The sequence below is a fragment of the Flavobacterium sp. GT3P67 genome (genome assembly GCF_004349155.1).
Taxonomy (GTDB): domain Bacteria; phylum Bacteroidota; class Bacteroidia; order Flavobacteriales; family Flavobacteriaceae; genus Flavobacterium; species Flavobacterium ranwuense.
This window is the reverse complement of record NZ_SMLF01000001.1, coordinates 1-57,671: the sequence shown is the minus strand read 5'-3', so window position 1 is coordinate 57,671 and position 57,671 is coordinate 1. Positions and strand designations below refer to the sequence as shown.

The 57,671-nt window shown below is 34.4% G+C and carries 53 protein-coding genes (1 of these 53 running past the window's edge); 38 read left to right on the top strand and 15 right to left on the bottom strand.

The window, feature by feature from the left end; translation table 11 throughout:
• The 17 genes from E0H99_RS00265 to E0H99_RS00185 form a co-directional block, all read left to right on the top strand.
• Nucleotides 1-1,611 carry the 3' portion of a trehalase family glycosidase gene (locus tag E0H99_RS00265; protein WP_131990265.1) on the top strand. The gene continues 255 nt to the left of window position 1, outside the view, so 1,611 of the gene's 1,866 nt are visible here — the last part of the coding sequence; its start codon lies beyond the left edge, outside the window; its stop codon occupies nucleotides 1,609-1,611.
• Between the two features lie 73 nt (nucleotides 1,612-1,684).
• Nucleotides 1,685-2,110, top strand: a complete 426-nt coding sequence (locus tag E0H99_RS00260; RefSeq protein ID WP_131990264.1) for a CBS domain-containing protein — start codon at nucleotides 1,685-1,687, stop codon at nucleotides 2,108-2,110.
• 159 nt (nucleotides 2,111-2,269) lie between these two features.
• Entirely contained in the window at nucleotides 2,270-4,558 is a 2,289-nt protein-coding gene (locus E0H99_RS00255) for an NADP-dependent malic enzyme (RefSeq protein WP_131990263.1), read from the top strand.
• Between the two features lie 96 nt (nucleotides 4,559-4,654).
• Entirely contained in the window at nucleotides 4,655-5,236 is a 582-nt protein-coding gene (gene ruvA / locus E0H99_RS00250; protein ID WP_131990262.1) for a Holliday junction branch migration protein RuvA, read from the top strand.
• 24 nt (nucleotides 5,237-5,260) lie between these two features.
• Complete coding sequence (gene sprA, locus E0H99_RS00245; protein ID WP_131990261.1) at nucleotides 5,261-12,415, top strand: cell surface protein SprA; 7,155 nt, start codon at nucleotides 5,261-5,263, stop codon at nucleotides 12,413-12,415.
• A 93-nt stretch (nucleotides 12,416-12,508) separates the two neighbouring features.
• Entirely contained in the window at nucleotides 12,509-12,889 is a 381-nt protein-coding gene (gene gcvH / locus E0H99_RS00240) for a glycine cleavage system protein GcvH (protein WP_131990260.1), read from the top strand.
• A 13-nt stretch (nucleotides 12,890-12,902) separates the two neighbouring features.
• Nucleotides 12,903-13,259 (top strand): VanZ family protein, encoded by a 357-nt coding sequence (locus E0H99_RS00235; protein ID WP_240723417.1) that lies wholly within the window; start codon nucleotides 12,903-12,905, stop codon nucleotides 13,257-13,259.
• Nucleotides 13,260-13,480: 221 nt separating this feature from the next.
• Nucleotides 13,481-14,224, top strand: a complete 744-nt coding sequence (gene deoC, locus E0H99_RS00230; RefSeq protein ID WP_131990258.1) for a deoxyribose-phosphate aldolase — start codon at nucleotides 13,481-13,483, stop codon at nucleotides 14,222-14,224.
• Nucleotides 14,225-14,243: 19 nt separating this feature from the next.
• Nucleotides 14,244-16,367: a gliding motility protein RemB gene (locus E0H99_RS00225; protein WP_131990257.1), complete on the top strand. Its 2,124-nt coding sequence runs from the start codon at nucleotides 14,244-14,246 to the stop codon at nucleotides 16,365-16,367.
• An 82-nt stretch (nucleotides 16,368-16,449) separates the two neighbouring features.
• Nucleotides 16,450-17,352: a heme o synthase gene (gene cyoE / locus E0H99_RS00220; protein ID WP_131990256.1), complete on the top strand. Its 903-nt coding sequence runs from the start codon at nucleotides 16,450-16,452 to the stop codon at nucleotides 17,350-17,352.
• 2 nt (nucleotides 17,353-17,354) lie between these two features.
• The gene (locus E0H99_RS00215; RefSeq protein ID WP_131990255.1) at nucleotides 17,355-17,942 is read left to right on the top strand and encodes a heme-copper oxidase subunit III; all 588 of its coding nucleotides are present in this window, start codon (nucleotides 17,355-17,357) and stop codon (nucleotides 17,940-17,942) included.
• A gap of 42 nt (nucleotides 17,943-17,984) precedes the next feature.
• Nucleotides 17,985-18,962 carry a cytochrome c oxidase subunit 3 gene (locus E0H99_RS00210; protein ID WP_131990254.1) on the top strand — a complete coding sequence of 326 codons (978 nt, stop codon included), beginning with the start codon at nucleotides 17,985-17,987 and terminating at the stop codon, nucleotides 18,960-18,962.
• Between the two features lie 18 nt (nucleotides 18,963-18,980).
• A complete protein-coding gene (locus E0H99_RS00205) occupies nucleotides 18,981-19,331 on the top strand; it encodes a cytochrome C oxidase subunit IV family protein (RefSeq protein ID WP_131990253.1) in 351 nt (116 codons plus the stop codon).
• Nucleotides 19,332-19,405: 74 nt separating this feature from the next.
• A complete protein-coding gene (locus E0H99_RS00200; RefSeq protein ID WP_131990252.1) occupies nucleotides 19,406-20,047 on the top strand; it encodes a hypothetical protein in 642 nt (213 codons plus the stop codon).
• 6 nt (nucleotides 20,048-20,053) lie between these two features.
• Entirely contained in the window at nucleotides 20,054-20,740 is a 687-nt protein-coding gene (locus E0H99_RS00195; RefSeq protein WP_131990251.1) for an SCO family protein, read from the top strand.
• A gap of 2 nt (nucleotides 20,741-20,742) precedes the next feature.
• Entirely contained in the window at nucleotides 20,743-21,282 is a 540-nt protein-coding gene (locus E0H99_RS00190) for a DUF420 domain-containing protein (protein WP_131990250.1), read from the top strand.
• Between the two features lie 64 nt (nucleotides 21,283-21,346).
• Complete coding sequence (locus E0H99_RS00185) at nucleotides 21,347-21,544, top strand: hypothetical protein (RefSeq protein WP_394346057.1); 198 nt, start codon at nucleotides 21,347-21,349, stop codon at nucleotides 21,542-21,544.
• A 110-nt stretch (nucleotides 21,545-21,654) separates the two neighbouring features.
• Here E0H99_RS00185 and E0H99_RS00180 read toward each other — a convergent pair whose 3' ends face one another.
• Nucleotides 21,655-23,064, bottom strand: coding sequence for a DUF4403 family protein (locus E0H99_RS00180; RefSeq protein ID WP_131990249.1), 1,410 nt, complete (start codon nucleotides 23,062-23,064; stop codon nucleotides 21,655-21,657).
• Nucleotides 23,065-23,237: 173 nt separating this feature from the next.
• Between E0H99_RS00180 and E0H99_RS00175 the strand changes: the two genes are divergently transcribed.
• From E0H99_RS00175 to tsaB, 7 genes are all read left to right on the top strand, one after another.
• On the top strand, nucleotides 23,238-23,996 hold the full coding sequence (locus tag E0H99_RS00175; protein WP_240723416.1) for an ABC transporter ATP-binding protein: 759 nt from the start codon (nucleotides 23,238-23,240) through the stop codon (nucleotides 23,994-23,996).
• Nucleotides 23,989-25,233 (top strand): ABC transporter permease, encoded by a 1,245-nt coding sequence (locus E0H99_RS00170; protein WP_131990248.1) that lies wholly within the window; start codon nucleotides 23,989-23,991, stop codon nucleotides 25,231-25,233. Before E0H99_RS00175 ends, E0H99_RS00170 begins: the two co-directional genes overlap by 8 nt.
• Before the next feature lie 2 nt (nucleotides 25,234-25,235).
• Nucleotides 25,236-26,501 carry an ABC transporter permease gene (locus E0H99_RS00165; RefSeq protein WP_131990247.1) on the top strand — a complete coding sequence of 422 codons (1,266 nt, stop codon included), beginning with the start codon at nucleotides 25,236-25,238 and terminating at the stop codon, nucleotides 26,499-26,501.
• Between the two features lie 43 nt (nucleotides 26,502-26,544).
• Nucleotides 26,545-27,660: an efflux RND transporter periplasmic adaptor subunit gene (locus E0H99_RS00160; RefSeq protein WP_131990246.1), complete on the top strand. Its 1,116-nt coding sequence runs from the start codon at nucleotides 26,545-26,547 to the stop codon at nucleotides 27,658-27,660.
• An 82-nt stretch (nucleotides 27,661-27,742) separates the two neighbouring features.
• Nucleotides 27,743-29,179, top strand: a complete 1,437-nt coding sequence (locus E0H99_RS00155) for a TolC family protein (RefSeq protein WP_131990245.1) — start codon at nucleotides 27,743-27,745, stop codon at nucleotides 29,177-29,179.
• Between the two features lie 6 nt (nucleotides 29,180-29,185).
• A complete protein-coding gene (locus E0H99_RS00150; protein ID WP_131990244.1) occupies nucleotides 29,186-30,490 on the top strand; it encodes an efflux RND transporter periplasmic adaptor subunit in 1,305 nt (434 codons plus the stop codon).
• Nucleotides 30,491-30,573: 83 nt separating this feature from the next.
• Nucleotides 30,574-31,242: a tRNA (adenosine(37)-N6)-threonylcarbamoyltransferase complex dimerization subunit type 1 TsaB gene (tsaB, locus tag E0H99_RS00145; RefSeq protein WP_131990243.1), complete on the top strand. Its 669-nt coding sequence runs from the start codon at nucleotides 30,574-30,576 to the stop codon at nucleotides 31,240-31,242.
• 8 nt (nucleotides 31,243-31,250) lie between these two features.
• Here tsaB and E0H99_RS00140 read toward each other — a convergent pair whose 3' ends face one another.
• The 5 genes from E0H99_RS00140 to E0H99_RS00125 form a co-directional block, all read right to left on the bottom strand.
• Entirely contained in the window at nucleotides 31,251-32,078 is an 828-nt protein-coding gene (locus E0H99_RS00140) for a mechanosensitive ion channel family protein (protein ID WP_131990242.1), read from the bottom strand.
• Nucleotides 32,079-32,159: 81 nt separating this feature from the next.
• Nucleotides 32,160-32,864, bottom strand: coding sequence for a hypothetical protein (locus tag E0H99_RS17290; RefSeq protein ID WP_205728665.1), 705 nt, complete (start codon nucleotides 32,862-32,864; stop codon nucleotides 32,160-32,162).
• 154 nt (nucleotides 32,865-33,018) lie between these two features.
• The gene (locus tag E0H99_RS17120; protein WP_165930240.1) at nucleotides 33,019-33,171 is read right to left on the bottom strand and encodes a hypothetical protein; all 153 of its coding nucleotides are present in this window, start codon (nucleotides 33,169-33,171) and stop codon (nucleotides 33,019-33,021) included.
• A 123-nt stretch (nucleotides 33,172-33,294) separates the two neighbouring features.
• Nucleotides 33,295-33,495, bottom strand: a complete 201-nt coding sequence (locus tag E0H99_RS00130; protein WP_131990241.1) for a dodecin family protein — start codon at nucleotides 33,493-33,495, stop codon at nucleotides 33,295-33,297.
• Between the two features lie 120 nt (nucleotides 33,496-33,615).
• A complete protein-coding gene (locus tag E0H99_RS00125) occupies nucleotides 33,616-34,515 on the bottom strand; it encodes a NifU family protein (RefSeq protein ID WP_131990240.1) in 900 nt (299 codons plus the stop codon).
• A gap of 169 nt (nucleotides 34,516-34,684) precedes the next feature.
• On the opposite strand from E0H99_RS00125, the gene E0H99_RS00120 reads away from it, so the two are divergent.
• Nucleotides 34,685-35,683, top strand: a complete 999-nt coding sequence (locus tag E0H99_RS00120) for a type IX secretion system membrane protein PorP/SprF (RefSeq protein WP_131990239.1) — start codon at nucleotides 34,685-34,687, stop codon at nucleotides 35,681-35,683.
• 20 nt (nucleotides 35,684-35,703) lie between these two features.
• Nucleotides 35,704-36,222 (top strand): gamma carbonic anhydrase family protein, encoded by a 519-nt coding sequence (locus tag E0H99_RS00115; protein ID WP_131990238.1) that lies wholly within the window; start codon nucleotides 35,704-35,706, stop codon nucleotides 36,220-36,222.
• Between the two features lie 10 nt (nucleotides 36,223-36,232).
• On the opposite strand, the gene murI is transcribed toward E0H99_RS00115, so the two are convergent.
• The 8 genes from murI to E0H99_RS00075 form a co-directional block, all read right to left on the bottom strand.
• The gene (gene murI, locus E0H99_RS00110; RefSeq protein ID WP_131990237.1) at nucleotides 36,233-37,012 is read right to left on the bottom strand and encodes a glutamate racemase; all 780 of its coding nucleotides are present in this window, start codon (nucleotides 37,010-37,012) and stop codon (nucleotides 36,233-36,235) included.
• 108 nt (nucleotides 37,013-37,120) lie between these two features.
• On the bottom strand, nucleotides 37,121-37,621 hold the full coding sequence (locus E0H99_RS00105) for an OmpH family outer membrane protein (RefSeq protein WP_131990236.1): 501 nt from the start codon (nucleotides 37,619-37,621) through the stop codon (nucleotides 37,121-37,123).
• Nucleotides 37,622-37,642: 21 nt separating this feature from the next.
• A complete protein-coding gene (locus tag E0H99_RS00100) occupies nucleotides 37,643-38,662 on the bottom strand; it encodes an OmpH family outer membrane protein (RefSeq protein ID WP_131990235.1) in 1,020 nt (339 codons plus the stop codon).
• Nucleotides 38,663-38,698: 36 nt separating this feature from the next.
• Nucleotides 38,699-41,428, bottom strand: a complete 2,730-nt coding sequence (locus E0H99_RS00095) for an outer membrane protein assembly factor (protein WP_131990234.1) — start codon at nucleotides 41,426-41,428, stop codon at nucleotides 38,699-38,701.
• Nucleotides 41,361-42,101 carry an isoprenyl transferase gene (locus E0H99_RS00090; protein ID WP_131915011.1) on the bottom strand — a complete coding sequence of 247 codons (741 nt, stop codon included), beginning with the start codon at nucleotides 42,099-42,101 and terminating at the stop codon, nucleotides 41,361-41,363. The genes E0H99_RS00095 and E0H99_RS00090 overlap by 68 nt, the downstream gene beginning before the upstream one ends.
• A gap of 4 nt (nucleotides 42,102-42,105) precedes the next feature.
• A complete protein-coding gene (locus tag E0H99_RS00085) occupies nucleotides 42,106-42,789 on the bottom strand; it encodes a DUF6089 family protein (protein ID WP_131990233.1) in 684 nt (227 codons plus the stop codon).
• Nucleotides 42,790-42,957: 168 nt separating this feature from the next.
• Nucleotides 42,958-43,842 (bottom strand): NAD kinase, encoded by an 885-nt coding sequence (locus E0H99_RS00080; protein WP_131990232.1) that lies wholly within the window; start codon nucleotides 43,840-43,842, stop codon nucleotides 42,958-42,960.
• 78 nt (nucleotides 43,843-43,920) lie between these two features.
• Nucleotides 43,921-44,580, bottom strand: coding sequence for a CBS domain-containing protein (locus E0H99_RS00075; protein WP_131990231.1), 660 nt, complete (start codon nucleotides 44,578-44,580; stop codon nucleotides 43,921-43,923).
• A gap of 113 nt (nucleotides 44,581-44,693) precedes the next feature.
• On the opposite strand from E0H99_RS00075, the gene E0H99_RS00070 reads away from it, so the two are divergent.
• From E0H99_RS00070 to E0H99_RS00015, 12 genes are all read left to right on the top strand, one after another.
• Entirely contained in the window at nucleotides 44,694-45,407 is a 714-nt protein-coding gene (locus tag E0H99_RS00070) for a pyridoxine 5'-phosphate synthase (RefSeq protein WP_131990230.1), read from the top strand.
• Between the two features lie 79 nt (nucleotides 45,408-45,486).
• Nucleotides 45,487-46,245 carry an alpha/beta fold hydrolase gene (locus E0H99_RS00065; RefSeq protein WP_131990229.1) on the top strand — a complete coding sequence of 253 codons (759 nt, stop codon included), beginning with the start codon at nucleotides 45,487-45,489 and terminating at the stop codon, nucleotides 46,243-46,245.
• 54 nt (nucleotides 46,246-46,299) lie between these two features.
• The gene (locus E0H99_RS00060) at nucleotides 46,300-46,644 is read left to right on the top strand and encodes a phage holin family protein (RefSeq protein ID WP_131990228.1); all 345 of its coding nucleotides are present in this window, start codon (nucleotides 46,300-46,302) and stop codon (nucleotides 46,642-46,644) included.
• Between the two features lie 87 nt (nucleotides 46,645-46,731).
• Nucleotides 46,732-47,103, top strand: coding sequence for a hypothetical protein (locus tag E0H99_RS00055; RefSeq protein WP_131990227.1), 372 nt, complete (start codon nucleotides 46,732-46,734; stop codon nucleotides 47,101-47,103).
• A gap of 151 nt (nucleotides 47,104-47,254) precedes the next feature.
• Nucleotides 47,255-48,130 carry a DUF3347 domain-containing protein gene (locus tag E0H99_RS00050; RefSeq protein ID WP_131990226.1) on the top strand — a complete coding sequence of 292 codons (876 nt, stop codon included), beginning with the start codon at nucleotides 47,255-47,257 and terminating at the stop codon, nucleotides 48,128-48,130.
• Nucleotides 48,131-48,150: 20 nt separating this feature from the next.
• A complete protein-coding gene (locus tag E0H99_RS00045; protein WP_131990225.1) occupies nucleotides 48,151-48,621 on the top strand; it encodes a TlpA family protein disulfide reductase in 471 nt (156 codons plus the stop codon).
• 6 nt (nucleotides 48,622-48,627) lie between these two features.
• Nucleotides 48,628-49,158 carry a heavy-metal-associated domain-containing protein gene (locus tag E0H99_RS00040; protein WP_131990224.1) on the top strand — a complete coding sequence of 177 codons (531 nt, stop codon included), beginning with the start codon at nucleotides 48,628-48,630 and terminating at the stop codon, nucleotides 49,156-49,158.
• On the top strand, nucleotides 49,158-49,967 hold the full coding sequence (locus tag E0H99_RS00035) for a hypothetical protein (protein ID WP_131990223.1): 810 nt from the start codon (nucleotides 49,158-49,160) through the stop codon (nucleotides 49,965-49,967). The genes E0H99_RS00040 and E0H99_RS00035 overlap by 1 nt, the downstream gene beginning before the upstream one ends.
• A gap of 91 nt (nucleotides 49,968-50,058) precedes the next feature.
• Entirely contained in the window at nucleotides 50,059-50,790 is a 732-nt protein-coding gene (locus E0H99_RS00030) for a DUF3347 domain-containing protein (protein WP_131990222.1), read from the top strand.
• Between the two features lie 4 nt (nucleotides 50,791-50,794).
• Nucleotides 50,795-51,355, top strand: a complete 561-nt coding sequence (locus tag E0H99_RS00025) for a helix-turn-helix domain-containing protein (RefSeq protein ID WP_240723415.1) — start codon at nucleotides 50,795-50,797, stop codon at nucleotides 51,353-51,355.
• A gap of 85 nt (nucleotides 51,356-51,440) precedes the next feature.
• The gene (locus tag E0H99_RS00020) at nucleotides 51,441-53,975 is read left to right on the top strand and encodes a heavy metal translocating P-type ATPase (protein WP_131990220.1); all 2,535 of its coding nucleotides are present in this window, start codon (nucleotides 51,441-51,443) and stop codon (nucleotides 53,973-53,975) included.
• Nucleotides 53,976-54,012: 37 nt separating this feature from the next.
• Nucleotides 54,013-56,604, top strand: a complete 2,592-nt coding sequence (locus tag E0H99_RS00015; protein WP_131990219.1) for a multicopper oxidase domain-containing protein — start codon at nucleotides 54,013-54,015, stop codon at nucleotides 56,602-56,604.
• Nucleotides 56,605-57,098: 494 nt separating this feature from the next.
• Here E0H99_RS00015 and E0H99_RS00005 read toward each other — a convergent pair whose 3' ends face one another.
• On the bottom strand, nucleotides 57,099-57,635 hold the full coding sequence (locus tag E0H99_RS00005) for a hypothetical protein (RefSeq protein WP_131990217.1): 537 nt from the start codon (nucleotides 57,633-57,635) through the stop codon (nucleotides 57,099-57,101).
• Between the last annotated feature and the right edge of the window lie 36 nt (nucleotides 57,636-57,671).

The following is a 57,671-nucleotide window of genomic DNA, read 5'->3' as shown; positions in this document are numbered from 1 at the left end:
GAACGAATTTCGAGGAAAATTAGAGAAGATTATTGGAATGAATTGACCAGAACTATCGATAGAAAAGGGTTAAATCAAATTCTTAAAGATGAAAAAACGACTAATGAAGTTCCTACACTTTATGTCTCTGCAAAAGACAAGCAAGGTGTTGTCTATTTTCAGGAATTGGAAAAAGAACTTCAGAATTTTAAAGTAGGTATTTTGCCGGAAAATTTTTCGATGGAATATGTAGATACATTAAATACAAAGCCAGGTATTTTGGCTTTAGCTTTAGAGCAAAAAACAGACAGTTTACATGGAGTGCCTTTTGTAGTTCCCGGAGGAAGATTTAATGAGATGTATGGCTGGGATAGTTATTTTATTGGTGTTGGTTTAATTATAGACAATCAACTGGAAAAAGCGATGTCCATTGCCGAAAATTTTAAATACCAAATCATACATTACGGTAAGATTCTAAATGCAAACAGAAGTTATTATTTGACAAGAACGCAGCCACCATTGTATTCTTCGCTGATAATCGAAATTGTAAAAAAGAAAACACCAAGTTTAGAATGGTTGAGAAGTCATCTAGAAACAGTTGTTTTGGAGTATAATACGGTTTGGATGGTTCAAGGAAAACGATTGACACCAACAGGTTTAAACCGATACAAAGCAGATGGAGTGGGGATGCCTTTTGAAGTGGAACCGGGACATTTTGATGATGTTTTAGAGCCCTATGCTAAAAAATATAATTTACCAATTCGAGAGTTTGAAAAACAATATTTAAACAGAACTCTTGTTGATGCTGAACTTGATACATATTTCGTTCATGACCGTAGCTTGAGAGAAAGCGGTCACGATACAACCGATAGACTTATAAATACATGTGCAAATTTGAACTCGGTAGACATCAATAGTTTTCTTTATAAATATGAAAAGGACATTGCTTATTTGATAAAGGAGTATTTCAGTAATGCTTTCCAAAGTGGAGCTGTGGTATATACTTCCGAAGAATGGGAACAAAAAGCGCTTTTTAGAAAAGAAAAAATTGATGAATTGTGTTGGAATGAAGAATTAAGCATGTATTTTGATTATGATTTTGTAAATAAAAGACAATTTCCATTTGAAGCAGCAACTACATTTTTTCCTTTATGGGCGGGGTTGTGCAATGAACATCAAGCTAAAAAATTAATAGAAATTGCTTTACCACAATTTATAAAAACCGGAGGTATTACAGGAAGTACTAAGTCTAGTGTGGCGCATGTTTCAAGTGATGCTCCGCAACGACAATGGGATTATCCATTTGGTTGGGCGCCGCATCAAATATTATTGTGGGAGGGTCTGATTAACTACAAATTCTTTGATAAGGCTCAAGAAATGGTCTACAGATGGTTGTGGTTAATAACCAAAAATGCGGTAGAATACAACGGAACTATTCCTGAAAAATTTGATTTAGAAATCAGTTCACACAAAGTTTTTGCGGAATATGGTAATGTAGGAACTGAATTTGATTACATCGCCAAGGAAGGGTTTGGTTGGGTAAATGCATCGTATCAATATGGATTGCAAATTTTGGATGCCAAATTAAAAGCTAAATTGGCAGAGTTGATTTCACCTGATGATTTATTTTAGTGCTGAAAAAATATATTTTTGTTGTTTGAATGCATATTTTTTTTAACTTTATAATTCACTAAATGAATCTATTATGACTGTTAATCAAATTTTAAGCACCAAGGGGAAGGGAGTTTATTCCATACTTTCCACTAACACTGTATACGAAGCATTGACAGTGATGAGCGAGAAAAACATCGGAGCTATTCTTATCATTGAGGATACCGTTTTGAAAGGAGTTTTGTCTGAAAGAGATTATGCTCGAAAAATTGTTCTGAAAGCTAAGTCATCAAAGAAAGCCTTTGTGCATGAAATCATGGAAACAGATGTAGTGACAGTAAGTCCATCGGATAATTTAGATTATTGTATGGAGTTGATGAGTACAAAACGGGTGAGGCATTTGCCTGTACTGGAAGATAATGTCGTAATTGGGATTATCTCCATCAGTGACGTAGTAAAAGCGATTATCGAATTGCAAAAAGATACCATTCAGCATTTAAACTCTTACATTACACAATAAAAGTTAAATTGTCCAACAAATAAAAATAGCTGCAAATTTTGCAGCTATTTTTATTTGGATCATTAGGGCAAGCCTGATTTTTTATAAAACATTAGTATAAAAGCTTCCTTTTTAAAGCAAGTCTTATATCTTTGTGAACTAGAATAAAATCTAAAAACAATGGACAAAAATAGCAAAAGAAGAGAAGCATTATTATACCACGCAAAGCCAACTCCTGGTAAAATTCAAGTAGTTCCTACAAAGAAATATGCAACACAAAGAGATTTATCTTTGGCGTATTCCCCGGGTGTCGCTGAGCCGTGTTTAGAAATTGCAAAAGACGTAAACAACGTTTATAAATATACAGCAAAAGGAAACTTAGTGGCTGTAATCACAAACGGAACTGCCGTTTTAGGATTGGGTGACATTGGTCCCGAAGCCTCTAAGCCAGTAATGGAAGGGAAAGGGTTGTTGTTTAAAATTTTTGCTGATATTGATGTATTTGACATCGAAATTGGAACAAAAGATATTGAAGAATTCATCCAAACGGTTAAAAATATAGCGCCAACTTTTGGGGGTATTAATTTGGAAGATATTAAAGCACCTGAGTCTTTTGAAATTGAAAGACGATTGGTTGAAGAATTGAATATTCCTGTAATGCACGATGATCAGCACGGTACTGCTATCATATCATCGGCGGCATTGTTGAATGCTTTGGAATTAGCAGGTAAAAAAGCGGAAGATGTAAAAATGGTCGTTTCAGGAGCAGGTTCTGCGGCGCTTGCTTGTGCTAATTTATATGTTTTATTGGGTGTGAAATTAGAAAATATTTTGATGTTTAATAGTAAAGGTGTTTTGACAAAAGACAATCCGTCACTATCCGTTTTACAACAAAAATATGCCCAAGACATAAAACCGATAAGTCTTGAAGAAGCATTAGTGGGGGCAGATCTTTTTTTAGGATTGTCATCAGGTGATATCATGACTCCAAAAATGTTGCTTGGAATGGCCGAAAATCCCATCGTTTTTGCGATGGCAAATCCAGATCCGGAAATAGATTATAACCTTGCTGTTGCCACACGTAAGGATATTATAATGGCAACAGGCCGTTCTGACTTTCCTAATCAAGTAAATAATGTTCTTGGATTTCCCTATATTTTTAGAGGCGCATTAGATGTTCGTGCTACCAAAATAAATGAGGAGATGAAAATGGCGGCTGTAAGAGCGCTTGCTGCATTAGCAAAAGAATCGGTTCCGGAACAAGTGAATATTGCTTACGGAGCCACTAAATTGGTTTTTGGAAAAGAATATATTATTCCTTCTCCGTTCGATCCTAGATTGATAACTGTTGTTGCGCCAGCTGTTGCAAAAGCAGCTATGGATTCCGGAGTAGCATTAAACCCTATAACCGATTGGGAAAAGTACAAAGAAGAGCTTTTAGATCGTTTAGGGAATGATAATAAAATGGTTCGATTGATAGCTAATAGAGCTAAAATGGATCCTAAAAAAATTGTTTTTGCTGAGGCGGATCATTTAGATGTTCTTAAAGCAGCACAAATTGTATTAGAAGAAGGGATAGGTTTTCCTATTTTACTAGGAAACAAAGAAACTATTTTAGAATTAAAAGAAGAACTAGGTTTTTATGCTGATGTACCGATTATAGATCCAAAAATTAAAGAAGAGGAAGCCAGAAGAAATAAGTTTGCCACAACGTATTGGACATCCAGACAAAGAAGAGGGATTTCATTATTGGATGCTCAGAAGTTAATGCGTGAAAGAAACTATTTCGCGGCCATGATGGTCAATGAAGGAGAAGCGGATGCATTAGTAACGGGATATTCCAGAAGTTATCCATCGGTAGTTAAACCTATATTACAGCTTATCGAAAAAGCACCTGGCGCTTCTCTAGTTGCCACTACAAATATGATGATGACGGCTCGTGGGCCAATGTTTTTGTCGGATACTGCTATAAACATCAATCCATCTGCAGATGATTTGGCTAAAATTGCCATTATGACTGCAAAAACAGCTAGAATGTTTGGAGTAGAGCCGGTAATTGCGATGATATCCTACTCGAATTTTGGGTCTTCAACGAATGAAAGCGCTTCAAAAGTGAGAGAAGCTGTTGCTTATTTGCATAAAAATCATCCTGAGATGATTATTGATGGAGAACTTCAGGCGGATTTTGCATTGAACCCTGAAATGTTAAAAGAAAAATTCCCTTTTTCTAAGTTAGCAGGGAAGAAAGTAAATACTTTAATTTTTCCTAATCTGGAATCGGCAAACATTACCTATAAATTATTGAAAGAATTGAATAAGGTAGACTCAATAGGACCTATTATGTTAGGAATGGGAAAACCAGTTCATATATTTCAATTAGGTGCAAGTGTAGAGGAAATGGTCAACATGGCGGCAATTGCGGTGATAGATGCTCAGGAGAAAGGGAAGAAAAAAGTAAATTTAATTTAGTTTAATAATCTTTAAACTTTAAGAGCAGTTTAATTGCTAAATATAATAAAATAATGTGCTAATTTTATTATATTTGGTGATATATTTATATAATTAATGATAGCACATTTACAAGGAAAATTAGTAGAGAAATCGCCCACGCAAATAATTATTGATTGTGGAGGAGTTGGTTATCATGTAAATATTTCTTTACATACATATTCTTTGCTTCCAAATACGGATTTTATAAAAGTATATACGCATCTTCAAATAAAAGAGGATGCGCATACACTTTTTGGTTTTGTGGAAAAGTCAGAAAGAGAGATTTTCAAAATGCTATTATCAGTCTCTGGAATAGGAGCGAGTATAGCAAGAACAATGCTTTCTTCATTAGACCCAAAACAAATTACCAATGCAATTGCATCAGGTGATGTGGTAACCATTCAATCTATAAAAGGGATAGGGAGTAAAACAGCGCAACGAGTAATACTGGATTTGAAAGATAAGGTATTAAAATTGTATGATTTAGATGAAGTTTCTATGTCGCAAAGCAATACAAATCGAGATGAGGCGTTATCAGCTTTGGAAGTTTTGGGGTTTTTACGAAAATCTTCAGAAAGGGTTGTAGAAAAGATTGTCAAAGATGACCCAGAGGCTTCTGTGGAGTCAATCATCAAGAAAGCTTTAAAAAACTTATAGAGGTATTCAAGTAACACGAGTTATATGCATAAAATTTGTATTTTTTTGCTTGTATTATTCTGTGGTTTTGCATCGCAAGCCCAAGTAAATCAAGCAGCTCAGGATACCGCTAAAACTGGATTTTCTATTGGGAAAGTTCAGCTGAAAAACCCAAAGAGTATTCTCTCAGCCTATACCTATGACCCTATTACAGATAGGTATATTTACACTAATTCTGTTGATGGATTCTCTATCAATTATCCTATTATATTGACGCCGAAAGAATATGAAAAATTGGTTTTAAAGGAATCAATGCGTGATTATTTCAAAAAAAAGGTGGATGCTATTGAAGGTAAAAAAGAAGGCAGTGAGGAAGGTAAAAAAGATTTATTGCCAAGATATTATGTGAAATCCGGGCTTTTTGAATCTATTTTTGGAAGTAATACCATTGATGTAAAACCGACGGGATCTATAGAAATGGATTTAGGAATGCGGTATACCAAACAAGATAACCCCTCTTTTTCTCCTAGAAACAGATCGAATCTTTCTTTCGATTTTGATCAAAGAATAAGTATGAGTTTGATGGGTAAAGTAGGAACTCGACTTAATGTAAATGCTAATTACGATACGCAATCAACATTTGCTTTTCAAAACTTAATGAAGTTGGAATATGCACCTTCGGAAGACGATATTATCCAAAAAATCGAAGTAGGAAATGTGAGTATGCCCTTGAATAGTTCTTTGATTCGAGGAGCGCAAAGTTTATTTGGTGTAAAAACACAATTGCAATTTGGAAAAACGACTATTACCGGAGTTTTTTCAGAGCAAAAATCACAAACGAAAAGTTTAATTGCTCAAGGAGGAGGGACAATTCAAGATTTTGATATGTTTGCATTGGACTATGATAATGACAGACACTTTTTCTTATCCCAATATTTTAGAAACAGATACGATAAATCATTAGTAAATTACCCTTTTATAGACAGTAGAGTTCAAATTACCCGACTGGAAATTTGGGTAACCAACAAACAAAATAGAGTAGTAGTTACCAATAATAACCTCAGAAATATTATTGCACTTCAGGATTTAGGGGAAGCGCAATTAAATGGTTTAGCGGATAATGAAGTGGTTGTTTTAGATCCTATTCCTTCCAGTCCTCCATTTTTTATTGCAGGACCGGATACTCCAACAGATAATAAAAACAATGCATATAATCCTGAATTAATACAAGTCGGTGGTGGTTTATTGAATCCAAATATTCGTGAAATCGTAACATCAAACTCAGGTTTTAATGTCACTGTAAGCGAAGGACAGGATTATTCAAAATTAGAAAACGCTCGAAAGTTAAATCCAAATGAATATACCTATAACCCACAATTAGGTTATATTTCATTACAACAGAGATTGGCTAATGACGAAGTTTTGGCAGTTGCCTATCAATATACAATTGGAGATCAAGTGTATCAAGTGGGTGAATTTGGAAATGATGGAGTAGATGCGACAGTAGTCACAGGGGACAGCCCTTCAAATCAAGCCATTATTTCTCAAAGTTTGATTTTGAAAATGTTGAAAAGTAATTTGACCAATGTTAAAAATCCAGTTTGGAACCTGATGATGAAAAACATCTATCAGATTCCAGGTGCTTATCAAGTAAAACAAGAAGATTTTAGATTTAACATTCTTTATACGGATCCTTCACCCTTAAATTATATTACTGAAGTTCCGGGAAGTCCTTTTCCACCGAATCCGTTGCCTCAAAATGAAGTTGCCGAAACGCCTTTGTTAAAAGTATTTAACTTGGATAAATTAAATTATAACAATGATCCTCAAGCTGGAGGTGATGGTTTTTTTGATTTTTTGCCGGGCTTAACGATGGATGCTCAATACGGAAGAATTATTTTTACTACCAAAGAACCATTTGGGGAACTGCTGTTTTCTAAATTATCAAATACAGGTTCTGGTGAAAATTATAACAATACTAGTTCTTATAATGAAAATCAAAAGAAGTATGTGTTTCGTAGTATGTACCGAAATACACAATCTGGAGCTTTACAGGACAGTGATAAAAATAAATTTTTATTAAGAGGGAAATATAAATCATCTGGGGGAGACGGGATACCAATTGGTGCTTTAAATGTGCCGCAAGGTTCTGTTGTGGTGACCGCAGCTGGTAGAGTTTTAGTTGAAGGAATTGATTATAGTGTAAATTATCAATTAGGAAGAGTGCAGATTTTAGATCCGTCACTTCAAGCTTCAAATACACCTATCGAAGTGTCACTGGAAAACAATTCAGTTTTTGGTTTACAGACCAGAAGGTTTATGGGCGTAAATGTGGAACACAAAATTTCAGATAATTTCTTGATTGGCGGAACTTTTCTTAAGATGACTGAAAGACCATTTACTCAAAAATCCAGCTTTGGTCAGGAATCAGTTAACAATACTATTTTTGGATTCAATTCTAATTTTTCAACTGAAGTTCCTTTCTTGACACGATTGGTAAACAAATTGCCAAATGTAGATACTGATGTACCTTCTAATCTTTCCGTAAGAGGTGAAATTGCTTTTTTGAAACCAGATACTCCAAAAGCAGACCAATTTCAGGGTGAGTCTACTATTTATGTAGATGATTTCGAGGGTTCTCAATCCACTATTGATATGCGTTCTCCGTATGCTTGGAGTCTGGCATCAACACCGGAAAGAAATACCACGAGCACGTATGATTTCAATGCGAGCGCCAATGATTTAAGTTATGGATTTAAAAGAGCCAAATTAGCGTGGTATTCAATAGATCCTATATTCTATACTCAAAAGCCAACAGGAATTTCAAATGAAGATTTGTCGTTCAACAATACCAGAAGAATTTTTAGTGAGGAATTGTATCCTTTGACAGATATTGCACAAGGTCAGTCACAAGTCGTGAATACATTAGATTTAAGTTATTATCCTTCAGATAGAGGTCCGTATAATAACAGTTTAAATTCGGCTGCAAATCCAAGAGATAATTTTGGAGGAATTATGCGATCGTTAAATTCGACTAATTTCGAACAAGGAAATGTTGAATATATCCAGTTTTGGGTATTAGATCCTTATGTAGGAAATGGTCAGGTACCGCAATCTAATACGGGAAAAATTTATTTCAATTTAGGGGAAATATCCGAAGATGTTTTGAAAGATGGAAGAAAACAATATGAAAATGGGCTTGGACCAGATCAGATATTGGTAAACCCTCGACCGCTATGGGGAGATGTTCCAGCTTCTCAATCTTTAATTTATGCTTTTGATACTAATGCAGCAAATAGAACAAATCAGGATATTGGTCTGGATGGTTTGGCTGATGCCAATGAAGGAGCTGTATATACAAATTTCGCTTCGGAGTTAGACCCAGCAGCAGATGACTATACGTTTTATTTGAATGCTTCAGGAGGAATTTTAGACCGATATAAAATGTATAATGGCACTGATGGAAACTCAGTAGTTGATATTAATGATCCAAACAGAGGATCGACAACTGTTCCGGATGTGGAGGATATCAACAGGGATAATACCATGAACACGATCAATGCCTATTACGAATATAGTATCGATATTCAGCCAAACATGAATGTGGGACAAAATTATATTACTGATATAAGAAATACGCAAGTGACTTTACCGGATGGTTCGATTACAGAAGCGAGATGGTTGCAGTTTAAAATACCGGTTTCACAACCTGAAAACACGATAGGAAATATTTCTGATTTTAGATCCATACGCTTCATGAGAATGTTTATGACAGGTTTTAGTGAAGAAGTAACGGTTCGTTTTGGTGCACTTGATTTAGTGCGAGGAGAATGGAGAAGATATACCAATACGCTTGATTTTAATGACACTAATGTTGCTGATGATGATACTAATCTAGATGTTTTAGCGGTTAATGTTCAGGAAAATAATGAGAGATGTCCAATAAATTATATTGTTCCTCCAGGAGTACAACGGGAACAATTATACAACAACAACACTGTTATCAATCAAAATGAGCAGTCGTTGGCGTTGAGAGTATCTGGGAATGGATTAGAACCAGAAGATTCAAGAGCAGTTTTTAAAAATGTAAGTATTGACATGCGTCAATTCAAGAAACTGAAAATGTTTTTACATGCTGAATCATTGCCAAATGAAATTGTGCTTCAAGACAATCAAATGGTTGGATTCATCCGTTTTGGAAATGACTTTACTCAAAATTTCTATCAAATTGAAATTCCTTTAAAAGTGACGAGTCCATCTTCTGCTTCAAATACAGATTGTTCTCCTTTGAGCGCTGAGGAAGTTTGGCCTGAGGAGAATGAGATAGATTTGTCATTGGCTTTATTAACAAAATTGAAGATTCTTGCAATGAGTATCAATCCGAGTACATTGCCCTTAGATGGTATTTATTATCCGGATAATGATCCAGCAAATCCAACAGGCGACGGAAGTGATAGATTGCGATTGGGTATAAAAGGAAATCCTAATTTTGGATTAGTGCGAACGCTGATGGTTGGTCTAAAAAACAACGAATCCCGAAATGATATCAAAGGAGAAGTTTGGTTTAATGAACTTCGCTTAGCTGATATGGATAATCAAGGCGGAATGGCTGCTGTATTGAATGTAGATACAAATTTAGCTGATTTTGCTACAGTTTCTGCTTCAGGTAAAAAGAGCACTATTGGTTTTGGTACTTTGGAACAAGGGCCAAACGAAAGAAACCGTGAGGACACTGAACAGTATAGTATTGTGACTAATGTAAATCTTGGTAAATTATTGCCTCCAAAATGGCAAATTAATCTGCCTTTCAATTATGCTATTGGCGAAGAAACCATAACTCCGGAATACGATCCTTTTAATCAAGACATAAAGCTAAAACAATTGCTTGATAACACGGCTGATCAGAACGAAAAAGACAATATCGAAAAAAGAGCTATTGATTATACAAAACGTAAAAGCATAAACTTCATTGGGGTTAGGAAAGACCGAAGTCCAGAACAAAAACAGCGTGTGTATGATCCGGAGAACTTTACTTTTTCCCAATCTTTTAATGAAGTAGAAAGACATGATTTTGAAATTGAAGATTATGTAGACCAACAGGTAAATACATCGGTGGACTATGCTTATACTTTTAAACCAAAATCAGTAGAGCCTTTTAAGAATACAAAATTCATGAAAAAAAGTAATTATTGGAAATTGTTAAGCGATTTCAATTTTAATTATTTGCCTTCTAATATATCGTTCAATAGCAATATCATCAGACAGTACAACCGTCAACAATTTAGACAGGTAGATGTGGAAGGAATTGGGCTGGATCCTTTGTATCGAAGAAATTTTGCTTTCAATTATCAATATGGATTTAATTATAATTTGACTAAATCTTTGAAATTAAATTATACGGCTTCATCCGGTAATATTGTAAAAAATTATTTGAATGAAGACAATGAGCCTATAGACACTTTTACAATCTGGGACAGTTATTGGGATATTGGAGATCCAAATCAACACATGCAACAATTAGTTGTGAATTATGAAATTCCAATAAATAAAATTCCATTATTTAGTTTTGTCAAAGCCAATTATACTTATACGGGAGACTACAGCTGGCAACGTACTTCTAATGCATTGTCTCAAATAGAAATTGAAGGGAACAGTTATAATTTAGGGAACACCATTCAAAATGCGAGTTCAAACAATTTGAATGCAACTTTCAATATGGATACGTTGTATAAATATTTAGGGCTGACAATAAACACAAATAAAACAGTCCCAAAACCTAAAACGACAGCCCCAAAACCAGGTGAAAAAATAGTAAATACAAATGCTAATCAAGTTCCAAAAAACAATGAATTCGTAGATGGTTTTATAGGTGTTTTGACCAGTATTAAAAATATTCAAATGAATTACACTTATAACAGCGGTACGGTTTTACCAGGATATACACCAAGTATAGGGTTTCTTGGTTCGTCAAGACCGTCGTTAGGATTTATTTTTGGAAGCCAGGATGATGTGCGATATGAAGCTGCCAAAAATGGTTGGTTAACTAACTATCCTGATTTTAACCAAAATTTTTCTCAAGTAACCAATAAATTATTTAAAGCTACGGCAAATGTAGATTTATTGCCGGATTTAAAAATTGATCTGACATTAGACCGCGCTTATTCCGAAAATTTCTCAGAACAGTATGATGTTACAGATGGTATTTATAATCCTAGATCTCCATATAATACAGGTATTTTTTCAATTTCTACGGTGTTGATAAAAACTTCATTTTCGACTAGTGATGAAAATTCATCGGTTGCATTTGATGATTTTAGAATTAACAGACTTACCGTTGCAAATCGATTAGCTACCCAACGAGGAATTGACATTAATAATCCAGTTAATCTGGACCCAGATGGATTTCCGTTAGGGTATGGAAAAAACAATCAAGCTGTCTTGTTGCCTGCATTTTTAGCGGCTTATTCGGGAGGAAATGCTTCGGATGTTTCTCTTGGAATTTTTAGAAACTTCCCAATTCCAAACTGGTCAATAAAATACAATGGTTTGATGCGTTATGGACTGTTTAAAAAGAATTTCAAACGTTTTTCTTTGCAGCATAATTACAGAGCTTCTTATACGATAAATGCGTTTAGATCAAATTTTGAATATGACAAAGACCCAGATGGAGTGGATGCGAGTGGTAACTTTTTCAATCAAACCATAATGTCAAATATTAACTTGGTAGAACAATTTAATCCATTGTTGAGAATGGATTTTGAATTGAAAAGTTCATTAAAAGTATTGGCCGAAATCAAAAAAGACAGAGCATTGTCAATGAGTTTTGATAATAATTTGTTGACAGAAGTTAAAGGAATAGAATATGTTGTAGGATTGGGTTATCGTTTCAAAGACGTGATTTTCTCTTCCAGATTGGCCGATAATCCAACAGGAATAATAAAAAGTGATATCAATTTGAAAGCGGATGTAACCTATAGAAACAATCAGACGATTGTTAGATATTTGGACTATGACAACAATCAATTGGCAGGAGGGCAGAATATATGGTCTTTGACGGTCAAAGCAGATTACTCTTTCAGCAAAAATCTAACGGCTATTTTCTATTATGACCACTCTTTTTCGAAAGCAGTAATATCAACTTCTTTTCCGTTGACAAATGTTCGTTCCGGAATCACACTTCGTTATAATTTTGGGAATTAATTTTTCTAAAACTGAACAATTTTTGAATAGAAGATTATTACATTTGTGCCATAAAATTAAATTATCAATAAATAATTATCAATTACAATTTATATGAACATACCAGTAAATTTAAAGTACACTAAAGATCACGAATGGATTAGTATTGATGGCGATACTGCAACTGTAGGAATCACTGATTTTGCACAAAAAGAATTAGGAGATATCGTTTATGTTGAAGTTGAAACTTTAGACCAGACTTTAGACAAAGATGAGGTTTTCGGTACAGTGGAAGCAGTTAAAACTGTTTCTGATTTGTTTCTTCCATTAGCAGGTGAAATTATTGCTTTCAACGACGCTCTTGAAAGTACTCCGGAAAGTGTTAATTCTGATCCTTATGGAGCTGGATGGATGATCAAAATAAAAATTGCAAATATGGCAGAAGTAGATGATTTATTATCTAGTGAATCATACAAAGAGCTTATTGGTGCCTAAACAAATATATTTTTTGGCAGTATTATTATGGGCTGGAGTTATTGCTTTTTTTTGTTTAGTTCAACTGAATAATGTTCCGTTAGGAGATGTTTCAAATCTAGATAAATTAGTGCATGTCTTTTTTCATTTTGTTTTAACGATGCTTTGTTTTTTGTTTTTTCAAAAACAGACAAATGCTGTAAACAGTTTAAAACCTATAATAGTTTCTTTTCTGGTTTCTGTTTTTTTTGGAATAGGTATTGAAATTGCGCAAGAATTATTAACCGCTACCAGACATGCAGATGTATTTGATGTTTTAGCAAATTTATCTGGTGCAATTTTAGGAGTAGCTTTTATCATTTTATTGGATTTAAAAACGAAATTCAGATAAAATTCAATTTAAATAGAGTCCCACTTTGGTGGGACTTTTTATTTTATAGCATTCAGAAACACGAATGTTTATTTAGTTTAGCTGGTCTTTCTTTTTAAAGCATATAAAAACTTCAGTTCTAGCGTTAAAAAAAAATAGTAAAATTTTATATTCAACTTATGTGTATATAAAATGTATTTTTGTGAGTCATAATCTGCTATAATTAAGAAATCAAAAGCGCAATGAATATCAAGCAATATTTAGATTCTACCTATTTAAAAACGGCGAAACAAGCGGGACTCAGCGAAGAAGAAAATACTTTGGTAGTCAAAGGATTTATCCAAGAAGCAATCGAGGAGCATTTTAAGCTTATTATGATTCGTCCTAATATGGTTTCTTTGGCAAAAAAAATGATTGTTGAGGCAAATTCAGTTGTGTCAATAGGAACAGTTATCGATTTTCCAGAAGGCAAATCTTCATTAGAAAATAAACTTAATGAAGCTCTTCAAGCGATACATGATGGTGCTGATGATTTAGATTTTGTATGCAATTATGAAGCTTTCAAAAGAGGAGAGGCCGACTTGGTAAAAGAAGAAATTCTGAAATGCACCCAATTAGGTTTAGATAATAATAAAGTAGTAAAGTGGATTATTGAAGTGGCAGCTCTTAGTGATAAAGAAATTATCCAGTTATCCAGTTTGATAAAAAATGTAATTGTTTCTAATTTTAAACAAGAGCTTTTTGCTTCGGTTTTTGTGAAGTCTTCTACGGGATTTTATAAAACAGAAAATAATTTGCCAAACGGCGCGACTATTCCCTCGATAATGATGATGCTTGAAAACGCATCGCCCCTTCCGGTGAAAGCTGCAGGAGGTGTGAGAACTTATGAAGAAGCGGTTATGATGATTCAATTAGGAGTGAAAAGGATAGGTACATCAGGTGCGAAAATTATTGCTAACGGACAAAATTCACATAATGAATATTAAATTCACAAAATTCATAAACATGAAAAAAAGGTTGTTAGTTTTCTTTTTATTTTTGTATTCCTTTTTTGCATATTCCCAAGATTTAAATACTACTTCAGTGCAATCTGGCAATTCGGCGGAGCGATTTCCTGTTTTTCCTGATTGTGTAAATTTACAATCGAAAGTATTAGAAAATTGTTTTTACAATCAAGTTCAGGATTTTGTTTTTCAAAATTTTCAAATTCCGGATAATTTAAAACAAAATAACTTTAAGGGGAATGTAAAAGTCCTTTTTGAAGTAGACAGCAATGGTGTTTTTAAAGTGATTTATGTTGATGCTGTTGATGAGGCATTGATAAAAGAAACAAAAAGGGTTTTTGGGACATTTCCAAAAATAGAACCGTCAACGTATAACGGAAAACCAACCTATTCTAAGTTTACCATCACTATTACTATACCCTTAAAAAGTAGAGGAGAACTCGAAGCTGAAGCTTTGGCGAAAGCCGAAATGGTTTCAAATAACAAACCAAAACTTACTGAATTAGATAGTATTGTATATAAAAAGTTCAATAATCCGGAGTTTGAAAGCTATTTGAATGTTCCTTTTTCGCATAGTTATTACGCACAATTTGATGGTTCTTTAAATCAAGTGGGAAGTAATAATCACACTGCTTCAAAACCATATACATATGCTGAGGTTTCAAAATATTATGATCTGAAAGCAGTTAATGAAAAGATAAAAAAGAAAGCTTCAGGTTGGTGGGCAAGAAAATTATGGAATGAGAGTACGGTAGAAATCCAAGGAGAAGGATATTGGTTTACACTAAATCCTATACTTGATTTACAGGTTGGGAAAGCTTCAAAAAGTGAGGCGTCTTATACATACGTAAACACACGCGGAATAAATTTTAGAGGAGGTTTGGGCAAGCAGCTTAACTTTTCGACCACGGTTTTTGAAAGTCAAGGGCGTTTTGCGGGTTACTTCAATCGTTATGCTGAATCTATTAGACCTGCGGGAGGAAATCCTGCTATTATTCCTGGGATAGGAATTGCAAAAGATTTCAAAACGGATGGATATGATTTTCCTTTGGCGGAAGCCAATTTGACTTTTGCACCCAGTAAACATATTGATTTACAATTGGGTTATGGCAGAAATTTTATTGGGGACGGATACCGTTCTTTGTTAGAAAGTGATGGCGCCAGTCCGTATCCTTATTTTAAATTGAATACTAATTTTTGGAAAATAAAATATACCAATACTTACATGTGGCTCAAGGATGTTCGTCCTGAGGTGACATTAGAAAGAACGTATGCCACAAAATTTATGGCAAACCATTATTTGAGTTGGAATGTTTCGAATAAACTGAATCTTGGTTTTTTCGAATCGGTAATTTGGACCAATTCGAATGACAGGGGATTTGATGTGAGTTTTGTAAATCCTATTATTTTTTATCGTTCGGTTGAATTTGCTTCTTCAGCCAGAAGCGGAAATGCAGTTTTAGGGTTGACTTTTAAGTACAAATGGAGCAATCAAATTAACTTTTACGGACAGTTTATTCTAGATGAATTTTCTCTTGGAGATATCAAAGAAGGAGATAATAGTTGGAAAAATAAATATGGATATCAGCTGGGTGTGAAGTACTACAATGCATTCAAAGTAGATAATTTACTATTACAATTAGAATACAATCATGTACGTCCCTATGTGTATTCTCATAGTATGCCAATTACAAATTACGGTCATAACAACCAAAGTATTGGGCATCAATGGGGAGGGAATTTCAAGGAATTTATCGCTATAGCGCGCTTTCATAAAGGAAGGCTTTTTGCTGATGCAAAAGTTACTGTGGGGACTCGAGGTTTGGATTTTGATACAGCCGAAGACAGTTTTAATTACGGAGGAAATATCTATAAAGATTACGATGAGAAAAGAGCTTTTGATAGTGGTGTAAAAGTAGGTCAGGGAAATAAAACGGCTGTTTTTATTGCTGATTTTCAAGGGGGTTATTTAGTGAATCCATCGACGAACCTGAAGCTTTTTGGAAGTTATATTTATAGAAGTTTTGATCCTACAAAAAACACGGCAACAACTTTCACTGAAAGCACCAATTGGTTTACTTTAGGACTGAGAGCTGATATTTTTAATTGGTATTTTGATTATTAATCTTTTTGTGAATTGTTTTTTGTCAAATCCCTTTTGATACACTACTTTTGCAGAAGTTTTTAAAAACAAACAAACTCTAGTATTGAACGCAACACAAAATACATTTTCATTAAAATCCATTTATATTGATTTCCGAGAGATCACTAAGGCGCGTTTAGCTATTAGTGTTGTCTTTTCGTCTATTGCTGGATTTATGCTTGGGATTTATGATTTGCATTCATTAGATTGGGTGGTTTTATTAAAATTGGCAGTTGGTGGATACTGTATGGTGGGGGCATCAAATGCTTTTAACCAAGTTATCGAAAAAGACCTTGATGCCTTGATGGATAGAACGAAAAATCGTCCCGTTCCAGCTGGCAGAATGTCTCAGGTTGCAGCTTTGATTATTGCGAGTCTTTTGACGATTGTTGGAATTGCGTTGCTTTATACAATCAATCCAAAAACCGCTATGTTTGGCGCCATTTCAATATTTTTATATACAAGCGTTTATACTCCTATGAAAACGATGACCTCGTTGTCTGTTTTTGTTGGAGCTTTTCCTGGAGCAATTCCTTTTATGTTGGGATGGGTTGCGGCAACGGGAGAATTTGGGATAGAAGCAGGAACTTTATTTTTAATTCAGTTTTTTTGGCAATTTCCACATTTTTGGGCTATTGGATGGTTTTTGTATGAAGATTATGAGAAAGCAGGTTTCTTCATGTTGCCTACAGGTAAAAAAGACAAAGGAACAGCCTTGCAGATTATTTTATATACGGTTTGGTTAATTTTAGCGTCACTTTTACCCGTTTTTGGTTATACTGGGCGTTTATACATAACGCCAATTGCTGCGATTGTTGTATTTTTACTGGGACTATGGATGCTTTTTTATGCTGTTCGGTTGTACAAATTAAGAACTGCAAAAGCAGCAAGAACATTAATGTTAGTTAGTGTTTCTTATATTACATTGTTACAATTGGTTTATATATTTGATAAATTTTTAAGATAGTTATGGAGATGATAATGACAGCTGAGGAGCAAAAATCCAGAACGGCAAGATCCTATAAATTGATTTTGTTATTTGCAATGGTAAGTATGACCATGATGTTTGCAGGACTTACGAGTGCTTTTGTAGTGAGTAAATCCAGAGCGGACTGGTTGAAGGATTTTCAATTACCAATAGCGTTTTATTACAGTACTGTTGCAATAATAGGATGTAGCGTTACTTTTTATTTGGCTAAAAAAGCGATTCAGAAAAACAATCAAAGTAAAACGACAATTTTTCTTTTGACTACATTAGTTCTAGGAATATTGTTTGTAATTTTACAGTTCGTAGGATTTGGACAAATAGTGGATAATGGGTATTATTTCACCGGAAGTGGAAGCTCAATAACCACGACTTTTTTATACGTTGTTACGGTTGTGCACTTGATTCACCTTGCTGGTGGCGTGATTTCACTTCTAATTATAATTTATAATCATTTTAAACAAAAATACAATTCATCTCAAACCCTTGGAATTGAACTTGGTGCAATGTACTGGCACTTTCTTGACTTATTATGGGTTTATTTGTTTTTGTTTTTATATTTCTTTAAATAAGAAAAAAACGTAAATTTGGGAACTTTTTAACGAATAACTTTTATGGAAGCGACAGTTACTACTGCAAATAGTGAAGAAAAAACTTGGGGAGGCGGCAATGAGCCAATGGGAGCAAGTTATGGCAAATTGATGATGTGGTTTTTTATAGTATCAGATGCTTTAACGTTCTCAGGATTTCTGGCGGCGTATGGTTTTTCTCGATTTAAATTTATTGAAACTTGGCCGTTGGCCGATGAAGTGTTTACGCACTTTCCATTTTTGCATGGAGTATCTGCTCCGATGTATTATGTGGCATTAATGACCTTTATTTTGATTTTTTCATCTGTAACAATGGTTTTGGCTGTTGATGCAGGTCATCAAATGAAAAAAAATAAAGTAGTTCTTTATATGTTTTTAACCATTATTGGTGGTTTGATTTTCGTAGGATCTCAAGCATGGGAATGGAAAAATTTTATTAAAGGAGAATACGGTGCTATTGAAACAAAAGGAGGAAGTTTACTTCAGTTTGTTGATAAAGATGGACACCGTGTAGCTTTAGCTGATTTTGCGGCTATTTCGCCTGAAGAAAGAGAACAATTGACAAGGAGCAGTGCAAAATGGTTTATGGATGAACCAAGTTTGCCTTCTTATTCTGTTGCCGAAGTTCAAGCGGGTTTCAAAGCGCATCCTGAACTTTTAATCAGAACTGAGGTAATAACCAAAGAGAAGAAGAAAACAATTCTTTCAAGAGAAGAGTCTGAAGCAAGATTAAGTCAAGCACATTATGTTGTTGAAGGCGCAAACTTGAAAAGAAACGAATACGGAAGTAAATTATTTGCTGACTTCTTTTTCTTTATCACTGGATTTCACGGATTTCACGTTTTTTCTGGAGTAATCATAAATATTATCATATTTTTCAATGTGTTAATTGGAACTTATGAGAAAAGAAAAAGTTATGAAATGGTAGAAAAAGTGGGTCTTTATTGGCACTTTGTCGATTTAGTTTGGGTATTTGTATTTACAGTTTTCTATCTAGTTTAATTTTCAAAAGTAATTATCATGTCACACGAACACGTATCTAATATAGGTAGAATCTGGAAAGTTTTCGGAATATTATCTGCCGTTACAGTAGTAGAAGTTTATTTGGGTATATTGAAACCGGATTTTCTTTTCATGAATGATTTTTTAAGTATGAATTTACTTAATTGGATATTCTATGCTCTTACTATTTTTAAAGCCTATTACATTGTATATGCATTTATGCACATGGAAGGTGAAAAAAGTTCTTTAAGAAGCGCAGTTGTTCTTCCAGTAATTTTTCTGATATTATATTTACTCTTCATTCTTTTGACAGAAGGGGATTATATTTATGAGGTTTTTAAGAATTCTACCATTAAATGGAATTTTTAACAAGATATTAATTCAATAAAAGGGTACGCATTGCGTACCTTTTTTTATTTTTGTACTTTAATAGTATTATTACAATGAAAAAAAATAGTGTCCTTTTCGTTCTTTTTATTTTGCCTATAGTTGCCTACCTTTTTTTTGCTTCGGGTGTGAACGGGTTTACTAAATTACCAACAATAACTCCTAATACCGCTGATTTAGGTAATTGGCAATCTTTAGACGGTCAAAAAGTTAGTTTGAATGGCAAAGTAACGATTCTCGGTTTTATGGGTACTGAACTTTTAAAAAACAGAGGAAATCTTTTTAATTTAAATCAAAAAATTTATCAAAGGTATCATGAGTTCAAAGATGTTCAGTTTGTGATGATTTGTCCAACCGGAACTGAAAAAGATGCCAAAAAAGTGGTTGATGCTCTGGGTGCTTTTACGGATGTTGCCCAGTGGCGCTTTGTATTTGCGTCGACGGAAGATATTAATGCCTATTATGCTCAATTAAAATTGGCGGAAAAATTAGATGAAAATTCAGGTACACCAAAAGTCTACATCATTGATAAGAAACGAAATCTTCGAGGTCGAAAACTAGTGAAAGATACTAAAGAGGGGTATAGTACATTTCATCCAGCGGAGTTGAGTAACGAAATGCTTGATGATTTTAAAGTTATTCTTTATGAATATCGTGCTGCTCTTAAAAAGAACAATAACGCCACCAGAAAAATTTAATATTTTATGTTCAAAAATAAATCATACATAGGAATCTCTTTTATTATTTTGATTTTCGGCATTTACGCTGTTCCAAAAATTGTTGAGAGAATTAAAAACGATAAAGTGGTTCAAGGGGATAGACTGGACAGTGTTAATCCAGCAACTGCAGAAGAAGGGCAATTAATTAAAATAGGACCTGCGCCTAAATTCGAATTAATAAATCAAGACAATAAGAAGATTACTAATGAAACTTACAAAGGGAAAGTGTATGTCTTGGAATTTTTCTTTACTACCTGTCCTACGATTTGTCCTAAGATGAATGAAAGTATGTTAGTTTTAGAGAAGAGTTTTTTTGGTAATCCTAATTTTGGAATTGTCTCTATCACTATTGATCCACAACACGACACTCCACAAGTATTAAAAGATCATTCAAAACTATTAGGTGTAAAATCCTCTAATTGGAATTTTTTAACCGGAGACAAAGCTTATATTTTTAATTTAGCCAATAAAGGTTTTAATCTTTACGCGGGTGAAAATAAAAAAGTTGCAGGTGGTTTTGAGCATTCAGGATTGTTTGCCTTGATTGATAAAAATGGAAATATCCGTTGTAGAAACGATGATTTTGGAAATCCAATTTTATATTACGATGGTTTAGATAAAAAAGGAGTAAGAAACATTCAACAAGATATTAATATTTTATTAGAAGAATAATAATGGAAAACATTTCGTTAGAACAAAAATTCAGCAAGCTCATCATTGCAGTTTCAATTTTAATACCGGTTGTGGTTGCCATACTTTTTGGAGTAAAACTAAAAGATTTTGGATATAATGTCGAGCCACTTTCTTTTTTGCCGCCAATATATGCTACTACCAATGGTATCACCGCGATTATTTTAATTGCTGCAGTGATGGCTATTAAAAATGGTAAAAGAAAACTTCATGAAAGGTTGATGACTTCGGCTATTGCTTTGTCTGTTGCTTTTCTTGTCATGTATGTTGCATATCATATGACTTCTGATTCAACAAAATTTGGTGGTGAAGGAACAATTCGATACGTTTATTTCTTTATATTAATTACGCATATTATTTTATCGATTGCCATTATTCCTATGGTTTTAATAACGTATGTTAGAGCATTGTCGCAAAAATTTGATACTCATAAAAAAATAGCAAAAATTACTTTTCCAATTTGGTTGTATGTTGCCGTAACTGGAGTGGTTGTTTATTTAATGATTTCACCATATTATGTATAGTAGAAAAATAATTAGCAATTTGCAATTGGCAAAAAGGTCAAAAAGTATTTTTAACTATAGTCTATTGCTTATTGCCCTTTGTTTATTTTCACAAACTGCAAATGCACAATGCGCCATGTGTCGCGCCGCATTGACCAGCGAAGGTAATACAACAAAGGCAGCTGCGGTAAATGACGGAATCGTTTATTTAATGGTAATTCCATATCTGCTTGTCGCAGGAATTGGTTATGCCATTTATCGAATGAAAAAGAAGAAATCCTAAAAAATTAATTTCAATAGCAATATCAAAAGTCAATCTTAAAATAGTGTATTTCAATTTTTTTAGTTTAAAGCACATGGTAACTGATCACTAAAAACTAAAAACTGATTACTCTATTTCAATCCATCTACGGACACATTCACTGTTCCTTTTACTTTGATAAAGGCAATAATAGCTTGATTAGTCAATTGGATTTTTTGAAATTGAATCTCCTCCATTTTTCCGTTTACAAAAACACCTTGCATTGGAGAATAGTTTTTTAAATAAGTCATCATGCTTTTTTGACCTTCTTCAAGATTTGGTTTTATGGAGTAGCGACAACTTTGTTCTATTTTTCTTAAAATTAACCCTTGCGCCAGCCAATTAGCAGTTCGCATTAATTTGTTTTTTGTGTCTAAGGCATAATCTAATTCATCAAAATAGACTTCTTTGGTTTTGTCGTTATATTGAGGAAAACCGGCTAAATAAATGGTTCCATTTACAGATCCCAATACATCTAAAGCGATTATCATTTTTCCGTTTTTGTGCCAAATAGCAACATTCTGAACTTTTATTTTCTTGGATCCTGAACCAAATTCTTGTCCGGCAAAATTCTTGGTCATTAGTTTTGATGCTTCCAGATAGGTAGAAACAGCAACAATGTTTGCGGTGATTTCCTGAGGTATTTTGGAGACAGGTTTTAAAATGATTTTGCTGGCATTAAATTTAGATTCGGGTTGCTTTCCTATTAATGTTTCCATGTTGCATTTCATTCCCATTTCTAGTACAAAAGTGTCATTTTTGAGTTTGGCATTGGTAGAATAAATTTCGATAGGAACAATTCGAAGCCAACTTTCATAAGTGTCACTCATTTGAAAAGGAGCGCAAATTTTCTCTAAAGCGGCCAAAACATTCGGTTTAAAATCCATTGATTTTGCAATGGCATCATCAATTTTCTTTTCTATTTTAGACTTGAAAAGCTTTATTCCCGGATTGATAAGATAGGTTACGGGCACATTTTTTCCAAAAACTGTCATCGTTGGACTTTCATTCCAATCCAATGATTTTAGTTCTGTTTTGGTATTCATTTTCCAATTGGTCAAACCTACATCACTGAGCAAAGTGACCACACCATCAAGATTAAATTCTTTAGTGTTGTACAATTCGACTCCCATTTTCTTTGTTCCAATCCTGTATTTTACGATAGCTTTCAAAGGTAAGACCGTTCTGATTTTTTGACCATTAGCTCCGTTGTCATTTTTGATTGTGATAGGTGCTAATTTCCAAATCTTCATTTCAATGTCATCATCTTCAATATTGTTGTCTTCATAGATCAACCCATTCAGGAGTGAGTTCGTTTGATTTTCGATATCCTTCAGTTTTACGCTGATGGGTAAATTAATAAAGGAAGGAATGTTTTCGTAAACTAAAGGAATGGCATCGTCCGGTTCTGGTTTTAAAGTGGCTATTTTACTGGTTGTAGAGCAACTTGTAATCAATGCGATAGACAGAATTATAAGTAGGGCTGAAAAAAATTTATGCATTTTATTTTAGTTTGATGAGGCAAAATTAGCAAAACAATTCTTTTTTAGGATTAATGTGTAACATTTTCATAACAATTATGTCTTATGATTAAATTCCTGATAAAGGTATTAACGTTTTCTTATTACAATTTCTTTTAGAGAAGAATTAATATTGTTTTAAAATTAACATAATTATGATTGAAATTAAAGATTTGCATAAGTCCTATAAAATGGGAAATTCCGAATTACATGTGTTAAAAGGAATTAATTTCAACATTAAAGAAGGGGAATTAGTGGCTATTATGGGGTCTTCCGGTTCGGGAAAATCTACACTGCTTAATATTCTTGGAATACTTGATGAAGCTGATTCTGGGAATTATATTTTGGATAGTGTGCCTATTAAAAATCTCAACGAGACTATTGCTTCAAGATATCGCAACAAATTTTTAGGTTTTGTTTTTCAATCTTTCAATTTGATTAATTATAAAAGCGCTTTGGATAATGTGGCGATGCCATTGTATTATCAGGGTGTGAAAAGGAAAGAACGTAATGAAATTGCGATGAATTTTTTGGAGAAAGTAGGTTTGTCATCGCATTCACATCACTTGCCAAATGAACTTTCCGGTGGACAAAAACAACGTGTTGCGATTGCAAGAGCATTAGCATCAAATCCCAAAGTATTATTGGCTGATGAGCCTACAGGAGCTTTGGATACCAAAACATCTTATGAAGTTATGGAGTTGATACAAGGGATTAATGACGAGGGAAAAACCATTTTGATTGTAACGCACGAGCCTGATATTGCTGCCATGTGTAAAAGAAATGTTGTTTTGAAAGACGGTTTGATCATTGATGATAAATTAGTGCAACAAGTTAGAGCTTCTTCTTATAAAGATGGTTTAATCATCGATGATAAATTAGTAGAACAAGTAAGAGCATCCACTTATGTTTAATGTAGAACGCTGGCAGGAAATTTTTGAGGCAATTGCCAAGAACAAACTGAGAACTTTTCTCACGGGAATTTCTGTGGCTTCTGGAATTTTCATATTAGTTATTCTTTTGGGTGTGGGCAAAGGACTTCAAAACGGGATTGAAAAACAGTTTGAACGTGATGCCGATGGTATAATTGAAGTTTGGACAGGAACTACTGCCAAAGAATACAAAGGATTGAATCCTGGAAGACAAATCCAATTTCGCAACAGCGATTATGATATTTCAGTGCAAAAATTCGGAGATTTATTAGATAAAAAAGCGGCTACCTATAGTTTTTGGAATGGTGTAATTGTTTATGGTAAAGAAACTGGGAATTATCAATATAGAGGTGTTTATCCGGATTATCAGGCCATTGAAAATGCAACAATTGTTAATGGAAGATTCATTAATAATAATGATTTGGTAAGCAGTGAGAAAGTTGCGGCCATTGGACAAAAAGTAAAATTGGATTTATTCAAAGACAAGAATCCTATTGGAGAGCAAATTGTAATTAACAATATCAATTTTAAAGTGGTTGGTGTTTTTACCGATCCAGCTGGAGAAAGAGAAGAATCCAGAGTGTATCTGCCAATAACGACTACACAAAAAGCTTTTGGGATTGGGGACAGAATTAGCAATTTGTCTTTTACGCTAACAAAAAAGGCTACTTATGAAGAAGCTTTAGCGCAATCAAATAAGTTTACAAAGGAATTAGATCAATTGTTAAAAAGTAAAAATACAATTGCGCCTGATGATGAAAGTGCCATAGGAATTAATAATTCCATAAAAAATGCAAAACAGTTTTATGATTTGAACCTGTATATCCGATTGTTTTTTTGGTGGGTTGGGATTTGTACCATAATAGCTGGAGTAGTTGGGGTAAGTAACATTATGTTGATTATTGTAAAAGAAAGAACCAAAGAAATTGGTATTAGAAAAGCACTTGGAGCATCTCCGGTTTCTATTATTGGAATGATTTTGCATGAATCCATTTTTATTACGACAATAGCAGGATTTGTGGGGCTTTTATCAAGTTTGTTGTTGTTGGAATTAGTAGGCCCGCAAGTATCAAGCGATTATTTTCTGAATCCCGAAGTTGATTTTAGTATTGCTTTGACCACCTTGATATTATTAGTTGTTGCTGGTGCTTTAGCTGGATTTTTTCCGGCATACAGAGCTGCCAAAATAAAACCCATTGTAGCACTTAGAGACGAATAATTATGTTTGACAGAGATAAATGGAACGAAATTTTAGAGGCTTTAACGGCTAATACATTCAGGACGATTCTTACGGCGTTTGGTGTTTTTTGGGGAATATTTATTTTGGTAATATTACTCGCCGCAGGAAATGGATTGGAAAATGGTGTTAAAAAAGGTTTTGACGGAATTGCAACAAATACGATGTTTATGTGGTCGCAAACTACTTCGAAACCGTTCAAAGGATTGCCTGCCACCAGACAATTCGATTTTAAAAACGTTGATGTTACTGCTTTGAAAGAGAATTTTCCGGATTTATTATACGTTTCGCCTAGAAATCAATTGGGGGGTTTTGAAGGAGCAAACAATGTGGTAAGAGGGACAAAAACGGCAGCCTATACTATTTATGGGGATTATCCAGAGTTGATTAAGCAAGAATCGATGGATATCATAAAAGGGCGTTTTGTGAATCAGCAAGATATTGTATTGAAGCGTAAAGTTGCGGTTATTGGTCAAGGTGTAATAAACGAAATGTATGAAAAAGCAGAAGAGATTATAGGAACTTATATCAAGATAAATGGAGTTAATTTTATGGTGGTGGGTGTTTATAACTCTAAATCTAGAAATAATGGAGATGCTGAATCCGCTCAAAAAAATATTTTTATGCCATTTACTACTTTTCAGCAAGCTTTTAATTATGGGGACACAGTAGGATGGATGGCACTTACAGCTAATGATGATGCATCAATTACAGAGTTGAAACCTAAAATTCTAGACTTTATGAAATCCAGACATTCGATACATCCTCAAGATGACAGAGCAATTGGGAATTTTGATTTGTTTCAGGAGTTCAGCAAAATACAAGGCTTGTTTTTTATTCTAAAATTCATTGCTTATTTTGTAGGAACACTGGTGTTACTTTCCGGAGTAATTGGAATTTCTAATATCATGTTGATTGTTGTCAAAGAACGCACAAAGGAAATAGGAATTCGAAGAGCATTAGGAGCAACGCCGGGTGCCATTCGTTCCCAAATATTATCAGAAGCTATTTTTCTGACTATTATCGCAGGAATGTTTGGAATTGCATTGGCCACAGGATTATTAGCTGTTATCAATATGGTTTTAGAGTCGATGCCAAGTGAAGGAATGATGTTTGCCAACCCAAGTGTAGATTTGACAGTTGTTTTTATTGCTTTACTCATACTCATCGGTTCCGGTTTATTTGCAGGATTAATTCCGGCTCAAACGGCCATAAACGTAAAGCCAGTAGACGCATTAAGAACAGAATAAAATATCAATCAAAAATTATATAATCGATTAAACAATAAGCAAAATGAAAAAAGGATTAACCGTAACTATTTTAATTACGATCGCACTAGTGTTCTCCGGTGCCTTGTATTATTTGTATGCCAAGAATCAGGAATCTCCAGTTGTTTTTGAAACCGATAAGGCAGAAATAAAAACGATTGTGAAGAATACGATTGCAACCGGTAATATTGTTCCGGATGAAGAGGTGCTTATCAAACCTAATATTTCAGGTATTATTGAAGCTGTTTACATTAAAGCTGGGGAGAATATAAAAGCTGGCGATTTAATTGCAAAGATTAAAGTTGTTGCCAATGTATCTAATTTGAGTAATTCTCAAAACCAGGTTCAAACATCAAAAATTGCTTTGGATAATCAAGAGAAAGTGTTTTTAAGACAAAAAACGTTGTTTGATAAAGGCGTTATTTCTGCCAATGATTTTGATGCGGCACAATTAGCATATAAACAAGCGAAACAGAATTATAGTGCATCTAAACAAGGGTATGACATTGTGAAAACAGGAACAACTTCAGGACTGGGAAGTTATGCCAATACTTTGATTCGTTCTACAGTAAATGGAATGGTGCTGGATGTTCCGGTAAAAGTAGGGAACCAAGTAATTGAAAGTAATAATTTCAACGAAGGAACAACAATAGCAAGCGTTGCCGATGTTGGGCGTATGATTTTCGTTGGAAAAATTGACGAATCAGAAGTAGGTAAAATAAAAGAAAAATTACCAATCGAAATTACAGTTGGCGCCATTGAAAACAAAAAATTCGATGCCATTCTACAATATATTGCCCCAAAAGGTAAAACAGAGAATGGAGCGATTCAATTCGAAATAAAAGCATCTTTGACCAACAGAGACGATACTTTTATCAGAGCAGGTTTAAGTGCAAATGCCTCGATTATTTTGGAAAAAGCGGATAAAGTTTTAGCGGTAAAAGAATCCCTAATTCAATTTGATAAAAAAACACAAAAACCCTATGTAGAGGTTGAAACCGGAGTACAAAAATTCACAAGAAAAGATTTAGTCTTGGGGGTCAGTGATGGAATTTATGTTGAAATTAAAAGCGGAATTAAAGCTTCGGATAAAATTAAAGTATGGAATCAAGGTCTAAAAAATGAAGAAATGAAACCTTAAAAATACACTCAAAAAAGAATTTTAGTTTTTAAAAAAATGTTAAATATGTGTAGTATCTTTGCTACACTTTCATTCAAAATATATGAAAAAAAATAGTTGTATCAGTTTCGTTTTTATCGTGCTGTTTGGTTTGTCCGTTCAGGGACAAACCAAAAAATGGACTCTGGAAGAATGCGTAAAATATGCCATACAAAATAACATCTCAATCAAACAATCCGAATTAGATTCTAAAACGGCAAACATTGATAAAAAAGGAGCTATTGGGAATTTCCTACCCTCGCTTAATGCCAGTGCTTCCCATTCCTGGAATATTGGTTTGAATCAGGATATCACAACCGGGCTTTTACAAAATCAAACTACACAGTTTACTTCTGCTGGGGCAAATGTAGGAGTGGATATTTACAAAGGTTTACAAAACCAAAATACATTGCGAAAAGCCAATCTTTCGATAATGGCGGCCAAATATCAATTGCTCAAAATGCAGGAAGATGTAGCATTGAATGTTGCTAATGCTTTTTTACAGGTGCTTTTTAACAAAGAAAACTTAAAAGTGCAAAAAGAACAATTGGGGATTAATGAAAAGCAATATGCACGCTCAGAAGAATTAGTTAAAGCAGGATCTATTCCACGAGGGGATTTATTGGACATAAAAGCTACTGTGGCATTAAACAACCAAAATGTTATTGCTGCTGACAATGCGTTATTAATTTCAAAATTAAGTTTGGCTCAATTGTTACAGTTGAAAGACTTTGAAAATTTTGATGTGGTGGATGATACCGATGTTAAAGATGAAAATAACATTATGGCACAAACACCAACTGCCATTTATGATAAAGCCAAAGAAGGTAGAACTGAATTGAAAATTGCCAGAACTAATTTAGAGATTGCACAGAAAAATGTAGCAATTGCCAAAGGAGCTTATCAACCTACTTTACAAGGTTTTTATAGTTTTAGTTCTAGGGTTGGTTATAGTGACAGAGTTGTGGGTTTTCAACCAAATACTTCAAATCCTACATCTGTAGTTGGGTATGTGGAGGGTACAAATCAAGATGTTTTACAAAATAATTTTTCTCCCGTATTAGGAAAAGCTTTGCCTTTCTTTGATCAATTTAGTGATAACAAAGGACATTCTTTTGGGGCTCAGCTATCGATTCCTATCTTTAATGGGTTTTCAGCAAGAAACAATGTAGAGCGTTCTAAAGTAAGTCTGGAAAGATCAAAAATTGCTGTAGAGCAACAAGATTTAGATTTACAAAGAAATGTTTTCACTGCATTTGCAGATGCGAAAGGCGCATTGAATGCTTATGAATCTTCGGTTGTGGCTCTTGAGTCCAGACAGGGAGCGTATGATTATGCTAAAGAAAAATACGCGGTAGGTTTGATGAATTCTTTTGATTTTAATCAGTCACAAACCTTACTTACTAATGCACAATCAGATGTTCTTAGAACAAAATACGATTATATTTTTAAAATTAAAATATTAGAATTCTATTTTGGAATTCCACTTATCAAAAACTAATTTATCATGTCAAAGAAAACAATTTATATCTTAATAGGTGGAGCAGTAGTAATTATTGTTGCGTTAATAGCACTTTCAAAATCAGGAGCTATCGGAAATAAGGACAAGGGAACTGAAGTTGAAATCGCCCAAGTTAATCCTGTAACTATTGTTGAAACGGTTTCGGCTACAGGGAAAATTCAACCAGAAATTGAGGTTAAAATTTCATCTGAGGTATCTGGAGAGATTATATCTTTAAACGTAAAAGAAGGACAAGTTGTAAAGAAAGGAGATTTATTGGTTAAAATAAATCCGGATTTGTATACTTCAGGCTACAATCGTTCGGTTTCCAATTTATCAGGAACCAGAGCAAATTTGAGTCAGGCGGATGCTTCGTTCAAGGAATCTAAATCAAGTTACGACAGAAATAAAACATTATTCGAAAAAGGAATTATTTCAAAGTCAGATTGGGATAAAGCAGTTGCCTCTTATGAGGTGGCCAAAGCAGCTAAGCAAACCGCTTATTTTAATGTTCAAAGTGCCTCGGCAACAGTAAATGAAGCCAAAGACAATTTAGGACGTACTACAATCTATGCGCCTGCGGATGGAACTATTTCGATGTTAAACGTAGAATTGGGAGAGCGTGTTTTAGGAACGCAACAGATGACGGGAACGGAGATTTTGAGAGTAGCTAACTTAAATAATATGGAGGTTGAAGTAGATGTTAATGAAAATGATATTGTAAAAATTAAAGTGGGAGATGAAGCGAATGTTGAAGTTGATGCTTATCTAAAAAAACAATTTAAGGGTGTTGTAACTAGTATTTCTAATTCGGCCAGTTCAGCTTTGACAGCAGATCAGGTGACTAATTTTAAAGTTAAAGTAAGAATCCTTAAAGAATCGTATCAAGATTTATTAGAGGGAAAACCGGATACATATTCTCCTTTTAGACCTGGAATGACTGCAACGGTTGATATCATTACAGAAACTAAAACGAATGTGTTGTCCGTGCCAATTAGTTCAGTAGTGGTAAAATCAGATACGACAGCTGTAAAAGAAATTAAAGTAGAAGATCCTAATGAAGAACAAAAAGGAGCTGCACCTAAAAGTGACAAAAAGTTTGAATGCGTATTTGTAAAAGTAGGCGATAAAGCTAAAATTAGAATCATCAAAACTGGAATCCAAGACGATACAAATATTGAGGTTTTAACAGGTCTTAAAAATGGAGATGTTGTTATAACCGGACCTTATACTACCGTTTCAAAGGACTTAAATTCTGGAGATAAAGTAACGCTAAAAACGGACAAAGATAAAGCGGAAAGCAAAAAATAAAAATAATATACTAATATTTTAAAATCACAATTATGGAATATATTTCATGATTGTGATTTTCAAGTTAAAATAAAATCTAAAAATTGGAATACATTCTCAACATCGAAACCGCTACGAAAAATTGTTCTGTTGCTCTTGCAAAAGGTGGAAAAACAATTATATGCAAAGAAATTGCCGAAGAAGGCTATTCTCATGCAGAACGACTGCATGTTTTTATTGAGGAAATTATAAAAGAAGCGGGAATTACACTTAATGATTTATCTGCTGTCGCTGTGAGTCAAGGTCCGGGTTCTTACACCGGATTAAGAATAGGAGTTTCTGCAGCTAAAGGACTGTGTTATGCGCTGGATATTCCATTAATTGCGGTAGATACTTTACAAGCTTTGGCGTCACAGGTAACCATTTTAAGCGGATTAATTATTCCTATGATTGACGCTCGCAGAATGGAAGTATATAGTGCTGTTTTTGCTCCAAATTTGGAACGAAAAAGAGAAGTTCTTGCCGAAATAATTACGGAGAACTCCTTTGAGAATTTGCAGGAAACACTTTATTTTGTTGGTGATTGTGCTGAAAAATGCAAGTCGGTTTTGACCAAAGAAAATTATATTTTCCTTGACGAAATTGTATATCCTTCTGCCAAAGAAATGAGTGCAATAAGTTTTGATAAATTCAAAAAAAGCGACACTGTAGATGTCGCTTATTTTGAACCGTATTATTTGAAAGATTTCATGATTACTACTTCAAAGAAGTAATCTTTAAATTAAGAATTATCCTTAGCTGATTCTCTTACATAAGGCTGAGTCACAATTCCGGCGGCGTCAAATGCCAGTTTACAGCTTTCCAATGTATCAGCATAAACATCCCAGAAATCTTCATTTGTGGCCCATGGTCTAACGGCTAATTGTATAGCACTATCGGTTAGATTTTTTACAGAAACAACGGGTGCAGGAGTTTGAAGTACCTTTGGATTGTTTTTGAAAATGGCAGTAATTATTTCTTTTACTTTTTTAATATCCGTATCATAGGAAATAGCAATGGTCAAATCAGCTCTTCTAATTTTTTGCAAAGAATAATTGATAATATTTCCATTTGATAAAGATCCGTTGGGTATAAAAATAGTCTGGTTATTAGCCGTAATCAATTTGGTTACAAATATTTGAATTTCGCTGACAGTTCCGGTTACTCCTTGTGCTTCAATGGTGTCGTTTACCTTAAAAGGCTTAAAGAGAATAATCAGCATGCCGCCTGCAAAATTCGATAAGGAACCTTGAAGAGATAAACCCACTGCAAGTCCCATGGCACCAAGAATGGCAACAAATGACGAAGTTTCTATTCCCAGGTTTGAAATAAAAGTCACAAATAATAAAACCCTCAAAACCCAAAGTAGAATATCGGCAAGGAATTTAGTCAAGGTGGGGTCTAAGTCCCTTTTTATCATTAATTTTCTGATGAATCTATTGATGAGCCGAATCACATAAAGGCCAACAAATAAAATGAGAAAGGCAGAAATAATTTTTGGCGAATAATCAATCAATACCGTGATAAATGTATTGGCATAATCAGTTAACTGATTTGGATTTAAGTTCATTTTTTATCTAATAAAAAACCTTCCCAAAAGAGAAGGTTAAGTTTGTAGTGCAAAAATACAAATAAATTATTTTTTTATAAATTAATCTGCGTCTTCTTCTATTTTATTTATAGTTTCTTTAGCTTTTTCAGTGGTGTCGGGATCACCGTCATTTGCTAATTTGCTTGCTTTTTTAGCTACAGTTTCGACAGCGTCAGTAGCTGTTGTTTTGGTATCACTTGCTATGTCTTCCACTTTGTCTACGGCTACGGCGGCTTTTTCTTTTACAGTTTCCATAGTATCCGAAACTATTGTTTTGCTATCACTTGCTATTTCTTCCACTTTGTCTACGGCTACGGCGGCTTTTTCTTTTGCAGTTTCCACAGTATCCGAAACTATTGTTTTGCTATCACTTGCTATGTCTTCCACTTTGTCTACGGCTACGGCGGCTTTTTCTTTTACGGATTCTGCAGCGTTTCCTAAAGCATCACCTGCTTTGTCAGAATGCCCAGTGACAGTTTCTTTGGCTTGGTTAGCAAAACCTTCTACTTTATCTATAATTGGAGCAGCAGTTTCTTTTACTTTTTCAAATGTTTCTTCTACAAAAATTTCCGCTTTTTCAAGATAAGGAGTTGCAGTTTCTTTTGCTTTTTCAAATGTTTCCTCTGCAAATGTTTCTGCTTTTTCAAGATAGGGTGCTGCAGTCTCTTTTGCTTGTTCAAAAGTAGTTTCTGCTTTGTCAGCTAATTCGCTGGCAGTTTCTTTGGCTGAGCCAAATAAATTTTTAAAAAATGAAGATAGTCCCATCGTATTTTTATTTGATTAGTCTTACAATATTAAACAATTTTTTCTACGATTACTTTATTAAATCATTAATAATTTGCTGGAAATCAGTATTTGGCATCAAGCAGGCCCTGTTTTGGCACAGATAAAACAGCATTTCCTTATTTATATAACGTGCTCATAAAAAAGGAAGGCTTGACGTTTTTTGGGTTCCGACCAAAACAATATTGGGAATGTACATGCTGTTTGTTTTTGCAGAATACTCTAAAGCCAATTCTCCACAAATAGCCAATTCTTTGTTTTGTTCCGAAAAGTTCAACCCCAAATTCATCCAGTTTGAGAATGCAGGCGGATAATCGACACCAGCAAGTATTGCGACGAATAGTGGGAATTAGCTTCTAAAATTAATTTAAGCGTCTCAATTGAAACGCTTAAATTAATTGATAAAATTAATCTATTCGAGTTCGAAAGTTAATTTTAGATTTACTCTGTATTCTGTGATTTCACCTCCACTTACGGCTGCACTGTGGTCTTTAATGTATACAGAACGTATGTGGTTTATGGTTTTAGCCGCCTTTGCAACTCCTTTTCGAGTGGCATCTTCCCAACTTATATCTGAACTGGAAAGCACTTCAATTACTTTTAATACTGACATAATTTTTATTTGTTAAGTTAAGGATTAAATATACCTATTTTATTTAAAATTTCAATTTAAAACGGTAATTATTTTGTATAACTATAACATTATCAGCTTAATGTATGCTTTTAATTTTACTTATGCGTTTATGGCTTCCACTTTAATTCCTTCGTCATTCAGCATACTTTTCAGCATGTTTTCGATACCGCTTTTTAAAGTAAATGTTGATGAAGGGCAACCGCTACACGCTCCTTGAAGGATTACTTTTACGGTCTTGTCTGTTTCGTTATAGGAATCGAATGCGATATTTCCACCGTCAGCTTGTACGGCAGGTTTTACGTATTCCTCTAGTATGTTGATGATTTGTTGGGAAGTGACATCCAGATTATCAAACTCTTTTAATTTAGTATCCTCTTTTGCTGTAGCAGCTTGAATGAAATTTTCATCTAGAACTGTTCCTCCGTTTTCAATATATTGCTTAATGAAACTTCTTAATTCTAATGTTATTTCCTGCCATTCATTGATTTCATATTTAGTTACAGATATATAGTTTTCATCAATGAAAATTTCTTTTACATAAGGAAATTTAAAAAGTTCTTTTGCTAATGGAGATGCGCCTGTTTGATCAATATTTTTGAATTCGATAGCGTTCTTAGTCAACATTTTGCTCACTACAAATTTCAATGCCGATGGGTTTGGAGTGGTTTCTCCATAAACGGTCACAGGCTGTTTTTTGCTTTTGGTTTCATCAATAGCAACGATTGTCCCACCATTGTTTACAAATGTTTCCATTTGTTCTGCTACGGCTTCTTTGACATCGTCCCATTCAACAATACTATATTTTTCGATTGCAATAAAATTTCCAGAAATGTAAATTGTTTTTACAAAGGGAAGGTGAAATAATTGTTGCGCTAGTGGAGACGTTTTAGCTTCATCAATGTTTTTGAATTCAAAACTTTCATTTTGAGTTATAAAATCTTGAAATTCAAACTTTAATATAGTTGGGTTTTGTGTTTCTTTTATGCTAACTTTGTTCATGACTTTTAAATTTTTACAAATTTAGTAAAGTTATTTTCTACGAATAACTATATTTGAGTTTTTAATGAATAAATTAACTTTAGTTTAATTTTTAGATAAGCTGTTTGTCTTTGTTTCCATAAAACTTTTATTAATTTAGAATTATTCATTCTTATTAAAAAGTAATTAAATGTATAATAAAATTAAATTTTTATCTGCTCTTTTTTTTATATCCTATTATTCCTTTTCACAGGAAGGAATTCCTGTTTATTCCGATTATCTTTCAGACAACTATTACTTAATTCATCCTTCTATGGCAGGTGCGTCAAATTGTGCCAAAATTAGGCTGACGGGTCGTAAACAATGGTTTGATCAGGAAGATGCTCCAGAGCTTCAAACATTAAGTTTTAATGGAAGAGTAGGTGAAAAAGCAGGTGCCGGAATTATACTTTTCAATGATAAAAATGGATATCATTCCCAAAAAGGAGTCAAATTTAGTTATGCCTATCACCTTATGTTTTCAAGAGATGAGGTCGATTTGAACCAATTGTCTTTTGGTATCAGCGCAGGATTAATTCAAAGTCAATTAGATGAAACGGAATTCATGCAATCAGGTGATTTTGACCCAATTATTGATGGAACTGTCGTACAAAAAGATTCTTATTTTAATGTAGATATTGGAGCGTCTTACAACTACTTGGATTTTTATGCTCATGCTACTGTAAAAAATGTCATAGAGACCAGAAGAGATATTTACACTGAATATGAAAGTGATAATTTAAGAAAGTACTTATTGAGTGCTGGTTACATCTTTGGGGACAGAGATAAAATATTATGGGAGCCTTCTGTTTTATTCCAAATGGTGGATCAAACTAAAGAAAAATCGATTGATATTAATTTTAAAGCCTATAAAACGTTAGATTTTGGAAAGCTTTGGGGCGGATTATCCTATAGAAGAAGTTTTGACGGTGCAGAATATATTGATGGAAATTCTGTTTCGAAACAAAAACTGCAATATATTACTCCAATAGTAGGTGTTAACTTTGACAGATTTATGTTTGCCTATACCTATTCTCAATTAACCGGAGCTGTTAAGTTCGATAATGGTGGCTACCACCAAATAACTTTAGGAATTGACTTGTTCTGTAAACCGGTAAAATACGATTGTTATTGTCCGGCAATTAATTAATAAATTATTACATTTTACTCATGCTAATTAAATCTGTTAACGGTAAGTCACCTTCAATTCCGGAGGATTGTTATGTAGCCGAAAATGCAACTATTGTAGGTGATGTTTCTTTTGGAGAAAATTGTAGTGTTTGGTTTAACGCCGTAATAAGAGGGGATGTAAATTTCATTAAAATTGGTAATAAAGTAAATATACAAGATGGGGCAGTTATTCATTGTACGTATAAAAAGCACCCAACAATTATAGGGAATAACGTTTCCATTGGTCATAATGCTATTGTACACGGCTGTACGGTTCACGACAATGTGCTAATAGGAATGGGAGCTATCGTAATGGATAATTGTGTGATCGAAAGTAATTCTATTGTGGCTGCCGGTGCTGTTATTACTCAAAATACAGTTGTAGCATCTGGTACGATCTGGGCAGGGGTCCCTGCTAAGAAAGTGAAAGATATTGATCAATCTGATTTTGCGGGCGAAATTGAACGCATTTCGAATAATTATGTAATGTATTCGAGTTGGTTCAAAGAAGAAGAGTGAAAAATCTAGTTTAAAAATCTATTTCTTCAACTGTGTATTTATTTTCTAAAATTTCAGTCAAAACTTTTGGATTTATATTTGTATAAAAAACGGGTTCACTGTTTTGTGTCGATGAAAAACCTACTTTGTCTCGTAATATATTTTGTGTTTGTTTGGCAACAGCTTCACCAGAATCTATAATTTGAATGTGTTCTGGAAGGATTTTTTTGATTTGTGGAATCAGATAGGGATAATGACTACACCCTAATACTAAATAATCGATGTTGGCTTCAATCATCGGAGTCAGGTAGGAGTGAAGCAGTTTAGTCATCTCTGGGGAATTGATATCCCCGTTTTCAATTAGCTGGACCAATCCGTGGCCCACTTGCTCAATTATTTTTGTGTCTTGGTACTTTTCTGTAGTCTTGTTGAAAAGTTCACTGTTCAGGGTTCCTTGTGTAGCCAAGATTCCTATTATTTGTGTTTTAGAATGCGTAACAGCCGGTTTTATTGCAGGCTCAATACCTATAATCGGAATGTCATATGTAGCTCTTAACTCTTGTATTGCATTAGTGGTTGCAGTATTACAAGCTATGACAATTAATTTGCATTTCATTTCCAGAAGAAAATCAGTATTTTTCATACTCAATGCAATAATCTCTTGTTTAGATTTTTGTCCATAAGGGGCATTTTTACTATCTGCCAGATATATGGTTTTTTCATTGGGTAGTAATTGATGGATTGCTTTCCAAATTGAAGTTCCGCCAATCCCTGAGTCAAAAATTCCTATAGGTTGATTATTGCTGTTCATAAAACAAAGTTACATGCTGAAATTTGAATTTCCTAAAATTTATTTTAAACAAAAAACTGCTCAAGCCTAAGATAAGGATGAGCAGTTTTGTACGAGTATCGATTGGTTTTAGAAACCTAAATCTTTTTTTACATCCATAGTCAAGTTTGGACCGTCTGCAAGTAATAGAGAAGTGCCATCTAATACATACTGGAACCCTTTAGCTTTTCCTACTTTTTGGATAGAAGCTCTTACTTTTTCCATTAATGGTTTTACGATATCAGATTCTTTTTGTTGCAATTCTTTTTGAGCATTGTCTCTAAAGTCAACAATTCTTTTTTGCATATCTTGAACTTCTTTAGAGCGCTCACCATTTATTGCTTCAGTAACTGTAGCAGCTTCAGCTTCGTATTTTTTCAATTTTCCTTGGTATTCTTCAACCATTTTTTTGTAATCAGCATCATACGTAGTACTCAATTTTTCCAATTGTTTTTGAGCATCTAGCATTGCTGGCATTTTTGACATAATTTCACTTACATCAACATGAGCAGTTTTTGCTTGTGCATTAATTGTTTGGTTTGCTCCTAAAATAAAAATGGCAGCAATAAATAGAGTTTTAATTTGTTTCATCGTTTTTAAAATATTTAATAATTAATTTTTGTTTGTATTCTCTTTTAATTTTTCTTCTTTAGCTTTTCTAATTGCTTCCCTGTCTTCCAGTGTTTTTTTTCTTTTTTCGTCTAATGCTTTCTTGCGATCCTCTAAAACTTTCTTACGATCTTCTAATGTTTTGGCTTTTGCGGCCGCTTGTTTTTGTTTGAGATCTTCAACTGCTTGTTTCGTGCTGTCTTTATCAGGATCGTTGCCAGTTACTGTTTCAGTGCCGTCTATTTTAACATTTGCAGAAACCGTGCCATTTTTTTTAGCCTCTCTGTCCGCTAAAATTTGTTTTCTTTTGTCATCAAATTCTTTTTTCTTTTGCTCCTGAAGCAATTTTCTATCAGCGAGTGTTTTATCTCTTGTAGCTTTTTTATCATCTAAGAGTTTTTGTCTCTCTACCAATGCTGGATTTTCGTCCAATGCATCTTCTTTGTTTTCTTTAGCTTCCTCTTCTTTTAATTGTTTTTTAGTCAACTGTTCTCTTTTTTCTGTCCTGTTCAGTGTGCGTAAAATTTGATCGCTTATATCAAATCTTTTTGCCGCAAATAACATGGTCAAGTCGGAAGTTTTGTCAAAGATAAAATCATATTTTAACCGTTCTGCAATATCTTGAACCGCAGTAAAAACTTGATCTTGTATTGGTTTTACCAAAACGGATTTTTGTATCATCAAATCTCCGTTGGCACCAAATCTTTTTTGTTGGTATTCTAGATTTTCGTTTTCAAGAAAATTAATTTCTGTTTCTCTTTCGTCAATTAGCTCTTTCGTCAATAAAGCTCTTTCTGCTTTTAAGGCTTCCTTCAATTTATTGATTTCAATTTTCTTAGTATCAATCTCCAGTTTCCATTTTTCAGCCTTTTGCTCTAATTGAGTCTTTGCTTCTGTATAATCGGGTACATTTTGTAAAATGTATTCCATATCAATGTAGCCTAGCTTAGTTCCTCTGGTTTGTGCGTCAATTGTTTGTACAATGACTAATACTAAAAATAGATATAAAAATTGTTTTCTCATAACGTTACTGTATTAGAAAATTTATAACCAATTTTTTTAGAACTGCTGTCCAATGATAAAATGGGTTTCCCATCCATTAGCTTTTGCTTGTCCTGGCAATGTATCAAAACCGTGTCCAAAATCAATTCCCAATAAACCAAATGCTGGCATAAATACACGTAAACCAACTCCGGCTGAGCGATTTAATGCAAATGGATTATAGCTTTTGAAATCCTTAAACGATGACCCTGCTTCTATAAATGCCAATGCGTAAATTGAAGCCGATGATTTTAGTGTTATAGGATAACGCAATTCCATTGAAAATTTATTAAAAACAGTAGCTCCGATTTGATCTCCTGTCTCATTTACAGGAGTCAACGAGTTGTTAGGATATCCTCTCAACTGTACTGTTTCTCTACCATCCATTGAATAATTTGCCAGTCCATCACCACCAAGATAGAATCGTTCAAAAGGAACAACACCTCTGTCTTGATTGTATGCTCCAAGGAAACCAAATTCTGTTAAAGTTCTAAGCACTAATTTACCATAAATTTTTGTATACCAGTCTGCTTTGAACTTTATTTTGTAATATTCTAACCAATTAAAACGCTCTTGATCTACTTTACTGATATTTGTTGCTGCAAGAGTATAATCAGTAACTTTATTCCCATTGGTGTCAATATAATCTCCTATTTGAACAATGTTTCCATTGGCATCCGGCACATTTTGGCGGTCAACAGTATTTTTTAATTTATATTCTTCTTTATCTCCTAATGTTGCATAATCTGTTCCGTTTAGCAATGAATAAGGAGGGGTTAATTTAGCTGAAATACTAAACTCCGATCCGTACGTTGGAAAAATTGGATTCACACCTTTATTACTTCTTGTTAATCCTATGGTATAAGCCATGTTTCTAGATGTTCCATCTCCAAAGGTAAATAATCCGGTATTGTAATTATTTAAATCATAATGTTGGTAACTTAAAGATTGTGACAATACAAAGAAATCATCTGGAACAGTCAGTCTTTTTGCTAAACCAACAGACAATGTCATGATATTAAAACTTTTAGTTTTATCCGCTTTTTGTGTAACAAAATTATTTAAAAATTGTTTACTGTACGATAACGAAGTACTAAATTGTACTGGTTTTTTTCCGCCAAACCAAGGTTCAGAAAATGAAACGCTATACGTTTGAAAGAAAGTACTGGCTTGTAAACGTAAAGAAACTTTTTGACCATCTCCCATAGGCAATGGCTTATACGAATCTTTGTTTAACATGTTTCTTGCTGAAAAGTTGTTAAACGATAGTCCAAGAGTACCGATGAAACCACCTCCGCCATAACCACCTTGAAGTTCAATTTGACTCGAACCTTTTTCTACAAGATTGTATTCAATATCAACTGTTCCCGCTCCCGAATCTACATTCTTGAACTTTGGATCAATCGCTTCCGGATCAAAAAATCCTAGTTGTCCAATTTCACGAATGGTTCTAACTAATTCTTCTTTGCTGTATTTTTCTCCTGGTTTTGTTCTTAATTCACGATAAATCACACGGTCATTTGTTTTGTCATTTCCAACAACAGTAATTTTGTTGAAATAAGCAATTGGTCCTTCAGTGATTCGTATTTCAAAATCAATAGTGTCATTTGCTGTTCTTACCTCAACGGCATTTATATTAGAAAATAAATAACCATTATTTTTATATAAATTGTCAATGTCTTCGCCGTCAGGTTTTGATGCATCTGCAATTCTTTTTTGCAGCAGAACACCATTGTAGGTTTCTCCTTTTTTAACACCTAATATTCGGCTTAATCCTTGATCGGTATACACCGTATTTCCTAAAAATTTAATGTCTCCAAAGTAATATTTATTACCTTCTTCTACATTTATTTTAATTGATAATGCGTTCTTTTCTTTGTCAAAAGTTACAGAATCCGAAAGTATTCTGGCATCTCTGTATCCCTTTTCCTTATAAGCTGAAACTACTTTTTCTAAATCAGTTTTATATTTATCTTTTATAAACTTTGATGCTTTTAGAATGCGAATAGGATTTTTTTGTTTCGTTTCCTTCATCGCTTTTCGCAAAGCTTTGTCTGACATTTTTGTATTTCCTACAAAATCAATTTTTTGAATTTTTACTTTTTCCCCTTTGTCGATACTCACAAGCATATTCACTTGATTTACCGTCGAAGTATCTTTTACAGTGTTTATGTTTACTTTAGTATTATAGAAACCGTCCTTTTTGTATTTATTTTCTATGTAGTTTTTGGTGGTAGTAATCAAGTTTTCATTAACTACTTTCCCTTTATTTAGACTGTTGTCTTTTATTAAAGCTTCTGTTTTCGTTTTCTTAACGCCTACAAATTTTACTTGGTTTAATTTAGGTAACTCTACAATATTCAAATCAAGATAAATACTGTCATTCTGTACTTTATTTACATAAAATGAAATTTCATCGAAGAGACCCAGTTTTCCCAGTTTTTTTATAGCAGCACTGATTTCTTCACCAGGAATTGTTATTTCTTGTCCTTTTTCTAAACCTGAAAAAGTTACTACAGTTTGAGAGTTGAAACTAATATCTCCAACTACAGTCACATCGGCTAAAATGTATTTTTTCCCTTGATCAAAAGGAACTCTTTCTTGAGCTTTAACTTGTGTAAAACTTCCAAAAATCAAAACGGTAAGGACTATTTTTATGCTTTTATTTAACACTAAAAAATTATTTAATTTGTTCACTTGTTTTTCCAAATCTACGTTCTCTTTTTTGATAACTAATGATAGCCTCATATAAATCTTGTTCTTTAAAGTCTGGCCACAATATGTCAGTAAAATACAATTCTGAATAGGCAATCTGCCACAACAAAAAGTTACTTATCCTATGTTCTCCACTTGTTCGTATTAATAAATCTACGTCAGGTAAATTTTGCGTGTAAAGATGCTCATTAATAATGGAATCGTCAATAGTGTCTATTGAAATTATATTATTTTTAACTTTATTACAGATGTTTCTGACTGCACTGACAATTTCTTCTCTGGAACCATAGCTTAACGCTAAGGTCAATGTCATTTGTGTGTTGTCTTTAGTTTTATCAATAACATCAAGTAGTTCTTTTTGTGCTGATTTCGGTAATTTTTCTAAATTACCGATAGCATTCAGTTTGATGTTGTTTTTTTGGAGTGTTACAAGTTCTTTTTTTAAGGAGTTGATCAGCACTTTCATTAAAGTTTCAACTTCTAGTTTTGGTCTGTTCCAGTTTTCAGTGGAGAAAGCATATAAAGTAAGGAATTCGATGCCGAGCTTGGCACTGGCTTCAATGATTACTTTAACGGATTTTGTTCCGCTTTCATGACCTAAAGCTCTTAAAAGGCCTTGTTGTTTTGCCCAACGGCCATTACCATCCATTATGATAGCCAAATGTTTTGGCAAGTTATTCTTGTTGATTGTCTCTAGTAAATTCATTTTTTTATTCTGCACAATAACAGGGTTTATTTCCAAAGGTATACGTTAAAGTGACTCCTGTAAAAACATACCAATCATTATTATTTATATTTCCAAATTGGAGTGTTTCCAAATTTTTATTTTTTGGATTACTTCCGTCTATATTATCCGTCAAAGTATATCTTGCGCCAACTTCTGCAGCCAATATTAAACTAGGAGTAATATTTGATTTTATTCCTAGAGTCATTGGCACTGCAAATGAACCTGTGTTTCTCTCTTTTTTAGTTTCCCCGTTCAATACATACAATTCATCATGTCTAAAATAACTTATGCCTGAATGCACATAAGGAGTGATTTTAGTACTGGAATCATGAAGATCAAAATCAAAAAAGTTGAATTCAAGGCCTAAAGATACTTCTTTTATGCCGTTTTCAAAACGATAGCCCCTTTGGTTTCTACCGGCTTCTTTTGAATCTAAATCATTTGAAACGATTTTTGATTGTGTATAAGAAAAGCGATAAGCATGTCTGGCACTTTTATTCCACTTGTATAGCAATCCGAAAGCAGGTTCATTTGGCGAAACATAAGTTGTAGGGCCAACATCTCCAATGAAATTGCTTCCGCCTAAAAACACACCAACCTCATGTATCTGAGCATGGAGAGCCATAAAAGGGAAAAAGCAAAAAAACAAATAAATTTTTTTGTTCATTTAATCAAAAATTGCGTGCAAATATAATAATTATCAATTCGATTCAATACCCATTGAGTTAAATGTGTGTTTTTTTAATAATTAACTGCTAAACGCACACTAAATGAATATTTGTTTCACTAAAACGGGAAAAATTGATAAAATCGTATAGCGTTTGATTAAAATGATTTAATTCCTTTTGTCTTCTCCCCAAAGTAATTTGCTGCGAAGTGTTTTCAAAAATGTTTCTTCGGGAATTTCGACCATGTTAATTTGAAAAGGGGTTTTCTTTAAAGTCAGAATCGATTCGTTTTTTATTGAGGTAACTCTGGAATCTAAGGAGACCAAATAGTATTCCTCTCTTCCCGAAACTTTTAATCGGATTTCAGTTTCATCCGGGACTACAAGTGGCCTGGCAGTAAGGTTATGAGGAGCAATAGGAGTAATGACTAAGCTTTTTACATCAGGGGTCAAAATTGGACCACCACAGCTAAGGGAATATCCTGTGGATCCTGTTGGTGTAGAAATGATTAAACCGTCAGCCCAATAGGAATTTAAAAACTCATCATTCAAGTACGTGTCAATCGTAATCATCGAAGTGGTGTCTTTTCGGCTTACCGTAATTTCATTCATGGCAAAATTGATTTCTTCAATGGATTCATTCGGAGGCGAGCACGTTAAACTCAATAATGCTCTTTTAGAAATCGTATATTTTTTATCGATAACAAATTGCATAAACGATGCAATATTCTCTTTTTGTACAGAAGCTAAGAAACCTAACCTGCCTGCATTTATACCTAGAATTGGTATGCCGGAATCTCTGACTAATGTTGCGGCTCTTAGTATAGTTCCATCCCCGCCTATGCTTATCAGCATATCAAAACTAGCATCCAGCTCCGTATGGGATGTGAACGTTTTGTATTTTTTTTCTACAATCTTCCGGTCGTTAAGCATCAATAAAAAATGAGACTCGATAATCATCTCTACATTGTTTTTGTTAAAAAAAACAAAGATGTCGTTTATGATGGGTTCTGTGCTGTTTTGATAATATTGACCGTAGATAGCTACTTTCATCTTTTTGTTTAATCGTTTAATGTTGATATGTTTATTTTGGCGTTTAATCGATTAAACAAATAATCGGTTAAACGAAAACTATATATTAAGGTATTTGTCTAAATAGTCAGAGCGCTCTTTTAAATTATTGATATAATTATCTTCTTGATGTTCCGATATGATTTCATAATTGTATCTTCTAAAAGTTTGAATGATTTCATTCATCGCGCCCAAAGTTATTTTTAAAGTTACTTCAACACTCTCAATATCCGCTTCAGAGATGAATAGCCCTAAAAGTTTTCCGTTATTGCTTTCTATAATTTGAGTAATTTGACTCATCGAATAATCCAAAACTCCTTTTTTGACAACAATGATTCCGCCTGGTTCTTTTAAAAATGGTGTTTCATGAAAAAATTTCATAATATCCTCTATTTCATAATACCCCACGTATGTATTGTTTTCGTCCAAAATGGGAACTAAATTGGTGTGGTTTTTTGCAAAAACTTCTAAAACATCCAGCCACATCGTATTTGTTCTGGTAAAAAAACCGTCTAGAGTAAATCGATAATCCGCTACTTTTTTATCACTGTCAAAAGTCTCTATATCTTCGGATGCAATACTGCCAATATAAATTCCCTCTTCAATAATTGGAAAATGAGAAAAGTGTAATTCACTAAAAAAGTCTTGAACAGTCGCAATAGAATCTTGGCTGTCAATCGCTTTAAAGTCATTGGTGATATATTCTGTAATTTCTGTCATAAATCAATCGGGAATATTTCATGCAAAATAATCAAAAATAAGCAAAATCTCCTAAGTTTTACTTTGTATTTTTGTTCCAATAAATACTAGTATCAAAATCAAAAAGTGTTCTAATGACAAAATTAAGTGTAAACATCAATAAAATAGCTACTTTGCGAAATGCTCGTGGAGGAAATGTTCCCGATTTATTAAAAGTAGCCACCGATATTCAAAAGTTTGGTGCCGAAGGAATCACCATTCATCCCCGTCCGGATGAGCGCCACATTCGCTATCAAGATGCCCGAGATTTAAAATCTATCGTTTACACCGAATATAATATTGAAGGAAATCCAGAGAAAACCTTTATCGATCTGGTTCTCGAAATAAAACCGACGCAAGTGACTTTGGTGCCGGATGCAATCGATGCCATAACGTCAAATGCAGGTTGGGATACCATAAAACACGCTGCATATTTAACCGAAATCGTTCAGGAATTTCAACGCAACGGAATCAGAACTTCCATTTTTGTAGATCCTGTTCTCGAAATGATTGAAGGCGCGAAAAAAATTGGAACCGAAAGAATCGAATTGTACACAGAGGCATTTGCACATCAATACGGTTTAGGAAATCCAGATGGAATAAAACCGTATACGGAATCAGCAATTTTAGCCAATGAATTAGGACTAGGAATCAATGCAGGTCACGATTTGAGTTTAGATAACATTCAGTTTTTCAAACAAAATATTCCGGGATTACTAGAAGTTTCCATTGGTCACGCACTGATTTCCGAAGCCATTTATCTGGGATTGGATAATGTGGTGAATATGTATTTGCAAAAATTAAAATAATTTTTTTTGAATATTGATTGACGAATTATGAATGCAGAAATCTGCAATCTAAAATCGTTAATCTGCAATCTAAAATCAAATGTTATACTCAAAAATAGAAGGCTCAGGGCAACCGCTTTTAATTCTCCACGGATTTCTGGGAATGTCTGATAATTGGAAAACACTCGGAACGCAATTTGCGGCTGATTTTCAGGTTCACATACTGGATTTACGCAACCACGGCCGAAGCTTACATTCAGAAGAATTTAGTTATGAAGTGATGGTTCAAGATGTCTTCGAGTATTGCGAAGCCAATAATTTAGAAAACATCAATGTCATCGGGCATTCCATGGGCGGGAAAGTAGCGATGCTTTTGGCAACGACACATCCGGAATTGGTTGATAAACTTATTGTTGCTGACATCGGACCAAAATTTTATCCGCAACACCATCAGGATATTTTGGCGGGACTGAATGCCGTTGATTTTTCATTAAAACCAGCCCGAAACGAAGTCGAAGAAATCATGGCCAGTTATGTTCCTGATTTTGGAACCAGACAATTCTTAATGAAAAATTTATTTTGGCAGGAGCCGGGACAACTCGCCTTCCGATTTAATTTGGAAGTTTTTAACAGAAAAATGGATGAAATTGGAATTCCTTTACCTGAAGGATTCATTTTCGGGAAACCAACGTTGTTCATTCGAGGCGGAAATTCCAATTATATTCTGGACAGTGATTTTGAAAACATAAAACAACATTTCCCTGATTCAAGCATCGAAACGATTCCTAATGTAGGGCATTGGCTTCATGCCGAAAACCCAACCGAATTTTACCAAAAAGTGACTTCTTTTTTGAAATAAACGTAATAATTTTAAATTTTCACTACATTTATTAAAACTTTAAAACAAAAATTCATGAATTTACTGATTAAAATTCTTATCACTTCGGGCTTAGTATTACTAATTGCGAACTTTATGCCGGGTGTTCGTGTAGCAGGATTTACTACAGCATTAATCGTAGCAATTGTTCTAGGGTTACTTAATATATTTATCAAACCAATATTGGTAATACTTACATTGCCGGTTACTATTATTACTTTAGGATTGTTTTTATTGGTTATTAATGCACTTATGATTTTGTTATGTACAAAAATTGTTGGCGGATTTAGTGTCGATACGTTTTGGACGGCCTTGTTCTTTAGTATCATATTGTCAGTATTACAGTCCATAATGAATGGGATATTGGGAGAAGGAAAATAAAGATTTGTTTTTAACACGTATTTGTGAATGAATTAATTTACAGTATTTGTTAATTTTATAACTTTGCACATCTATATAAGATAAACAATGTCTAAAAAGTTTTACATAGTGTTATTAGTTGTGCTTGGTTTCTTTATGACACCAAGCGCGGCTTTTGCATGTGGAACAAAAACGGAGAAGGCATGTTGCAAAAAAGAATCTCCTTCGAAAAAGGAGAAAAAAGAATGTTGTAAAAAAGAACAGTCTTCAAAAGAGAAATCTCATCATGGTTGTAATGGAGCTTGTAAGGATGTTTCTTGTAATAGCTCAACTGTTTACTTGGGTCTGACTTCATTGTTTTATACCGAATTGAATAATCAGCTCTTCAGTTTTTCTACTGAAAAACAAAATTACTATTACTCAGAAATCTTTATTTCTTCCGATTTCCGTTCTATTTGGCTTCCACCTAAAATAAGCTAAATTCCTTTATGACAGCCAAAAGACTGTCCAATTCAAAGCATTTATGCTTTACAATCATTAAATTTTAGTCGAATATAATTTGAAATATAGCGAAACAGGCTATTGTTTTCAATGTTTTTTGCGACTAATTCACCTCAAAATTATTCATATAATGAACTCAATAAAAAGAGTATTGATGGCAATAATCCTATTGCTTTCAGTTACAATTGCAAGCGCGCAAATTAAAAACGGTAAAACAGAAACGGTAAAAATATACGGTAACTGTGACATGTGTAAAAGCAAGATAGAAACTGCCGGAAACCTGAAAAAAGTGGCAAAAGTCGAGTGGAATAAAGATTCTAAAATGGCAACACTTACGTATGATTCCTCTAAAACGAGTCAGGACGAAATCTTGAAACGCATTGCTTTAGCCGGTTATGACAGCGATAAATTTCTAGCTCCGGATGCTACTTATGACGCATTACATGGATGTTGTCAATATGAAAGAGAAGCAAAAGTAGCCGTTTCAACAGAGATGAAAATGGAAAGTGCTGCTGCAGAAAATCATGCAAACCACGCCAATCATTCTGATACTGCAATTGCAAAACAGCAAGTGAATACGCAATTAAAAGTTGTTTTTGATACCTATTTCTTATTGAAAGATGCTTTGGTAAAAACAGATGGAAAAGCGGCTGCTACTGTTGCGAAAGACGTTTTAACAGCTTTGAATGCAGTAAAAATGGAAGAACTTGCTATGGATGTTCACGTCGTTTGGATGAAAGAAATGAACGGTTTAATGGCTGGTGCCAAGAATATTTCGGAAACTCAAGACATCAAACGTCAAAGAGAATTTTTTATTCCTTTTTCAAAATCGATGTACGAATTGATAAAAGTGGCTAAATACGAAACTCCGGTTTATCTTCAGTTTTGTCCTATGGCAAACGGTGGTAAAGGCGCAAACTGGTTGAGTAAAGAGAACGCGGTTAAAAACCCATATTACGGTTCTCAAATGATGACTTGCGGAAAAACGGTCGAAACGATTCAATAACTGTTTAAAAAGAATATAACATGAAAAAAATAATGCTGCTATTCAGTTTGATAATCAGTATTTCAACTGCAACTGCCCAAATGAAAATGGGAGACAGTTTGCCTGATTTTCAACTTAAAAATAATAAAGAGACAACAATAAATTTGACTTCTTTCAAAGGAAAAACGGTTTTAATTGACTTTTGGGCTTCTTGGTGCGCGCCTTGTAGACTGGCTAATAAAAAGTTGGCTCCTTTATACAATCAATATAAAAATGACAACTTCGAAATTGTTGGGATATCGCTGGATACGGACAAAACGAAGTGGATGAATGCCATTCAAAAAGATAAATTAGCATACGAGCAATTAATCGATGCTAAAGGTTTTGATGCTAAATCAGCACTGCTTTTTGGAGTTGAAGAATTACCCAATTCGTATCTATTTGATACATCAGGAAAATTGGTTGCCATCAATCCAACCGAAGAAGAAATAATAGTGCAAATAAAAAAATAAAGCAAAATGAAAAATATAAATTTAAAATTCATTGCTGTCGCTTGTTTGGTTTTAATAGCAAGCATGAAATCCTATTCTCAAATTTCAAAAGCAGAGATAGTTGCTACAGGTTTAACCTGTTCAATGTGTTCCAATGCTATAAACAAACAACTGAAAGCAACCGTTGGTGTGGATAGCGTGAGTACTGATTTGAACACGAATACCTTCACGGTTTATTTCAAAAAAGAGAGTAAAATAAAGCCAAGAGTTCTGAAAGAAAGTGTTGAAAAAGCAGGTTTCTTTATCGGTTCATTAGTAATTACAGTGCCTACAGAAAGCTTAAAAATAGATGGAGATAAAACTATTTCTTTAAACGGTTCCACTTTCGTTTTATTGAATGAGGAACTTAAAAATAGTAACGGGGAAACAAAATTAAAGGTGTATGACAAAGGGTATGTAACTCAAAAAGAGCATAAAAAACTGCTTAAAACGTTTTCAAAAACAGCGTCCTACCCATTAGACAATGAAGACGATTACCATATTAAAACTGTAATTTAATGAAAAAGTTTTTAATAGTATTTGCGTTTTTTCTTATTCAAGGAATAACGGCTCAAGAACTTTTTGTAGTCACTGATCCGGCAAGTAATATTCCTGCGCGTTCATTAGGGATTCGTCTGGGACAATCTATTTTTAAAGAACAAATGAAATCAGGATATAGTTATCATTTAATGCCCGAAGCGACTTGGGGGATCAATAAAAACTTGATGGTCAGAACCTCCGTATTTGTAAGCAATAGAAACAATCAATTGGTTACTGAAGGAGCTGGTTTTTATACTAAATATCGTTTCCTTTCCACGGATGATTTACACAGTCATTTTCGTATGGCAGCATTTGGAAGATACAGTTTTAATAATGCGGATATTCATCAGGAACAAATAGAAATTATGGGACACAATACTGGTTTTGAAACTGGGATTGTGGCTACACAGCTTATAAAAAAACTGGCCATAAGTGCTTCTGTTAGCTTTGAAAAAGCGTTTGATAATAAGCCGGATTACAAATATCCGGCAGCACAAAGTGATAACGCTACCAATTATACATTATCGCTTGGAAGATTGATGTATCCAAAAAAATACACTAATTTTAAACAAACAAATATCAATACAATGGTCGAGTTTGTTGGACAAACATTAAACGAAAACGGGAAATCGTATTTAGACATTGTACCGTCAATTCAATTTATCATCAACAGCCAAGCGCGTATTGATGTTGCTTACAGACAAGAATTATACAGTTCTATGCTGCGTTCTGCGCCAAATGGATTTTATCTGAATTTAGAATATAATTTTTTCAATGTTTCAAAATGAAATAAAGGATAATCAGTGCCAAATAGGTTTTTAAAAAAGACAGTCGTCAAAAAATGGCGTAATTAGTCACAACAATTAATAAATTTATTAAATGAAAAATACAATCCTATCAATAGTCACATTCGTATTAGTGTTAGTTTCTTGCAACCAGAAAAATAAAGAATCGGAAGTCAGCAATCCTGAAACAACCGCAACTTCTTCGGAATTGTACGCGTGTCCGATGCATCCTGAGGTTACAGGTAAAAAAGGAGCAGAATGTCCGGAATGTGGTATGGAACTAACAGAAAAAGTGACGCAAATGCCAAAAACGGAAAATAATGATCCGATTACTACAGCTGTTAAAACGGAAAATACTGCTGTAACCACTAAAACAATTGCTGAATCTTCGTTTACAATTAATGAAATAGTAAGCAGCTATTTAAAGCTTAAAAATGCATTGGTAAAAGATGATTCTAAAGGGGCTGCCAATGCTGGAAAAGCATTACATGCTACTTTTAACAAAGTGAATTCTAATACCATTTTAGATAAAAAACTGAAAAATAAATACAATGATATTGTTGCTGATGCAAAGGAGCATGTGAAACATATTGGTGATAACGCAGGAAAAATGGATCATCAAAGAGAATATTTTGCCCTGTTGAGCAAAGATATGAATGATTTAATAAAAACTTTTGGAACAGATCAAAAGCTATATCAAGCGTATTGTCCAATGTATAATGAAGGGAAAAACGGTTATTGGATAAGCGAAACCAAAGAAATTAAGAATCCGTATTTTGGTTCTGAGATGCTGAATTGCGGTAGAATTGTAGAAACTGTAAAATAAGATTTTGAAATTACATATAAAAAATATGGTTTGCAGCCGATGTATAATGGTAGTGAAGTCTGAACTGGAAAAGTTTGGACTTCATGCTATTTCGGTTGAATTAGGGGAAGTGGAAATTTCTGAAGACTTGAATAAAAGAAAAGAGCAGGAGCTTAATGAGAAATTAGTAGCCTTAGGTTTTGAACTCATCGATGATAAAAAAAGCCGGGTAGTAGAAAAGGTAAAAAATCTGATTGTAGAATTAGTGCATTTCAAAGACAATCGTTTTAAAACTAATTTGTCAGATTATATAGTAGCAGCTATTGGGCAAGATTACAGCTATATCAGTAATCTGTTTTCGTTACAAGAAATCACTACTATTGAGCAATATTATATCCTTCAAAAAATTGAAAAAGTCAAAGAATTAATTGTTTATGACGAATTGAGTTTGAATGAAATTGCCTTTCAACTCAATTACAGCAGTGCCTCACACTTAAGTAAACAATTTAAAAAAGTAACAGGTTTGACACCTACTTTTTTCAAAAACTTGAAAGAACAGAAACGACATCCTCTCGACAATCTATAAAAGATACAAAAGAGAACCAGAATTGTATAAGAGTTAAAGTTGTATTCAGGAGGAACTTTGTATAAATAATTTAATATACAATATCATGACGCATACATATAACATTACAGGAATGAGTTGTGACGGTTGCCGTTCCAAAGTCGAAAAAACATTGAATGCAGTTGAAGGGATTCAGGCGACAATTACTTTGGATCCGCCAATAGCGACAATAACAATGGATAAACACATTCCGACTACTCAATTACAAGAGGCTTTAACTGCTGCTGGAAACTACACAATTACAATGAATAATGTGGTTGATTCTCACGGAACTACTGAAAAGCCAATCGAGAAATCGTGTTGCAGTTCCAATAAATCACAAGATAAATCAACAGTAATTTTACCCAATAATGCACAAGGCAAATACTATTGTCCGATGCATTGTGAGGGCGAAAAAGTCTATGATAAACCTGGAAGTTGTCCGGTTTGCGGAATGAATCTGGAAAAAGTTCCAGAATTAAGTGCTGCAAAAACAATGTATACCTGTTCCATGCATCCCGAAGTTATCAAAGACGGTCCCGGTTCGTGTCCGGTTTGCGGAATGGATTTAGTGCCAATGGAACCCACCGATTCTGAAGAAAATAAGGTGTATAATGACTTGGTTCGCAAAATGAAAATAGCGGTAGTTTGTACGGTTCCTGTTTTTATTATTGCCATGTCAGATATGATTCCGAATAATCCATTAATGAAAATTATGGATACGGCAAACTGGAATTGGGTACAATTACTACTCTCGCTTCCTGTCGTTTTTTATGCGTGTTGGATGTTTTTTGAGCGCGCTTGGAAATCAATTGTTACTTGGAATCTCAATATGTTTACCCTTATCGGAATTGGTACAGGAGTGGCGTTTTTATTTAGTTTAGTTGGGATGTTTTTTCCCGCTGTTTTCCCGGATGAATTTAAAACGAACAACGGAACAGTTTCGCTCTATTTTGAAGCAACTACGGTGATATTGACCTTGGTTTTATTGGGACAACTACTCGAAGCCAGAGCACACAGCCAAACGAGTGGAGCAATAAAAGAATTGTTGAAATTAGCGCCGACCGAAGCCATTTTGGTACGCGATGGAAAAGATACGGTTATCTCCATTCACGACATCAAAAAAGGCGATTTATTGCGTGTGAAACCCGGAGATAAAATTCCGGTGGATGGAAAAATCACCGATGGTGAAAGTACTATTGACGAATCGATGATTACAGGCGAACCCATTCCTGTTGATAAAAAAATAGGCGACAGCATTAGTTCCGGAACAATAAATGGAAATAAATCCTTTGTGATGATTGCTGAAAAAGTAGGTTCAGAAACCTTGCTTTCGCAAATTATACAAATGGTCAATACTGCCAGCAGATCTAAAGCACCGATTCAAAAACTAGCGGATAAAATAGCTAAATATTTTGTGCCAATTGTGGTTTTTGTATCTGTAATTACTTTTTTTGTTTGGGCACAATTTGGTCCTGAACCCGCAATGGTTTATGGATTTATTAATGCGATTGCTGTATTGATAATTGCCTGTCCATGCGCTTTAGGATTAGCCACGCCCATGTCAGTGATGGTGGGTGTTGGGAAAGGAGCGCAATCAGGAGTTTTGATAAAAAACGCCGAAGCATTGGAAAATATGAATAAAGTGAATGTGCTGATTACGGATAAAACAGGAACAATCACCGAAGGAAAACCTTCGATTGAAAAAGTATTCTCCTTAAATAATGACGAAGATTCTTTGTTGCAAAGCATTGCATCTTTAAATCAGTACAGCGAACATCCTTTGGCGCAAGCCGTAGTAAATTTTGCGAAAGCGAAAGCAGTTTCATTAATCGAAGTAAAGGATTTTGAAGCGATTTCCGGAAAAGGAGTTATTGGAACAGTAACCAACAAAAAAGTGGCGCTCGGAAATAAAAAATTGATGGAGCAGGTGAATGCCACGGTTTCCGAAGAATTAGAAAATAAAATCACAGCCGAACAAAAACTGGGAAAAACGGTTTCTTATATTTCAGTTGACGGAATTGCGGTGGGATTTGTATCGATAACTGACGCTATAAAAGCAACAAGTATCGAAGCCATAAAAGAATTAATGCGTCAGGGAGTTGAAGTAATTATGCTAACGGGCGATAATGAAAACACGGCAAAAGCAGTGGCGACACAATTGAATTTAAGTTCATTTAAAGCGAGTTGTTTGCCCGAAGACAAGTTGAAAGAAATTAAGCGACTGCAAGCCGAAGGGAAAATTGTAGCCATGGCAGGCGACGGAATAAACGATGCCCCGGCTTTGGCGCAAGCCGATATTGGAATTGCTATGGGAACCGGAACGGATGTCGCCATTGAAAGTGCTAAAATTACTTTGGTAAAAGGAGACTTGCAAGGCATTGTCAAAGCCAAGAATTTAAGTCATGCCGTGATGCGAAATATCAAGCAAAATTTATTCTTTGCTTTTTTCTATAATGTATTGGGAATTCCAATTGCCGCGGGTGTTTTGTATCCTTTTTTTGGGGTGTTGCTTTCGCCAATGATTGCGGCTTTGGCCATGAGTTTCAGTTCGGTTTCCGTAATTGTCAATGCGTTGCGATTGCGCGGTTTAAAACTTTAAAGAAAATAGTTAAGAGATTCTTTGGAAATTAAAAAATATGAAAAATACGACACTACTACTTGTATTCCTGATGCTTATTTCTGCTTTTGCAAAAGCAGAAAATAAAAATGGAATTACGATTTCCAGAAAAGCATCCATTTTTCAAACACAGCCTGTAATGTACACTTGTGTAATGCACCCGGAAATTCATGCGAATAAACCCGGGAAATGCCCCAAATGCGGGATGGATTTAATTAAAGAGAAAGCAAAACCAGTAAAAAAACCAGTAAAAAAAGCAGTTGCCAAAAAACAAGTGCCAAAAGCAATTGTTAAAAAGCAAATGCCGTTGCGAACCAGCGTGAATCAAACCAAAGCGGCAAGTGCGGATACGCATCAAAATCATGTGGCTACTCCTATAGACAGCATCACAGTGAAAGCAGAGCCCATTAAAAGAACAGCGAAAAATGCACCGCCTAGAACCGTTCGGTATGATTTATATGTTCGCGATACCATTGTCACTTTTGGCGATACGCCTAAAAGAGCAATAGCGGTAAACGGACAAATTCCGATGCCAACACTCACCTTTACTGAAGGCGATATTGCCGAAATTTATGTACACAACGAATTAAATGAAGACACTTCGTTGCATTGGCACGGATTGTTTTTGCCTAATAAAGAAGACGGTGTACCTAATTTGACACAAATGCCAATCAAACCGCATACCACGCATAAATATACCTTTCCAATTATCCAGCACGGAACGCATTGGTATCACAGTCATACGGGTTTGCAGGAACAAATTGGGATGTACGGTTCTTTTATCATGAATAAAAAATCGGATGATACAACGTTTAGAAAAGGAATTGATGATTTACCAACCGTTCCAATTATGCTGAGCGAATGGACGGATCTGAACCCGAATAATGTCCATCGGATGTTGCACAATGCGACGGATTGGTTTGCGATTCAAAAAGGAACTACGCAAAGCTATGCCGAAGCCATAAAAGCGGGACATTTCAAGACAAAAGCCACCAACGAATGGAAACGGATGAACGCCATGGACGTAAGTGATGTGTATTACAATAAATTCCTGATTAACGGAAAAAATGAAAGTCAACTTTCACAGTTCAAGGCGGGTGATAAAGTGCGATTGCGGATTGCCAATGGCGGCGCCTCTACTTATTTTTGGCTAACGTATGCCGGTGGGAAAATAACCGTGGTGGCCAGTGATGGAAATGATGTGGAGCCAGTTGAAGTGGATCGTTTGATTGTTGCGGTATCCGAAACCTATGATGTTGTTGTGACTATTCCTGCTGAGAAGACCGCTTTTGAATTTTTAGTCACTTCGGAGGATCGGACAAAATCCGCTTCGTTGTATTTAGGAGACGGTATCAAGCAATTGATTTCGCCTTTGCCAAAATTAAAATATTTTGAAGGAATGAAAATGATGAATGGCATGATGAAAATGAATGGCGATTTAGATGACATGGGCATGAAAATGTCGCTGAATCAAATGGACATGAATGTGGTGATGTATCCTGAAATTACTGGAAATAGTCAAAAATTGAAAGTCAAAAGTCAAAAGGAAGAGGATCATGCGAATCATAATCAGTATGACTCTAATGCACTTTCAGATATCACGACCTTGAACTATGCGATGTTAAAATCACCCACTAAAACAACGCTTCCAAAAGACGCACCGGTAAAGGAATTGCGGTTTGAATTATCAGGAAACATGAATCGCTACGTGTGGAGTCTGGACAATAAAGTGGTTTCGGAAGCCGATAAAATTCTAATTAAAAAAGGCGAAAACGTCCGGATTGTGCTCTTCAACGGTTCGATGATGCGCCATCCCATGCATTTACACGGACATGATTTTAGAGTGCTCAACGGAAAAGAAGCATACGCACCGCTGAAAAACATCATCGATATTATGCCGATGGAAACTGATACGATTGAGTTTAATGCAAATGTTAAAGGCGATTGGTTTTTTCATTGTCACATTCTCTATCACATGATGGCGGGAATGGGAAGGGTTTTTAGTTATGAAAATCAAGAGCCAAATCCTTTGATTCCAAATCCAAAATTAGCGCAACGCAAATTATTCGCTGATGACAGAGCTTTTCATGTGATGGCCGAAAATGATTTTGCCACCAATGGAAACGATGGAATGCTGATGATTCAAAACACGCGGTGGAGTATTGGTACCGAATGGCGTTTGGGGTATAAAAATCATCATGGGTATGAAACCGAAACGCACATTGGACGTTACATTGGAAAAATGCAATGGTTGATGCCGTTCATTGGTTTTGACTGGCGGTATCGAAAAATGGAAATGGGAGAAATGGAAGAAAATCTTTTTGGTCAAACCAATACCAAAGACAATCGTGCCGTTTTTAGTGTCGGAGTCGAATATACGTTGCCCATGCTCATCAAAGCACAAGCAGAAGTCTATACCGACGGGAATTTCAGGTTACAATTTGAACGCATGGATATTCCGGTTTCCAAAAGATTGCGCATGAATTTAATGTGGAATACGGACAAAGAATACATGGCGGGTTTGCGTTATATTGTAAAAAGAAATTTTGGAATTACTACGCATTATGACAGTGATATGGGAATGGGTTTTGGATTGAGCTTGAATTATTAAAGGAGTGAAAATGGAGATTTCAGGTAGTGTTTCGTTTCTAATAGTTTATCATGACTGATAATGCCGTTCGCAAAGTCTTTGCGAGGAACGAAGCAATCTCATTTAGTAGATCCGTTCCAATGATCGAGTAGATCTGCTCACTCATGTTAGTGTGTTTGCTTCGTTCCTCGCAAGGACTCTGATTGTAGATTTGTATTGGATGCTCCTCACGCCGTACGAAGTCTTCTGACTTTGTGCCCAATCCTGTATGCCGATAATATTTTATATTCACTATACTGTTTGCTTGTTATTCTGGGCGCAAAGTCAGAGACGTTTGCAGCATTAACGATAAATTTATGCGTTGAATGAACACTTTGCAGAGCTGGGCGTTCCCACGCTTCAAGCTGTTTGCAGACTTTATAGAAGGATATTTTCTGCTGAACGAAAATAGGAAATAAAACGGTAATTCCACTAAATCCGCAAATCGCTTGAAACGTGTGTTGGCAGGAGCAATTTTATTTAGTTTTAAGGGAAGATACAATTTCATCTGCTGACTTTTCCCAATTAACTCGCAGTTTTTCAATGCAATTAAATGTGAATAATAAAATTTTTCCATCAACAATTGTGAAAAAGTAATAATTAAAAATTTTTTGATCAATTGCTTGTGTTATAAATTTAAAATATCCAACTTTCTTTCCATTAATAACTTTTACGCCACCATTTAAAACTTTTAAATCAGGTCTGTTTTTTTTTAACTGTTCAATTTGGAAATCTTTCCATAAGCCCAATTGACTTTCTGATGCAGACTGGTTTGTTGTGTCCGCAACAAGATTGACTCCTCCATTTTTATCTGATACTACAAATGTTGGTTTTGGTTTGTTTTGATATTTAAATGCCCACATTTCATCAGTCATTTTAGTTAATTCTGTCGGGGAATTAAATTCGACTTTTCCATTTAGTAAATTCACTTTTTCCATTTTAATTTGGGCAAAACTTATAAATGGAATTAATACAGCAACTAATAAAATTGATTTTAAATTGTTTTTTCTCATTCTGTTTTATATACGATTTTTGTTATTGTTTCTGTC

Bases quoted from the DNA above. Each gene is read 5' to 3' on its own strand.
- E0H99_RS00065 (WP_131990229.1), top strand. From the start codon at position 45,487: ATGTTATACTCAAAAATAGAAGGCTCAGGGCAACCGCTTTTAATTCTC.
- E0H99_RS00150 (WP_131990244.1), top strand. From the start codon at position 29,186: ATGTCAAAGAAAACAATTTATATCTTAATAGGTGGAGCAGTAGTAATT.
- E0H99_RS00195 (WP_131990251.1), top strand. From the start codon at position 20,054: ATGTTCAAAAATAAATCATACATAGGAATCTCTTTTATTATTTTGATT.
- E0H99_RS00260 (WP_131990264.1), top strand. From the start codon at position 1,685: ATGACTGTTAATCAAATTTTAAGCACCAAGGGGAAGGGAGTTTATTCC.
- E0H99_RS00115 (WP_131990238.1), top strand. From the start codon at position 35,704: ATGCTAATTAAATCTGTTAACGGTAAGTCACCTTCAATTCCGGAGGAT.
- E0H99_RS00180 (WP_131990249.1), bottom strand. From the start codon at position 23,064: ATGCATAAATTTTTTTCAGCCCTACTTATAATTCTGTCTATCGCATTG.
- E0H99_RS00210 (WP_131990254.1), top strand. From the start codon at position 17,985: ATGGAAGCGACAGTTACTACTGCAAATAGTGAAGAAAAAACTTGGGGA.
- E0H99_RS00080 (WP_131990232.1), bottom strand. From the start codon at position 43,842: ATGAAAGTAGCTATCTACGGTCAATATTATCAAAACAGCACAGAACCC.
- E0H99_RS17120 (WP_165930240.1), bottom strand. From the start codon at position 33,171: ATGAATTTGGGGTTGAACTTTTCGGAACAAAACAAAGAATTGGCTATT.
- E0H99_RS00165 (WP_131990247.1), top strand. From the start codon at position 25,236: ATGTTTGACAGAGATAAATGGAACGAAATTTTAGAGGCTTTAACGGCT.
- E0H99_RS00005 (WP_131990217.1), bottom strand. From the start codon at position 57,635: ATGAGAAAAAACAATTTAAAATCAATTTTATTAGTTGCTGTATTAATT.
- E0H99_RS00190 (WP_131990250.1), top strand. From the start codon at position 20,743: ATGGAAAACATTTCGTTAGAACAAAAATTCAGCAAGCTCATCATTGCA.
- deoC (WP_131990258.1), top strand. From the start codon at position 13,481: ATGAATATCAAGCAATATTTAGATTCTACCTATTTAAAAACGGCGAAA.
- E0H99_RS00125 (WP_131990240.1), bottom strand. From the start codon at position 34,515: ATGAACAAAGTTAGCATAAAAGAAACACAAAACCCAACTATATTAAAG.
- E0H99_RS00200 (WP_131990252.1), top strand. From the start codon at position 19,406: ATGAAAAAAAATAGTGTCCTTTTCGTTCTTTTTATTTTGCCTATAGTT.
- E0H99_RS00040 (WP_131990224.1), top strand. From the start codon at position 48,628: ATGAAAAATATAAATTTAAAATTCATTGCTGTCGCTTGTTTGGTTTTA.
- E0H99_RS00155 (WP_131990245.1), top strand. From the start codon at position 27,743: ATGAAAAAAAATAGTTGTATCAGTTTCGTTTTTATCGTGCTGTTTGGT.
- E0H99_RS00175 (WP_240723416.1), top strand. From the start codon at position 23,238: ATGATTGAAATTAAAGATTTGCATAAGTCCTATAAAATGGGAAATTCC.
- E0H99_RS00170 (WP_131990248.1), top strand. From the start codon at position 23,989: ATGTTTAATGTAGAACGCTGGCAGGAAATTTTTGAGGCAATTGCCAAG.
- E0H99_RS00075 (WP_131990231.1), bottom strand. From the start codon at position 44,580: ATGACAGAAATTACAGAATATATCACCAATGACTTTAAAGCGATTGAC.
- murI (WP_131990237.1), bottom strand. From the start codon at position 37,012: ATGAACAGCAATAATCAACCTATAGGAATTTTTGACTCAGGGATTGGC.
- E0H99_RS00120 (WP_131990239.1), top strand. From the start codon at position 34,685: ATGTATAATAAAATTAAATTTTTATCTGCTCTTTTTTTTATATCCTAT.
- E0H99_RS00045 (WP_131990225.1), top strand. From the start codon at position 48,151: ATGAAAAAAATAATGCTGCTATTCAGTTTGATAATCAGTATTTCAACT.
- E0H99_RS00160 (WP_131990246.1), top strand. From the start codon at position 26,545: ATGAAAAAAGGATTAACCGTAACTATTTTAATTACGATCGCACTAGTG.
- E0H99_RS00070 (WP_131990230.1), top strand. From the start codon at position 44,694: ATGACAAAATTAAGTGTAAACATCAATAAAATAGCTACTTTGCGAAAT.
- E0H99_RS00225 (WP_131990257.1), top strand. From the start codon at position 14,244: ATGAAAAAAAGGTTGTTAGTTTTCTTTTTATTTTTGTATTCCTTTTTT.
- E0H99_RS00215 (WP_131990255.1), top strand. From the start codon at position 17,355: ATGGAGATGATAATGACAGCTGAGGAGCAAAAATCCAGAACGGCAAGA.
- E0H99_RS00055 (WP_131990227.1), top strand. From the start codon at position 46,732: ATGTCTAAAAAGTTTTACATAGTGTTATTAGTTGTGCTTGGTTTCTTT.
- ruvA (WP_131990262.1), top strand. From the start codon at position 4,655: ATGATAGCACATTTACAAGGAAAATTAGTAGAGAAATCGCCCACGCAA.
- E0H99_RS00030 (WP_131990222.1), top strand. From the start codon at position 50,059: ATGAAAAATACAATCCTATCAATAGTCACATTCGTATTAGTGTTAGTT.
- E0H99_RS00100 (WP_131990235.1), bottom strand. From the start codon at position 38,662: ATGAGAAAACAATTTTTATATCTATTTTTAGTATTAGTCATTGTACAA.
- E0H99_RS00035 (WP_131990223.1), top strand. From the start codon at position 49,158: ATGAAAAAGTTTTTAATAGTATTTGCGTTTTTTCTTATTCAAGGAATA.
- E0H99_RS00060 (WP_131990228.1), top strand. From the start codon at position 46,300: ATGAATTTACTGATTAAAATTCTTATCACTTCGGGCTTAGTATTACTA.
- E0H99_RS00255 (WP_131990263.1), top strand. From the start codon at position 2,270: ATGGACAAAAATAGCAAAAGAAGAGAAGCATTATTATACCACGCAAAG.
- E0H99_RS00020 (WP_131990220.1), top strand. From the start codon at position 51,441: ATGACGCATACATATAACATTACAGGAATGAGTTGTGACGGTTGCCGT.
- gcvH (WP_131990260.1), top strand. From the start codon at position 12,509: ATGAACATACCAGTAAATTTAAAGTACACTAAAGATCACGAATGGATT.
- E0H99_RS00205 (WP_131990253.1), top strand. From the start codon at position 18,981: ATGTCACACGAACACGTATCTAATATAGGTAGAATCTGGAAAGTTTTC.
- E0H99_RS00095 (WP_131990234.1), bottom strand. From the start codon at position 41,428: ATGAGGCTATCATTAGTTATCAAAAAAGAGAACGTAGATTTGGAAAAA.
- sprA (WP_131990261.1), top strand. From the start codon at position 5,261: ATGCATAAAATTTGTATTTTTTTGCTTGTATTATTCTGTGGTTTTGCA.
- E0H99_RS00085 (WP_131990233.1), bottom strand. From the start codon at position 42,789: ATGAACAAAAAAATTTATTTGTTTTTTTGCTTTTTCCCTTTTATGGCT.
- E0H99_RS00105 (WP_131990236.1), bottom strand. From the start codon at position 37,621: ATGAAACAAATTAAAACTCTATTTATTGCTGCCATTTTTATTTTAGGA.
- E0H99_RS00140 (WP_131990242.1), bottom strand. From the start codon at position 32,078: ATGAACTTAAATCCAAATCAGTTAACTGATTATGCCAATACATTTATC.
- E0H99_RS00130 (WP_131990241.1), bottom strand. From the start codon at position 33,495: ATGTCAGTATTAAAAGTAATTGAAGTGCTTTCCAGTTCAGATATAAGT.
- E0H99_RS00050 (WP_131990226.1), top strand. From the start codon at position 47,255: ATGAACTCAATAAAAAGAGTATTGATGGCAATAATCCTATTGCTTTCA.
- E0H99_RS00090 (WP_131915011.1), bottom strand. From the start codon at position 42,101: ATGAATTTACTAGAGACAATCAACAAGAATAACTTGCCAAAACATTTG.
- E0H99_RS00015 (WP_131990219.1), top strand. From the start codon at position 54,013: ATGAAAAATACGACACTACTACTTGTATTCCTGATGCTTATTTCTGCT.
- E0H99_RS17290 (WP_205728665.1), bottom strand. From the start codon at position 32,864: ATGGGACTATCTTCATTTTTTAAAAATTTATTTGGCTCAGCCAAAGAA.